This is a genomic window from Thalassomonas sp. RHCl1 (assembly GCF_947387555.1).
Taxonomy (GTDB): Bacteria; Pseudomonadota; Gammaproteobacteria; order Enterobacterales; family Alteromonadaceae; genus Thalassomonas.
The window spans coordinates 403,700-461,370 of sequence record NZ_CANDNZ010000004.1 but is presented as its reverse complement, the minus strand read 5'-3'; the positions used below and the strand labels follow the sequence as shown (position 1 = coordinate 461,370).

Here is a 57,671-nt window from a genome sequence, read left to right as displayed (position 1 = left end):
CGGCCGACGACATGTAAAAATAAGTTGAGTTTTGCCGGTGACGGAAACTGGTGAAACTTATTATCTAAAGATAAGTTGTCCGGGGAAGTGTTGTCTACGGGTAAAGCCATGGTTTACAGGGTCCACTTTTTCACGAGAATTTTGATATTGAGCTCTGCCTGGGTGATGGTAAATTTAGTCGCCAGGCGGTGTTGGTTGACCAGCTGGTAGTTTTGGTACTCTACCGACCATAGGCGGTTGTCATACAAGCTGGTGAGTTTGGTCGGCAAGCGGGTGACGCTGTCATAACTGAGTTTATCCTGGGGCAGGTAAGCCAGGCCTTTGAGCCAGTAGCTTAATGCCCGGGTCGGCAAGGTCAGCCCGGTAAGGGAGTAGATCAGGGCGTCAAGGTCTTCGCTGTGATATTCTTCGCCGTCCACTTCCAGGACATGGCGGCCGTTGTCGGACTCCAGGTGCAGGACATTGATACCCAGCGGCGCGGTCAGATCCAGGCGCTGGCGGGTATTGTCGTTATCATCTTGCTCATAAAGCCAGTTTAACGAGGCGCTTTCGCGTTTACCTGCCTGGATAAAGGCGATCCGTCCCAATATTTTCCATTTGTTTAAAGCCGAAAGTTGTTGATTTCTTTCACTGATTTTCTGAGTTAGGCTAGAATCAGAGGGAACTGGCGGTTGAACCGCGCAGCCACTGAGCCATATAAGCAGTAGTGAGACGGGTAATAAGCGTTGCAGGCGGATGATCATGTGCTCTTGTCGTTATGGTATGAATGACTATTTGAACACAGAACAAGAGGTGCTTTCAATCACGGCGGATATTTCGTAAAATTACCGCGTTATTTGTTTCAGATTAAAGTATCAGATGCAAAAATGGCGGATAATCGCCGTGATGATATTTATCTGGTGTATTTTTCAAAGCAGATGATAAATGTCCTTGTGGGGTTTTAGCCGCGCAAAAAAGACTGAAATGATATTGTGGTAAAGCCGGCATCTGCCGATGGCGCCTTTGCCATATTTTAACTGAGGCTGAATATTTAGCATTATGTCCATAGTAGCTGTTGGTATTAATCATAAAACTGCACCCGTTGCGGTCAGGGAAAAGATTTCTTTTAGTCCTGATCATTTAACTCAAGCCCTGCAGGAAATGCTTGCTTCTGTACAATGTCGCGAAGCTGCTATTTTATCTACCTGTAACCGCACCGAGTTATACCTGGTACAGGATGGCGATATGGCCCAGACCCAGGAGCGCATCGTGCGCTGGCTGGAAAGCTATCACCAGGTGCCGGGGGCGACCATTTCCCCGAGTTTGTATTGGCATCAGGACAAGGCCGCGGTCAATCATATGATGCGCGTGGCCTGTGGCTTGGACTCCCTGGTATTGGGGGAGCCGCAAATTCTCGGGCAAATGAAACAGGCCTACAGTCAGGCAAAAGCCGCAGATTCTATGGCGCTGGTCATGGATCGCCTGTTCCAGCGTACTTTCGGGGTGGCAAAACAGGTCAGGACAGAAACCGAAATCGGCGCCAGTGCCGTCTCTGTTGCTTTTGCTGCGGTGAATTTAGCCAAACATATTTTTGCCAACCTGAAAAAGGTCCGGGTGCTGCTGGTCGGCGCCGGGGAAACCATTGAACTGGTGGCGAAACATTTATATGAGAATAATGTCGGAAATATTACCGTTGCCAACCGTACTCTGGCCCGGGCAGAGGGCATGGCGGAGCAGGTCGGCGCGGATGTTATCACCCTGGCGCAGATCCCGGAACAAATCAGCAATGCCGATATTGTCATCAGCTCAACCGGTTCGACCTTACCTATTATAGGTAAAGGCATGGTGGAACATGCGCTTGAGCAACGCAAGCACCAGCCTATTTTTATGGTAGACCTGGCGGTGCCGCGGGATATCGAAGAGCAGGTGGCGGAGCTTGAAGACGTGTTCTTATATACGGTGGATGACCTGCAGGGCATTATTGCCAAGAATATCGCCAACCGCCGTAAAGCTGCGGTACAGGCAGAAGGCATGGTTAATACCCAAACCGACAGCTTTATGGCCTGGTTAAGGGGATTAAATACCCAGGATGCGGTGCTCAGTTACCGTAACCAATGTCAGGAGCACAGAGATGTCTTGATTGAAAAGGCACTGTTGCAGCTCAAAGGCGATAAAAATCCCGAGGCGGTAGTGGCGGAGCTGGCCACCAAACTCACCAATAAACTGATGCATGCCCCCACCAGTGCGTTACAATCGGCGGCCCAGGGCGGTGATTTGGATAAGCTGATTTACCTGAGAGATATTTTCAACCTGGATCAAAAGTAGACATTTTTCCCGCTAAACCGACCGGTTGTCAGCTTTGTTCAGAGAAACAAATGACTTTGATGGCCGGTATTTCCGCTGATTTCCCCGTGAAAAGCTAATTATTTGAGAAATAACCAAGGAAATAGCTGCGACTTACCCCCCGACTAGATATACTAGGTGCATTGCTAGCACATATTATCGAATTTAAAAGTATTATTTAATGAAAAAGTCAGTTTACCATAAGCTTGAAGTGTTAATGGAACGCTTTGAGGAAGTACAGGCTTTATTATCCGATCCCGAGACCATAGCGGATCAGGATAAATTTAAAGCCTTATCCAAAGAATTCTCCCAACTTGAAGAAGTGACCTCGGTTTTCACCGCCTATAAAGATGCGGAAAATGATTTCGCCACCGCCGAAGAAATGCTGAAAGACGATGATCCCGATATGCGGGATATGGCGCAGGAAGAGTTTAAGGGCGCGAAAGAGGCATTGGAAAACCTGGAAAGCGAGTTACAAATTCTGTTGCTGCCTAAAGATCCCAATGACGACAACAACTGTTTCGTGGAGATCCGTGCCGGTGCCGGTGGTGATGAAGCGGCGATTTTTGCCGGTGATATCTTCCGTATGTACAGCCGTTATGCCGAAAAGCAGGGCTGGCGCATCGAATTGATGAATGCCAATGAAAGCGAGCAGGGCGGTTTTAAAGAAATTATCGCCAAAATCGTCGGTGAAGGGGTTTACGGCCAGATGAAATTTGAGTCCGGCGGTCACCGGGTACAAAGGGTACCGGAAACCGAATCCCAGGGACGGGTACATACCTCGGCCTGTACCGTAGTGGTGATGCCGGAAATTCCCGAATCGGAAGCCATTGAAATCAATAAGGCCGACTTGAAAGTCGATACCTTCAGGGCATCGGGCGCCGGTGGACAGCACGTTAACAAAACCGACTCCGCCATTCGTATTACCCATATTCCTACCGGTGTCGTGGTGGAATGTCAGGATCAGCGTTCCCAGCATAAAAACCGCGCCCAGGCGATGTCGGTCTTGCAGGCAAGATTACAGCAGGCAGAAGACGATAAGCGCCGCAGCGAAGAAGAATCTTCCCGTCGTAGCCTGGTGGCCAGTGGCGACCGCTCCGAGCGGATCCGTACCTATAACTATCCCCAGGGGCGGATGACAGATCACCGCATTAATTTAACCTTGTACCGGTTAAATGAAGTGATCGAAGGTAACTTACAGCTGGTAATGGAGCCTATTTTACAGGAAAACCAGGCGGATCTGCTGGCAGCCCTGGCGGAGCAAAACGATTAATCGGTTAATATCGTTAATCGCACCGTTAATTGCCGGCCCCAGTTTCAGTGAGTGTTAATACTTTGCAAACATCCATGTGTAATGCGCCCCTTGCCCGGTTAGTTGAGCAGGGGGCGGCTTTGTTGCTTGAAACCTCCGACAGTGCCAAGCTCGATGCCCAGGTCTTGTTGTGTCATGTGCTGGGCAAAGAGCTCAGCTATTTGCATACCTGGCCGGAAAAAATCATTGCCGATGAGGTGTTTGAGCATTTTACCCGGCTGCTTGAGCGCAGACAAAACGGCGAGCCGGTAGCATATATTACCGGCATAAAAGAGTTCTGGTCGCTGCCGTTAAAAGTATCTCCTGCCACTTTGATCCCCAGACCCGATACTGAGGTACTGGTAGAGCAAGTGCTGGCGTGTCATCCGCAAAATAAGCTAAACTGCCTGGATCTCGGTACCGGCACCGGGGCAATTGCCCTGGCTTTGGCCTCGGAGCAGCCGGGTTGGCAACTTGATGCGGTGGACTTTAATGCCGATGCGGTGATGCTTGCCCGGGAAAATGCCCGGCAGTTAAAGCTGGAGCGGGTCAATATCTACCAAAGTGACTGGTTCAAGCAGGTAGCAAAGGATAAAAAGTTCGAGGTTATCGTCTCTAATCCCCCCTATATCGATGGCGGGGATAAACATCTCAGTGAAGGAGATGTGCGCTTTGAACCTGAAACGGCGCTGGTGGCGGCAGAAAACGGCCTGGCGGATATTATCACCATAGCCACCGGGGCCAAAGATTATTTGACCGACGGCGGCAGCCTCTATTTTGAGCATGGTTTTGAGCAGGGACAGGCGGTCCGCAAGATTTTAACCGATTTAGGTTATACGGATGCCAAAACCACTAAAGACTTTGCCGGTAATGACAGGATCACCCAGGCAAACTGGATAATTAATAAACTTAAAAATTAAAGGAATTATTATGATGTTCAAACATCTTCATATGACACTTGCGGTGCTGAGCATTGCCTTGTTTACCTTACGTTTTGTCTGGACGTTAACCGAGTCGGCCTGGTTAACGAAAAAAGTCGTTAAAATTACCCCGCATGTCATTGATACCTTGCTGCTGGCCTTAGGTGTCGCCATGGCGGTGAAGCTGATGATCAACCCGCTGGAGCAGTTATGGCTGGGAGAGAAGCTATTGGCGGTGGTTGCCTATATCTTTACCGGCTACTATACCTTGAAACTGGCCAGAAACCGTATGATGCAGTTCATTGGTTACCTGGGGGCCATGGGGTGGGTGATGCTGGTTTTTCGCCTGGCCATGACCAAAGAAACCATGTTTTTATAGGGCTTAATAAGAAAAAGCCGTTGCCAAGGGCATTTTGACTTTAAAAATGCCGATTAATCCCCATAGAAGAGGATTAATTCGCGATAGCTGACTTTTTTGCTGTTTTTTATAGTAAACAAATAAATTAAATGAATGACTTGTTGTTGTCCGAGATAAAATCGGATGAAAAAGATTTAATCCAGTCGGTGGTGTTACTCGAAGAGCATATTTTTGCTTCTTCCGGTATTTTCGCCGATGCCCTGGATAAACTGATCAAAGAATGCCTGGCGGTTATTGAAGAAATAGACGAGCCGCTGGAGCAGGTAGAGCAACTGATCAATGAATTGTTTGTTCGCCATCTGTTTCTGGATGAATACCGGGATTTTTGGCCGTTAACCGGCCACCGCCTGGAGTCCGGTATTCATTTTCGCGCCCTGGCGCCGAGTTTAAAAGTGATCCTGATCCATCACATCATCACCGAATGCGGCTTTGACGTCGATATTATCTATGTACCGGAAAAGAATATGATCCGCGTGGTGTGTGATGATATCTATGCCATTATTTTCGACCCGGTGACCGGTGAATCCCTGAACTGGCATGAGCTGGATAAACGCATGGACGATATCGAAGGGGATCCGAGCCAGCAGGAGCTGCTGCCGATCAGCCACAAGAGTTTGTTGCTGGATCATATCACTTCAATTAAAAATGCCCTGATTCGCGAACAGGTATTTGACTTGGCGCTCAAATGTGTCGATGTTTTACTGGCGATGCGCCCGGATGACCCGTTTGAGCGCAGAGATCGCGGCTTTTTATTACATCAGCTCGATTGTTTTAAAGTGGCTTACGACGACTACCGGTTTTTTGTTGAGCAATGCCCCAAGGACCCGGCGGCTCAGCTGCTGAAATTACAACTAGATAACATACGTATTGCCGATACCGTAATACATTAATAATAAGAACCACGGAGAAATTATGTCTGCAGCAAATCTGACTGAAGCTGTTCACCATGCCCCGATGATCACCAATGATGCGACTATCATGGGTTTTCTGGCAATCATGCTGGGATTGGTGTTTTACACCGCCCACAGCACCAATAGTTTTTGGAAGAAGTTTTATAGCGTAGTACCTGCGGTACTGGTGTGTTACTTTTTACCCTCGCTGTTAAACACCTTCGGCGTGGTTAACGGCGAAGAGTCCAAGCTTTATTACGTTGCTTCCCGTTATTTATTGCCTGCCTGTCTGGTGTTGCTGACCTTAAGCGTCGATTTAAAGGCCATTATGGGGCTTGGCAGTAAAGCGATTATTTTATTCTTTACCGGTACCATAGGTATTGTTATCGGCGGACCTATTGCGATATTGGTTGTTTCTGCTATCAGTCCTGAGCTGCTTGGCGTACAAGGCCCTGAAGCGGTATGGCGCGGTATGACCACGGTTGCAGGTAGCTGGATTGGCGGTAGTGCCAACCAGGCGGCAATGAAGGAAATTTATGAAGCCGGCGATCAGATCTTCTCCGCCATGGTGACGGTAGATGTTATTGTTGCCAACTTATGGATGGCGGTACTGCTGATCATGGCATCCAAGGCGAAAACCATAGATGCGAAGACCGGCGCCGATGTCAGTGCTATTGATGCATTAAAAGAGAAGGTGGAAAACTTCCACCAGCAGCATTCACGTATCGCCACTTTACCTGATTTGATGATCATCCTGGCTATCGGTTTAGGTGTTACCGGCTTTGCTCATTTGTTTGCCGATACCGTGACCCCGTATTTCGTTGAAAACCATCCTGACTTAAAGAATTTCAGTTTCCACAGTAAATTCTTCTGGATGATCATTTTTGCCACTACCGTTGGTATTATTTTATCTTTTACCCGGGTAAGGGAGCTTGAAGGAGCCGGTGCTTCCAAAGTGGGCTCAGCCTTCCTTTATGTGCTTATCGCCACTATCGGTATGAAGATGGATGTGACTATGATTGCCGATGCGCCTATCTACTTTGTCATCGGTATTATCTGGATGTTGATCCATGCCAGCTTGATGCTGGTGGTTGCTAAGCTTATTAAGGCGCCGCTGTTTTATATGGCAGTAGGTAGCCAGGCGAATGTCGGCGGTGCGGCTTCGGCCCCTGTGGTGGCTTCAACTTTCCACCCGTCGCTGGCGCCGGTAGGTGTCTTGTTGGCCGTGCTTGGTTATACCGTAGGAACTTATATGGCCTGGTTATGCGGACAGATATTACAAGCCATCTCCTAAGTTTCCGCGTTTAAAATATCCGTTAAAAGTGCTTATTTATACTTATAAATAAGCACTTTTGCTTTATGCTAAGGCATAAATCAAAATGCAAAGTTTTTCTTTTTATCAATAAGGAGCCCCCATGGGTTTACAATCAATTCAGTTAGCCGATATCGAGGTTGCTAACGACAAACCATTTGTGTTGTTCGGCGGCATGAATGTTCTTGAGTCCCGCGATCTGGCGATGAAAATTGCCGAGCATTATGTTCAAGTGACACAAAAGCTCGGCATTCCTTATGTGTTTAAGGCCTCTTTTGATAAAGCCAACCGTTCATCCGTGCACTCATACCGGGGACCGGGTATGGAGGAAGGCTTAAAAATATTCGAAGAAATTAAACAGACCTTTAATGTGCCTGTGATCACCGACGTCCATGAACCCCACCAGGCACAGCCGGTGGCAGATGTCGTCGATGTTATCCAGTTACCGGCTTTTTTGGCGCGCCAGACCGATTTAGTGGTGGCCATGGCCAAGACCAATGCCATTATCAATGTGAAAAAGCCCCAGTTCCTGGCGGCCCATGAAATGCGCCACATCATTAAGAAGTTCTCGGAAGCCGGCAATGAAAAAGTGATCTTGTGTGAGCGCGGCAGCTGCTATGGTTATAACAACCTGGTGGTGGATATGCTGGCGATGGAAGAAATGAAAAACTATGCGCCGGTGATTTTTGATGCCACCCATGCGTTGCAACGCCCTGGTGGCCGCAGCGACAGTGCCGATGGCCGTCGTGCTCAGGCAGCCCAGTTAGCCCGCAGCGGTATGGCGCTGGGTCTGGCAGGTTTGTTTATCGAAGCACATCCGGATCCTGATAATGCCAAATGTGACGGCCCCTGTGCTTTGCCGTTAGACAAGCTTGAGCCTTATTTGGCGCAAATGAAAGCCATAGATGACTTGGTGAAGAGTTTTGAGCCCCTGGTCACCGGCGACTAGCCCCTGAGATCTACAGGAGCGGGTTTCTGCCCGCTCTTGCTATATATTCTTCCTTTACCGACAAACCGCTTAATTTCGCTTTTCTAGCCCTTTAAAGCCCATGTTGGCTCTCTTCTTGCCCTGAAGCCTTGTGATAAGGAAAATTTCAGGCATTGCTGCGCTTTTGTATCCATTGGATTGCAGCATACCTTTTTCTGGACATAAAAAAAGGTGTCTGTGACACCTTTTATTTCGACTTTTTGCCTGCGGGTGATATTCTGGAGCTTATTCAGAAATCATCTCGCTTTTAGCAAGGTTAGCGGTAGTATTTCTAGCATTAACGCGCTCTTGCTTGGCTAATAATGCCTGAGCTGTTTGCTGTGCGCTGACAAAGCTTACCGGGGTCAGTTTGATTGAATCGGCAAGGCTAACCTTGATTTGATTCATGACTTCGTTGTGGTTGATAGTGTCGGCTTTTACCAGCTCCAGTGCCTGGGCTGAAGTAATGCTAAAGAAAGCGATGGCTAATACAGAGATTTTTTGTGCTAATTTCATAATGGTACCTGTTTAAATAACGTCAATGATCCTTATAGATGTTTCACGGACCTGTAACTAGCTCTGCAGAAGGTGGGTTGGGAAACACTTTCTGCTTATTGCCCATCTATTAATGGGTTAGTGATGAAGTCCTTCATCTACGGTGCAAATAATAATCTAGTTGTAGCCAAATGAAAAATGACTATTTATAATGTTATTCATTAGAAAAACTAATGAATAGTAAGTTGGCGGCAAAGTTAAAAACTTTCAGACGTTCGACATGAATAAACATCACATAAACGTGAATAATCATATATAACACATAGGACAATTTTGGCTAATAGACTCCCACCCCTCAATGCCTTACGAGCTTTTGAAGCCTCGGCGAGGCAATTAAGTTTTACCCGGGCTGCCGAAGAATTATTTGTGACCCAGGCGGCGATCAGCCACCAGATCAAATCATTGGAAGAGCATTTGGGTATTAAGTTATTTATGCGAAAAAATCGTGCCTTGCTGCTGACCGAAGAAGGGCAGGCTTATTTTCTCGACATAAAAGATATTTTCACTTCCATCAACGATGCCACCGAGCGTTTGCTTGCCCGGGGGGCGAAAGGGGCGATCACGGTAAGTTTACAGCCAAGCTTTGCTATTCAGTGGCTGGTGCCGCGTTTGACGGCGTTTAATGTCTTGCATCCGGATATTGATGTCAGGATCAAGGCGGTTGATCAGCCGGATAACTCTTTAACCGAAGATGTTGATGTCGCCATTTATAACGGCCGCGGCCGTTGGCCCAATGTGCATGCCGATCAATTGCATACCGAATACCTGGTGCCGGTTTGTTCTCCTTTGCTGCTCAGTGGCAAAAAACCGCTGTATACAGTCAATGACCTGGCCCAGCATACCTTGTTGCACGATACCTCGCGCCGGGACTGGAAACGCTGGTTTAAAGAGGTTGGGGTTAAAGGCATGAATGTTAACCACGGCCCTATTTTCAGTCACTCTTCCATGGTATTGCAGGCAGCAATCCACGGACAGGGGGTGGCACTGGCCCATAGCGTACTGGCAAAGCCGGATATCGACTCCGGCCGCCTGGTACAGCCTTTTAATGATGTGCTGATCAGTAAAAATGCTTATTACATTGTGTGCCGCGAGCATCAGCTTGATATAGGTAAGATAGCCGCCTTTCGCGATTGGGTGCTTGATACTGTGGCCGAAGAGCAGGATGACGGCCTTATGCTGTAAAAGCCGATATTAAACTTATCAAAATGAGTGAATCAATCGCCGGATATAATAAGTGAAGAACCAATGACAATGATAACAACTAAACACAATTTCGTGGAAAGCCCTAAGGCGATGGTGATTTTGGCCCATGGCGCCGGCGCCGATATGGACCATACGTTTATGGAAAAAATGACGGCTTTATTAAATAGCCGCCGGATAAATGTCTTGCGCTTTAATTTTCCCTATATGGATAAGCGCCGCGTCGATGGCAAACGTTATCCGCCGGATCGCATGCCCAAGTTGCTTGACTGCTATCGTGAGGTTATCAAGCAGCAAGCAGGCGCCTTGCCGGTTTTTCTTGCCGGGAAATCTATGGGCAGCCGGGTAGGGGCAACGCTGGCAGGGGAGGCTTTAGCTCAGCCCGGGCAAATAAAGGGGGTGATCTGTTTAGGTTATCCTTTTCATCCGCAAAAAAAGCCGGAAAAATTGCGGCTTGAACCGCTGCAACAGACCTTGTTGCCGGCTTTGATAGTGCAGGGGGAGCGCGATGCCCTGGGCTCGAAGGATGAAATTGCCGGTTATGCGTTATCTGAGTTATGCCAGCTGGTTTTTCTGCCCGATGGCGATCATGATCTCAAACCCAGGGTTAAGTCAGGTTTTAGCCATGAACAGCATATGCAAAGTGCCGCCGATGAAATACTGAGGTTTATTGATGAAAAAATTTGATTTTCTCACCCCCTGGCGGATTTTTATTGGTATCAGCGGCTGTTTTTCAGTATTATTCGGCGCCTGGTTGGCGCATGGCGGACAACATCTGCCACTCGATATCCAAAGTCGCCTGGCAAATGCGCTGCAATATCAGTTTATTCATACCCTTGCCTTATTGGCTGCTATGGTTTGGTATAGCAGGTTGCCCTCTCGTCCCTTGCTGGCGGCAGGCGCTTGTTTTGTGCTCGGTATTTTGTGTTTTAGCGGTAGTTTATACGCTAAAACCTTCTTTGATCTTGCCATGATAGGCAAACTCGCTCCCATGGGCGGGATATTATTAGCGTCGGGCTGGTTGCTGCTGGCGTTTGCAGGTAAAACGAAATGAAGACTTCGATTGTATTATATTGCCGCCCCGGCTTTGAAAAAGAGTGTGGCGCCGAAATCCAGGAAAAAGCTGCCTGGAACGAGGTATATGGTTATCTTGAGCTGACAAAAAACCAGGGGCTGGTTTATTTTCACTTAAACAACCCGGAAGAAGGGGATGCCCTGATGGAGCGCATGCCGCTAAAACGGCTGATTTTCGCCCGCCAATGGTTTCTGACCTTAACCGAGAGAATCGAACTGCCGGATTATAATCGGGTAGAGGCGATCATCGAGGCGCTGGGCAGTGAGTGGCAATATGCAGATTTACGTATGGAAACGCCGGATACCAATGACGGTAAGGAATTATCCAAGTTTTGCCGCAAACTGGCGGTACCGCTGCGCCAGGCATTAAGGAAAAACAAAATCCTGACGGAAAAAGGCGATAAAGACGGCGCTGTTTTACATGCCTTGTTTTTAAGCGGCAAAGAAGTGATGCTCGGTTATTCCTTAGGCCATAATACCTCTTCTCATGTGATGGGGATTCCGAGATTAAAGTTCCCGAGCCAGTCGCCAAGCCGTTCAACCTTGAAGCTTGACGAAGCCTTTTTATATTTCATCCCAAAAGATGAGTGGGAAACCCGGTTAACCTCCGGCATGAATGCGGTTGATTTAGGCTCGGCTCCCGGCGGCTGGACCTATCAGCTGGTGCGCCGCGGTATGATGGTAACGGCGGTTGACAATGGCCCTATGGCAGACTCCATTATGGAAACCGGCCAGGTGAAGCATCGTATGATGGACGGCTTTAAGTTTGTTCCCGCTAAGCAAAATGTTTACTGGTTGGTGTGTGACATGGTGGAAAAACCCCAGCGGGTGGCCTGGCTGATGGCGCAATGGCTGTTAAAGGGTTATTGCAAAGAAGCTATGTTCAACCTGAAATTGCCGATGAAAGGCCGTTATCAGGAAATTACGAAGAACCTGCAGAGCATCAAAGATCTCTTTGCGGAAAATAATGTGAAATATGAGCTTTATGCCAAGCACCTTTATTATGACCGTGAAGAAGTGACGGTACATGCGCGGTTATTATCGCCTGTGCCCCAGCATTAGTTTGCTTTGATGGATGAACTGGGCTATTCCTGCTCATCCATGAACCCATGATATTGCTTACAGGATGTAAGTAATTAGCTTACGTCAGGAACAAGTAAGCTGACCGTTCATCCTAAACATGGTCATTTCTGTTCATCCATGAACCCATGACATACCGTTCATCCTGAACATAAAAAACCCGGCGATTAGGCCGGGTTTTTATTATCGGTAATTTCTTCAGAGCAGCTTATAAACGCTCTAATACCGCATCGGTAAAGTCAGTAGTACCGTGACTACCACCTAAGTCGCCGGTAGTACGGTCGCCGCTTTCAATTACGTCTTTGATTGCTGCGCGGATTTTCTCTGCCTTATCACCCATGTCCAGGTATTCCAGCATTTGGATGGCAGCGAGAATTACGGAAGTCGGGTTTGCCAGGTTTTTACCGGCAATGTCAGGGGCTGAGCCGTGCACCGCTTCAAAGATAGCACAGTCGCTGCCGATGTTGGCGCCAGGGGCCATGCCTAAGCCGCCCACTAAACCGGCACATAAGTCGGACAGGATATCACCGAATAAGTTGGTGGTGACGATAACGTCAAATTGCGCCGGGTTCATGACCAGCTGCATGCAGCAGTTGTCGACGATCATTTCCGCAGATTCAATATCCGGGTAACGCTCACCCACTTCACGGGCCACTTTCAGGAACAAACCTGAAGTTGACTTTAAGATGTTGGCTTTATGTACCGCGGTAACCTTTTTACGGCCTTCCTTGCGGGCGGTTTCGTAAGCAAAAGTTACGATCTTTTCCGCGCCTTCGCGGGTGATCTGGCTCATGGCTTCGGCGGTGGCACCGTCTTCCGATACCGTTTGTCCTAAACCTGAGTACATGCCCTGGGTGTTTTCACGGATAGTGATGATGTCGATATCTTCGTAACGGGCTTTAGTGCCTTTAAAAGACAATACCGGGCGGACATTGGCATAAAGCTTAAAGTGCTTACGTAAGGTGACGTTAATAGAGGTAAAGCCTTCGCCTACCGGGGTCGTTAACGGGCCCTTTAGGGTGATTTTGTTTTTCTCGATTAATGCCAGGGTTTCTTCCGGAACCAGTTCGCCGTGCTTTTCTAACGCGGTAAGACCGGCATCTGCATACTCATAGTCAAACTCACAGCCTGCTTTATCCAGTACTTTTATGGTTGCGTCAATAATACTCGGGCCGATGCCGTCGCCGGGAATAACAGTTATGGTTTGTTTAGCCATTAAATATACCTTTTAAAATAAACTTCTTAATAATTTTTTACCTGAGGGGGTGAATATTAAACGAAATCATTCATTGACCATCTTCATTGAATCCTGGCCACTTATTTATTACGTTCGCTATAACTGATCAAACCACTTAAGTAATTGCGCTGCTTTATATCATGTCACGGGGATGTAAGCCAGCTTAAAACCTTTTATATTGACCTTAAACAATAGACAAATATCAGTATATATCGAAAGTCGGGAGAAAATGCAGATTTAGTCGTTTTTTAAGTGATTGACAGGAAAGTGTTAGTTTTTCGTGTGGTTATCTATGACTTGCCAGTTATCCGGGTAGCCGATGCCCAGGCCGCTGCCGGTTAAGATATCGTTGACAAAAAGCAGGTAGCTGCATTCTTCCTGGGTGGTGATGCCGTCGGATTTGACATGCTGGGTGCGGTAAAAGGTAACCTGGTAGTAGTTGTTGTTTTTGCGTATCGCCTCTGTGGAATCCGGGGTGCCGAGATCGGTTAAGATCTGCTCCAGGGTATGTTGTCCCGGAACAAGCTTGGCGATATATTGGCGGTTGAATTCTTCCCTGTCTTCCCAGGTCATGCTGCTGGGGCTGCCTTTATAAAAATTGATGACTAAAAAGACAAACAGGCCGTACAGGGCTAAAGAAAGTAAGACATACTTTTTATTCATTCTTTATCTAAGACCGGATTGTCTGTAAGTGATTAACAAGACATTATTCATGAATATAACAAGATTAACAGCAGAGAATTGTTTCACTTTATGTAAAGTGCCGCCATTGCCTGCCTGATACGCTTAATTATGGCGGTTATTCGGGCTCGCTTGCAAGGGGCAGGCGGAGATCTTTAAGGTTGAAGCCCAGCGGGATATCTTGCTTCAGGGTCAGCAATTGCCGGTACAGCTTCAGCTGGTCGACATCCTCATGTAATTTTGTCATGACACTCTGTTTTAAATCTTTGGCATTGAGCAGGGCAGCCAGGGAATCATACTGGCTTAATAAGGCCGAGGCGGTAATTTGTCCGATACCGGCAACGCCGGGAATTTTATTGGTGCTGTCCCCGGTCAGGGTCCAGAAATCCACCAGCTGCTCGGGTTTAACCTTAAACTTTTCCCGGACATAAGTTTCATCCAGGTAGCGGCGGTTAAAATAATCATAAACCTTGATATTTGGTCCCAGCAGCGACAGGAAACTTTTGTCGGTGGACACTATGGTGACATTTTGCCCGCGCAGGGCAACCTTAACCGCCAACGTGGCGATAAGATCATCCGCTTCGTCTTCTTCTGAGACCAGGGAGTCCACCGAGAAGCGCATAAATTCATCCTGGATATCGGACAGCTTGTCGGCAAGGTGTTCCGGCATTTTTTTTCGGCCTTTTTTATAATCCGGAAACAACTGGTAGCGCCAGCACGGGGCGATGCTGTCAAAAACCGCCAGTGCATGGCTTGGCTGGTGTTGTTCCAGCATTTTCCCCAGGGCTGAAACACAGCCCTGTTGGGTGTTGAACAATACCTGCCTTTTGGTATTTTCTGCCAGTTCATTATTTAAAAGGAAAGGGCGCTCCTGTACTGCGTATATACGCCTTATTAAGTTTAAGGCGTCTATCAGGATAAGGTGTAGCGGCATTAAGCTGTTTCCTGCGCGATTTCATAACAGGGAATATAGGCACTGCCGGGTAATTTCATTCTTTGCTGTTTGACAAAGGAAGCCAGTAAATTATCCATTAATGCCATCATCCGGGATTCGCCGGAAATAATGAAAGGTCCGTTTTCCCGGATCGCCTTGATACCGGGAGATTTGACATTGCCGGCGACGATACCGGAAAAGACCCGGCGCAGGCTGGCGGCCAGCTGGGCGGTTTCCATGTCGCTGTTGATGTTCAGCGCCGCCATGTTTTCATGGGTCGGTTCAAACGGGTGCTGAAACTGGGACTCTATCTCCAGTGACCAGTTAAAGTGGTAACTGTCGCCGGTTTGTTTGCGGTAGTCGATCACTTCGCTCAGGCCCTTTTTCATTTCTTTGGCAACGCTTTGGGCGTCATCGATAATGATCTGGTATAAATCCTGGGCTTTTTTACCTAAGGTGGCGCCGATAAAGGTATCGATTTCGGTAAAGTAGTCGGCACTCTCCGTCGGCCCGGTGAGTATGATAGGCAGCTTTTGCGCCTGGTTTTTGTCATTGAGCATAATACCCAGGATATAAAGCAACTCTTCAGCCGTGCCCGCGCCGCCGGGGAAGATGATGATGCCGTGGGACAGGCGCACAAAAGCTTCCAGGCGCTTTTCAATATCCGGCATGATCACCAGCTCATTGACAATCGGGTTGGGGGGTTCGGCGGCGATAATGCTGGGTTCGGTCAAACCGATATAACGTCCCAGGGGGTTGCGTTGTTTGGCATGGCCTATGGTGCCGCCCTTCATCGGCCCTTTCATGGCGCCGGGACCGCAGCCGGTGCAGATATTAAAGCCGCGCAATCCCAGGTGGTAGCCGACTTCCTTGGTATATTTGTATTCGATCTGGTTGATGGAATGGCCACCCCAGCAGGTGATTAAACTGGCGTCCGTTTCCGGCAAGATGGCATTGGCATTTCTGAGGATATCAAAAACCACATGGGTGACCTGGTCGGTGGTGGCATGGATATCGATATCTTTGTAACTTTTGCTGATAAACAGAATGTCACGCATCACCGCAGACAAGTGCTCGCGGATACCGCGGATAATTTTTCCGTCGACAAAGGCATCAACCGGGGGATTGATCAGATCAAGTTTAACGCCGCGTTCCCGTCTTAACACCTGGATGTCAAAATCCTGATATTTTTGATAGATGGCTTCGGCATCATCGGTATGACTGCCGGCATTTAACACCGCCAGGGAACAATTGCGATATAAGTTATATAATTCGCTGCTGGCGGACTTTTGCAGCTGGTCAACCTCTATTTGGGAAAGCAGGCTCATATTGCCTACGGGGTTGAGTTGTGTATGCATGATAGACTCCTTATGCGAACGCGGTAGACGCAGTTATAGGTAAACGTACTTATAGATAAACGTAGTTAAAGGTAAACAACCTTGTTTTTTCCCTGATCTTTGGCCTGGTACAAGGCTTTGTCTGCTCGTTCAAATGCGCTGTGGATATTATCTTGTGCCTTAATATGCGTGACACCTATGGAAGTGGTAATACTGACCTTATTATTTTTAAACTTAAAGGGCAACCGGGCAATGTGTTTTCTTAAGTCATTGAGATGCTGCAAAAGTTTGTCCTGTCCTATCCCGGTATAAACCAAAACGAACTCTTCTCCGCCATAACGGGCGATAAAGGCATCGGCAGATACTTTTTTCGTTAAGGTCATGGCCATGACCTGCAAGGTTTTATCCCCGGCGGTGTGGCCATAGGTATCATTGATGCGTTTAAAGTCATCAAGATCTAATATCACCAAGGCTAAGTCATAACTTTGCTGTTGAAAATCAATGAGTTGATTTGAGAAGTAATCATCAAAAGCGGCGCGGTTATTCAGCTTGGTCAAGGCATCCTGCATGCTTTTTATTTTTTGCTGCTTTAACTGCTCTTCAAAATACTGGCTTTGTTTTTCCAGCTCTTTGACCCGGGCGGTCATGTCATTGAGCTGGCTTTCTATTTGCCGGTTATGTTTATTTTCGCTGCTGGATTTATCTTCGAGGGTTTTGACGATATTTTGTAAGTTTTTATTAATTTTTTGTTTCAGGTCGCTCACCGACTTGGCACTGTCTACCACGGTAGACATTTCATCTACCTGCTTGTGCAGCTTGGCGTTGAGTTCATTACTGGCACTTTGGGATTCTTTGTTACAAAACAGGGTCTTGTTGATGGCAGCTTGTACATCAGATAAGGTTTCGCTTAAGCCGGAAAGAAAGCTTTCTGCGGTGGCCCTTTCTTGCTGCAGGTCTGAGATAATAACGTCAAACAGATCCAGCAGACTCACCATCAACTTGTCGTTGGAGATATTGTGGGTGAGTTGCTCTTTTATTTTTAATAATTCACTGGTGTGCTTTTCCGGCAGTACCAGGTGATCGATCACATAACTCAGTTTGGCTAAGACGACCTGGTTAACCTCTTTGCTTTCACCTGCCGTGCCGTTGTTTAATGCATCCAGCAGGCCTTTTTTCGGCAGGGCGGGGGATAGCTTCAGTGCGGTATCATAGACACTTATCAGCTGGCTTAACAAAGGAATATATTGCACCAGGGCTTCTTTACTCTGCTCGCACTCCGTTAAGATATTACGCAGCTCACGCTTTTCTGCGCCGGGTAAGGTATTGATTTTCAGCAGGGCTTTGGCGGTATCGTTACATTGCTTACTTAACTGGCTGACTTCTTTTTCTGTTTTCAGATCATAGTTTTGAATGAGTTTAGCAATGAAGGCGATTTGCTGTTCTAAATCCGCTATCGGTGCACCTTTGGCCAGCAGCTTTTTCAGCTTGCTCAGGCGCGTGTCTAACTCTTTGTCTATGCCTTTGCAAAGCTTAGTTAATCGGGTGATAAACTGAACCAGGAGAGATGATTGGGCTTTTAAATCTGAATCTACGGCTGCCCGGGATTTGATTGCTGCGTCGAGTTTTTTTTTCAGCACGTTGATTTGTTCAACAGCAACAGACTTCTCATTCATAGAATATTCTTATTTCGGATAATTAGAAAATTTACAGGCTGAATTTCTGGCTATTTCTTACGGCATAAATAGCGGGCAGCCTTCATAGAAATTAATACGCTTATTATAAGTTAATTTACAACAGAAGCTATGTCCTTGTCAGCTAGCATTGTCTTTATTCTTACCTTTATTAGGGGCTGATTGAGTAAAAACAATGCCTGCTTAGGTTTTAAACTTATTTTCAGCTTCTGTTAAGAGAATTACTGACGTAATGTTCTGATTTTTGGCGCGCTTTTATCGCTCGTGCTGCGGTATGGATTAATGTCCAATCCGCCGCGGCGGGTATAACGGGCATAAACGGTCAGGGAGTCAAGCTGACAATATTGCTTGAGATCGCAAAAGATACGTTCAACACACTGCTCGTGAAACTCATTATGTTGCCTGAAAGAGATCAGGTAACGCAATAAAGCGGCATGGGAGATTTCCCGTCCCCGATATTCAATAAAAATACTGGCCCAGTCCGGCTGGTTGGTGATCAGGCAGTTGGACTTTAACAAGTGGCTGACTAAAGCCTGCTGTTTGACTTCATCACTGCCGTGCTGCTGTGCCTGTTCGAGTAACTTGGGGTCAAAATCATAATGATCCACACTAATATCTTCATCGTCGATACAAACGGCGTCTATCGGGGCTATGGCCAGTGGCGGGCAGTTGTCTACGTTAAAAAGTGCAACCTCGACCTCGGCCTTGGCGACCCGGGACAGATCTTCCACTAAGGCTTTTTGTACATTTTCGCGGCTGTCAAACCGGGTTTGGTTAAAACTGTTCAGGTATAACTTGAACGATTTTGACTCTATGATATTTTCGCTGCTGCAGGGGAAGCGAAACTCGGCTACGGCCACCACAGGTTTGCCTTTGCTGTTTAACCAGGATAATTCGTAGCCGTACCAAAGGTCTTCCCCTTGAAAAGGTAAGTTATTTTGATCCAGGGCCAGATCATTGCGGTTAAGACTTCTTGGTACCCCTTGCAATAAATCTGGGGTATATTGAGCGACATAAGCGGTGGTTTTACCCAGGGTTAAATTGTTCAGGGCGTCGCTGTTTTGGTAATTCGCCATAAAATAACTCATCTCTTGAAAACTACATTTATTTTAAAGGATCTTTACCTTTGATGAAATCAACAAATAACGACTTAACCGACAAACTTTGGCATTTTGCCAGCAGTTATATTGAAAATTACCAGCAAACCCACGGCCATTTGCCGGTGGCGGAACTGGATGAAGACTGGCCGTCGCCGTGCCAGCAGGGGCTGTTTACTGCTCAAGAAAGTGGCCACCAAGAGCAGGGGCAGCAAATTCTCTGGCAGCCGGTGCCGGCGGACGGGAATTTATGTTTTAACAATATCGAATCCGCACTTGAGCTGGAGCTGCACCCGGATATTAAAAGCTATTTTACCGCGTTTCATTCAGACCCCCTTGATGCCATGTGCTCAGAAGGGCAGCTGTCATTGTTATTTTCCTGGAATGAAGATGACTTTGAACGTTTACAGGAAAATATCATAGGCCATGTTTTGATGAAGCAAAGGCTAAAACAGCGCATCAGTATCTTTTTTGCCGTCACGGATGAAGAAGATCTTATCTTGTCGTTGGATAATGAAACCGGGGCTATCTGGGTAGAGCATGTTGGCCGCGAACCCCATAAAAAACTGGCGGATTCGATGGCGGAATTTATCGCCGGTTTAACCCCGCATAACCGGGCATAAGCTGGGCGCTTATCCTCTGTGTCGGGGAATTGTTCGCCCCTGGGCCTTATTGCTTGTCTTTGCCGGTTAAGCTGAGCAGCAAGGCTTTCATTTCTTCAAGTTCCCGGCGAAGCGGTGCTATTTCCTGTTGTATCGCTTGCTCTACTGCCTGGTAAATTTCTTTATCCGGCGAGGTTTTCTCCTGCTGCTTTTTTGCCGCCTTCTCATCCGGCTTTTTTACTTCGATATAGTCGGGATCATGTTGCCAGCTTTTCAGGGTAGAGATGATCACAGGTAAAGGGGTTGGGGATGAAAGTTTTGTTTTGATCAAGGCGACGCTCGGGCTTTTACCCTGGTTGGCGAGTTGGTTTGCTATGGTTAATATTTCTTCTCGAATAGTCATTTTGTTATTCAGGCAGTGATATTTACTATATTTTAGCGAATATCACCAAATATGTCTTTGTTAAAATAACCACAAAAAATTAATCCATTTAAAATCAGTGGGTTATATTTTTGGTTTGGATTTTGCTGTTAGTTAGCTAACTTACGCTAATTGTTAACTATGAGTATTACAATATGAAAAAAACAAGTTTCTCACTATTAATCGCTGCGCCTTTATTACTGGGTTTATCTGGCTGTGTTGTTTCCGTCGGCGGGGACAGGGATGAAGGTTATCATATCAGCAGCGATTATAAAGATCGTGAATATGACAACCGTCAGGCCATTGCCGGCCTGGCTTTAGGCTCAAGTTTTACCCACTCCCTTAATGCGCTCGGGGTCGCTGATTTTAGCGAGACCTTTATGGATAACGAGCAAAAAGTCCAGGTACTTTATTACCGCACCCACCGCACCAAAGAAGACGGCATGACCACAAAAGACGAGTGTACATATTTGTATTTTGTTGATGGCCTGCTTAAAGAAACGGGTAATGGCGGCGAGTTTTCCCGTAACTTGGGACATTAACTGCGCCGCGCGCTAATTTTATGATTTATTGTTTGATGGAGTGCAGGTGAAAAGGATTTTGCCTGAATTTATTACTGCCTTGCTTCGGGCAAACTTGCTTTAACGCAACAAGTTATCCAGGCTGTCAACAATTTCTGCCCAGTCTGAGTCTTCGACTATTGCCTGGGTTAAAAAGTCGGCTTGCGCCGGATTCCAGAACCCTGCATTGGCTAAATGCACATCGGCGGGTATCCCCTTATTTTTATTTATAAAGTCATTGATACATGTATCTTTGTTATCTAATCCCAGCTGAGCAAACAGACAAGCCAGGGTATGGTTAGAACGATCCATTAATTTTTCCCCTTCAAGGTTAACTTTTTTAATTATAGTTGTTTAATTTATGCTCATGTGAATACTATTTGACCTAATTTAAAAAACCCTGTTATGGTAAGTTGGAGTTGTTAAAGAAGTAAAATAAAAATAAATCAGCATTTAATCAAAGCAAAGTGTGATGGGGGAGTTAGATGACAAATGTGGCAACTGCGCCGACTAAGGCAAATGTAAGAGCAACGTATCTTGCTGCTGAAGACCTTAAATTGGCTGCATCTTTATTATACCAGGCATATCATGATGATCCGGTATTCTTAGAGATCTTTAATGGTGAAAAGGAAGACTATGAACAAAGGTTGCGTGCTTCTATCCGGGAAGAGCTGGGAGCCTTTTGGCATGCGAAGCAGCCTATGGTTGGCTTGTATCTTGGTGAGGCCATGGTCGGGGTTGCCTGTTTAAACGGTCCGGACGACGGTTTTGGCTCTGAGCGCTTCTGGCACTGGCGCTTGAAAATGTTATTAAGTGCCGGTTATTTCAGCACCAAACAAATGATCGAAAAGGAAGAGATCATTTTATCGGCGGTGCCGTTGGAAAAATTCCATATGTTATCTTTTATTGCCATTCATCCTTTGCATCAGCATTATGGCTTTGGCCATTATCTTATGGCGGCGGTATCGACTGTGCTGGAAGAACATCCGGACAGTGAAGGGGTTGCGGTTTATGCGACATCGGAAAAATACCGGGAGTTTTTTAAAGATGTCGACTATCAGTTTATCCGTGAAATCAATGTCGGTAATGTCAGCGGCGCCCTGATGGTACACTACCGTGAACAGAAAACTCGTGAACAGACAAAAAACCAGGGCTAAATTTTCACCTTTCATAGCAAACTACTACTAAAGTTCACTTGTTGAAAGCAGGTTCCCGGGACTTGCTTTTTTTCGTCTTTTTCTCCCAAGTATTTCCCTGGGTATAGGTTTTAACACCGCGCCGATAGCCTTTTTTAAGGCCGGTTATTTGTTTTATTGTTATTTTTTTCCGCTTAATGGATGAAGTGCAAACACTTAGCCGTTCCGGGGTGTGAACAGGTTTACTTTAATTTTACCTCTTGCTGTGCGATATCTCCTACATCGACGTAAGATATCTTGGTTAATGATGTCACATTTTTCTCTGTATTGTTTTGTAACATCTTGAAAAAACTTGAATAAATTCGGCGGGGGCTTTGTTGCAATAAAGTTGCAGAATAATATATTTTTTGCCCTACTAAGTTAATTCTGAAAATCGCGTATTATTAATCATGTCAGGACGACACAGAGAAGGATACTCTGTAAAGGGAGGCATTAAGGATGATGTCTTGTGGATCGGATATCCGCAAAAGGAAGATATAACAGGGAAGTGAGTTGATCAAGGATGGTTAACTTAAGGATGATGCAAATGGATAGCACAGGGAACACACAGTAATGTGAATATATCAGGACGATATATTGCCCGGGACGGCTTAAGGAGGATGAAAGGATTCATCAAAATATACTAGGGATAGATATTTTAGGGATATAAAGTGTGGGAACACTAAATATGTGCAGGAAGCACTAAGCTAGTTAAATAAATGCGGCTCTATGAGCCGCATTTTTTTATGCCTGGCAGTTTTCCTTTGAGCTACAGGCCGGGCTCCCGGTATAAGCTCAGTATTTGCGTTCTGCAGGCAATCCAACGTCCGAAAAAACTTTACTTCCCCGTTATCGCGATAGAAAGCCAGCTAGCTTAATAGTCAATAAACTGGGCGTAATGATTGTTTTTCCCTAATACCGCCTGGCTGCCCTTCAATGAAAACTTATAACCGCACAAACGGAAGTGACCGCGAAAAGCGATTGCCTGTAACAGGGCTTTTGTGTCCAGGGGAGAGAAGCTGGCGAAATAGTTATCTCCCATTTCCGTGGTAACACCATAGGTGCGGTATGACTCACCGTTATTGAAGGTAATGTTCTCACAGCTGCTGTCGCCTTGAGCGGTCTTTACAGACCATATTTGTGTTTGTTCGGTTTTATCCGATTGCCAGTTGATGATCACCCCCTGGTATTGGTTGAGCAGTAACGAGAAGTTATCGGGTAGATCAATCTGATGTAATTTTTCATCCTGTTGTGCCTGCGTCTGGACAGGTGCGGTGTCATTTGACACTCCTGCCGGTTTTTCGCCGTCAGAAAAGAGCAGAGACATCACTATACCTGTGATGATAAAAGCGAGTATTACCCCTCCGGCATAGAGGGCATTTTTTTTATTAAGCAGCAACAGGCGAATTTGTTCGCCGGGATCTGTTGGCGCCGAAGCTGAGCCAAAGTTTTCTCCTGATGCCGTGGCTGCTTCCCCTGAGGGATGAAATACCTGCTCATTGCCGTCAATGGCTATTGTCTGCTCAGCGTCCGTTGAGCCGGTCAAGGTCGGCTCTATCCGGCTATTGCTCTGATTGCTGCGGCTATGGGGCCGGCTAAATCCCTGTAAATCAACGGGGCCGTTATAACCTAATTGATAGCTTTTTTCGGGTTTACCGGGATACGTTAATAACAGCGTTGAGAGCGCCATAGGAATAAGCAGCAGCCAATAGGCGCCGGCGTGATTGACGGTAATAATGACTAAACCTGTCAGGGCAAAAATAACGCCGGGGGCGGCGCTCCAGTTTTTATTGAGCTGGGCATCTTGTAAACGGCGCTTGGTGGAGAATACACACACCATAACGGCGATAAATAAAACCATGGCTGAACTGATCATATAACCGGTGAGTATGGCGCTCATCAGGATAAAACTCAGATAGCTGATGCCGCAGATCGCGCCATAACGCTGACGATTATCAAATCCGGATAAACAAAAAATCGACTTTAATAGCTGCACAAGACCTCCAAAATAAATTAACGCAAGATTAACTAATTTTTGCATCTGTGTCTGCGTGAATCTGGCAAAAATCAGGGGAGAATCAAAAGAAAAATCATTTTATCGCCGACTTGGTCAAACAATAAACAGCACAGATATAAGCCAGAGGGAGAAGCTGAAGCTTTTTGTAAGAAATTTCTTACAATAGTGTAGGCATAGTGAAATCCTTTTCAGGTGCAAAAGCAAATGCTTGTTCTAGTGTTTTGTTTTTACCGGTATTTTCTGTACTTATTTTTATCTGGGGATCAGCGCCGGTATTTATTTTTTTTCAGGCGCTGGTTACGGGCAATTCAGCTGGTAATATTAAGTTTGTCAGGACGATACGAGTTAAGGAAAACTTAAGCAGCATTCAGTGATGAATCACTCAACAGGATGGTTGAGCCAGACAGGAAATCAGCATAGGACGGCTAGGGTTTTAATAAGGAAGTTTACTTTTAGTTTAAAGTTTGCCAGGAAGGTACCGGGAGTTAACAGGGAAGTTAATGTTTCAGGGAAGAGGTCATCAGGATGGCGACCACCACCGGCTACAGGATGTTGGCTAAAAAACAAAAGCGGCATATCAGCCGCTTTTGTTTTATGTTCAGCCATGCTCACATGGATGTGGAAGAGTGGCCATGTTCAGGATGAAGGGCAATCTTTCTGTCTGGTGAAAGAACCTTGAAAAATTTCGCTAAGTGCTTTTATCAGCTTAAATTCTGTAGGCGGGTAAATCCACCCGGTTTAACTTTAAGCCCCTTAAGCTTAACTCACCGCTATTGCTTGACTCGCCGTCACCGCTAAATTCAAACTCAAAGACACTGGAAAAATATAATCCGTATTGTTTATCAAACTTTGGCCTGCTGAATTTTCGGGCAATGGCGATAAATTGCAAACCGCTTTGCTCGCAATATCTGGCAGCATGTTTTCTGGCGGACTCAGATACTTTTCTCAGGTAGATAAAATACCAGCACACCATAAACGCCAATAACAAGTAGTAAATATTTTCCATGATTAACACTTCACCCTTAATTCCAGCGGTTAAAACCAGGTTAGTTAAATAATTGTCCTATGGCTTTTGCCAAGGCGGGGCTACGATCCGGGGCCCGCATACACTGAAATAATATTGGGCGTATTAGCGGGATTGCAACCAGATCTTTAAAAATAGCGGTAAACAGCTCGTTATCTTGTTTGGCAATTAACAATTCGAGGTAATGGCTCATACGTGCGGGTGTTTGCAGCAAGGTCCAGCACCGTCCGGAGAGAGTGATCAGCTGTTCGCTGCTGATTTCCGGAGTCAGCAAACATTCGTCGGCAAAGGTGGTGACATCAATATGCTCACAGTTTGTCGCCAGTGCCCTTAATAATGCCTGTTCAAGTTCGCCTTCGCCGCTATCAATGGCTGACTTCAAGCGCTTTAGTAGGCTGCGGATGACATCAACCGGGTATTTTTTATTTTCCAGGGCCGAGCACAAAGGTGCCAGCACCTGGGGCGGCAACTGGGGCAGAGCCTTGATTAACACTTGCTGGAGTGCCTTATCATCGATGCGGGCAACAAAATCACTGATCCCCTGCACGCCGAGGTTTTGCCACTGATGCCAGCCTTGCTCGCCACTTAAGTAAGACAAGCAGTTCTGGTAATAACTGCTGGGCGGCTGTTTTAATTCCACCCCGATAATGCTGTTTAAGGCGGCCAGTTTATATTGTGCCGGGGTAAAATGATAAGGGTTATTTTTCAGCAGCGCTTCTTGCTTCTGGGTTGGATCAGCGGAAAGATCTGAGCCTAATGCTTCGATAATAATGGCAATAAAGTGATTGCGCGCTCCCTGGTTCAGCAGGCCTCTTTCATCCAGGGGAATTTTAATGAACCACAGGTAGGGGGCGGTTGAGCCTTTTTGCCAGAAAGCGGCGGCAATAAAAGCATGTCCTTGACTAGGAAAAGGGTAGGGCTGCTGGTTTAATTCTATTTTTTTAAATTGCTCTTTAGAGATTTTATCAATTTTACGGCCAATGTCATAAATACGGTATTGGCTGTCGGATAAGGTCAAAAGTTCTGAAATGGTCGAAATAGCGGACATAATGAAACTGGCTGAATAATGTTGGCGCTATTATAGCGAGGCTTATTGGAGATTAATACTCATGGCATATGAAAACTCATGCCTATTAAAAAATGGCTAATATAAGCAAGCCGGTTAGCAAAATCGTTATTGTCGGCTCAGGGAAGGGCAGCTTATCCGCTTGTCGTTAAATCAGCTGATTTGATACCGCCAGGGAGATAAGTGATTGCAATGCCCCCACCAGGCAAAGGTATAATGGCGTTTTATTGCCTGGCAGTTTCCTAAAACGGTAATTTCCCTGATATGAACGAAACATTACACCAAAAGACCTCAGTCCTGTTGACCCGGCTAACCGCCGAGTTAAAACATCAACAACTCTGGCAGCTTAGCGCGGTACCGGCAAAGGCACTGCAAAGCAGTCAGCCTTTTTGCTGCGATACCTTAACTTTTGAGCAATGGCTGCAATTTGTCTTTATTCCCAAGCTTGGTCAAATGGCGGAGCAGAAGTTGCCTTTGCCGACGAATATGGCACTGTGCCCTATGGCGGAAGAGGCTTTTAAACATCGGGGCCAGGCAGTGGCAGCGCTGGTTAATATTATCGGCGATCTCGATGAATTACTCAGCGGCAAGCGGGCACAAACCCTGTTTGTGAAGTCATCATGAGTGAACGTCAAGAGCTTGCAGGCGAGCAAGCTGTGCAAAAGCCGGTGCTGAAGATTTTATATCAGGATGAATACCTGGTGGCGGTAGATAAACCCCCGGGCCTATTCGTGCACCGCAGTTTTATGGACAAAGATGAACAGTTTTTTGCCCTGCAGCTGGTGCGGGATCAAATCGGCCGTTATGTTTACCCGCTGCACCGGCTGGACCGGCCGACCTCAGGGGTTTTGCTTTTTGCCTTAACCCAGGACGTTGCCCGGCAAATGGGGGAGGCCTTTACCGATAAAAGCATACAGAAAACCTATTATGCCCTGACCCGGGGACATTTACTGGGGGAAGCGCTGATCGATTACCCGTTAAAGGAGAAGCTGGATAAAATCGGCGATAAATTTTCCCGCACGGATAAAGCGGAGCAGGAAGCACAAACCTATTATCAAACGCTGGATACCGCCTCTTTGCCCGTGCCTTTAGGCAAATATGACAGCGTACGTTACTCCCTGGTGAAACTGTTGCCGGCAACCGGCAGGCGCCATCAGATCCGCCGCCATCTGGCGCACCTGCGCCATCCCATTATCGGCGATATCAACTACGGGGATAATAAACAAAACCCGTTCTTTATCAGGCACTTTGGCTTTAAACGACTGATGTTGATGGCGAAAAAGCTTGAGTTTAGCCACCCGGTGACCGGTGAGGCGGTGAGCATTGAAGCGGATTTTGACGGCCAGTGGTTATCGGTTTTTGACCGCCTTGGCTGGCAAGCGAATGCATTTGGCTAATTTGCTTTAGTGCAAAATCAACAAAGGGCCAGACGGCCCTTTGTCTTAATAAGACTTTGGTTTACTTAGTCTTCGCTGATGGAGCGCAGCAGGGCATTCACGCCGATTTTCGCCCGGGTTTTTGCATCGACTTTCTTTACGATAATGGCGGCATATAAACTGTAGCTGCCGCATGTTGACGGCAAGTTGCCCGGTACCACAACCGAGCCCGCCGGTACCCGGCCGTAATGGGTTTCACCGGTTTCACGGTCGTAAATGCGCGTGCTTTGTCCGATATAGACCCCCATGGAGATCACTGCGCCTTCTTCAACCACTACTCCTTCAACGATTTCAGAGCGGGCGCCGATAAAACAGTTATCTTCGATAATGGTCGGGCCCGCCTGCAGCGGCTCCAAGACACCGCCGATGCCGACACCGCCGGATAAATGGACATTCTTCCCTATCTGGGCGCAGGAGCCCACGGTAGCCCAGGTATCGACCATAGTGCCTTCGTCGACATAAGCGCCGATATTGACATAGCTGGGCATTACCACGACATCTTTACCGACATAGCAGCCGGTGCGTACCGTGGCGGGAGGCACTATGCGCACGCCGTCGGCTTCAAAATCGCTTTGCTGATAATTTTCATATTTCAGCGGCACCTTATCGAAATATTTGCTTTCGCCGCCGTCAATCACCTGGTTATCCCAGATGCGAAAAGACAACAATACCGCTTTTTTCAGCCACTGGTGCACCACCCATTCCCCGGCAATTTTTTCGGCAACACGGGCCTGGCCGGTATTAAGTAATGCCAGGGTGTCAAGCACCGCTTGTTTGACGTCATCGCTGACGGTTTTCGGGGTGATATTGGCCCGGTTTTCAAAGGCCTGTTCGATAATCTCTTGTGTGGCGTTCATGTGTTTTTCCTATGTAAAATTCTAATTCTTATTCAGTTCATTAAATAAATGGGCTTAACCGCTGATATCGTCACATAACCTGGAGGTCAGCGCTGCCTGTTCCTCTTCCGTCAGGGCAATATTGTCACTGTTGGAGACAGTAAACACATCTTCTGCTTTCTCGCCGAAGGTGGTGATTTTGGCGGAATGGATATTGATTTTGCAATCCTGAAAGACCTGGGCGATGCTGGCGAGCAGGCCGGGGCGGTCCAGGGCGACAATTTCCAGCAAGGTGGTTCTTTTGGTATTGCTGTCGATAAAGCTGACCTGGGTCGGCAATTTAAATTGCTTGAAGCGTTTCGATATCGGCTGGAGCGAAATATCCCGCAGCGACTGCTGGCTTAATTTATCGGCCAGTGCCGCGGCGGTTTCCCTGGCCCGGTACGGGTCGTTGATCGGTTTACCGTGGCTGTCGAGCACGACAAAGGTATTGACTGTGTAGCCGGTTTTACTGGTGATAATTTTAGCATCATGAATCGACAGTTTTTTGCTGCTGAGCAGGGCGACTGTGGTGGCGAAAATACCGCTGCGCTCTTTGGTATAAACAAACACTTCGGTGCCGCCGCGATAAGGGGTGGTGCTGATCAGCACTAAAGGTTTGCTTTTATCGTGGCCGATAATATTGCGGCTGTGCCAGGCAATTTGTGCCGGGGAATAACGCAGGAAATAATCCGCTTTATATTCGCGCCACAGTTTTTGCAGCGCTTCATTGTCCAGTTGCTGCTCGGCGAGCAAGGTCAGGGCCATGTCCTGATTTTCGCGGATTTTTGCCCGCAGATCGACCGGTTTTTCCAGTCCCCGCCTGAAGGCGCGCTTGGTGTTAAAATATAATTCTTCAAGCAGGTTGGCTTTCCAGCTGTTCCACAGGCTTTCGTTGGTGGCGCGCATATCGGCGACGGTGAGGCAGTATAAATAGTCGAGATGGGCCTCATCGCGGACAACTTCCCCGAACTGGCGGATCACATCGGGATCTGAGATATCCCGGCGCTGCGCCGTCACCGACATCAGTAAGTGATGTTTGACCAGCCAGGAAATCATCTTGCCGTCATGCTTGTTGAGCTGATGTATTTGGCTGAAATTCAGCGCATCCACGGCCCCGAGTTTGGCATGATCGCCGCCGCGCCCTTTGGCGATATCGTGAAAAATCCCGGCAAGGTACAAAACTTCCGGCTTGCGGATGCGCTGCACGATTTTACTGCACAGGGGGAATTCATGGTTATGTTCGCTCTGGCTGAAACGGTGAAGGTTTTTGATCAAACGGTAGCTGTGCTCGTCAACGGAGTAGGCATGGAATAAGTCAAACTGCATCTGGCCGGCGATACTGCGCCACTGTGGCAGGTAGGCCCCTAAAATGCTGTGCTTGTGCATCAGGGTCAAAGGCAAGCCCAGTCCCCTGGGGTGGCGGATAATCGCCATAAACAGTTGCCGGCTTTTGGCATAATCGCTCAGGGCCGAGATCAGACGCCGCCTGGCATTACGCATTAACCTTAGGGTGTGGGAATGTATGCCTTTGATCTTCGGCTCCTGGGCGATGATCAGGAACATTTCCATCAATTTTTCCGGGCGGGTAAAAACCCGCTCGTTGCTGGCATAAATCAAGCCGTCGACCAGCTCAAAGTCCCGGTTGATGGCAGTGCGCTCCAGCGGCTTGTCCCGGTGTAAGATCACCTGCTCAAAATGTTGCAGCAACATATTGTTGAGCTCGGCGACGCGGGCAATCACCCGGAAAAAGCGCTTCATCATGCGCTCGACCACGGCTTTGCCCTCATCGCCAAAACCCAGCAGCTTGGCAACATCCGCCTGGTAATCAAACAATAAGCGGTTTTCATTGCGCCCGGCGACAAAGTGCAGGGCAAAACGCATGCGCCACAAATAATCCTGGCATTCGAGCAGTTCATAATATTCATTGCGGGTCAGGTATTCATGGGCCACCAGCTCATCGAGGGAGTCGGCGACAAAATGGCGTTTCGCCACCCAGCCTATGGTTTGTATGTCCCGAAGCCCCCCCGGGTTGGCTTTCAAGTTTGGCTCCAGGGTATAGGCGGCGCCGTGATATTGCTGATGGCGTTTTTTTTGCTCTTCCCTTTTGGCAACAAAAAACTTTTGCGAACTCCAGAAAACATCTTCTTTAAGCAAAGGTTGCAGTTGCTGGGACAGGGCGCTGTTGCCGCAGATCAGGCGCATTTCCATCAAGTTGGTGGCGACGGTGACATCCTTGACCGCCTGTTTCAGGCACTCTTTGACGCTGCGCACGCTGTGGCCGATATCGAGTTTGACATCCCAAAGCTGGGTGATAAAGGCGGAAATGCGCTCTTCCAGTGAGCTATCCCTTTGTTCCTGTGTGAGCAGCAGGATATCAACATCGGAATGGGGGTGAAGCTCATTACGGCCATAACCGCCAACGGCAATTAAGCTGATCTGGTATTCATCCAGCTGGTGCTGGCACCAGAGTTTTGTCAGCACCTTATCGACAAACTGGGCGCGGGCACAGAGCAAAAAGGTGATGTCTTCAACTTCAAAGGCTTCTTTTAACCAGAGATTAAAGCGCTCACTTAGCTGGCAAATTTCCATGCTGCTCAGCAGGGGGGCGGTGATGGCGAGTGTATCTGTATATTCTGCTGGTACTAACATCTGAGTATTCAAATTGTGCTCTTCACTTTACTTAGGTTAAAAGGCAAACTTAAAAATGCCTGTGTGTTATGACTTAATCGGCTCCCGGCCAGGCGGTCAAGCTTGCCGGGATAAAAAATCCCCTAATTATGCAATATCTGGGGGATAGTATCGTCCTTGCGCAGGGTTAAGATCTCACAGCCGGTTTTCGTCACCAGCAGGGTATGCTCCCACTGGGCGGATTTTTTCCCGTCTATGGTATAGACAGTCCATTTATCGTCTTTATCAAGCACCGTTTTGCCGCGGCCAAGGTTGATCATCGGCTCTATGGTAAAACACATGCCTTCCTGCATTTTCGTGGTGTCATTGTTTTTGTAATGCACGATTTGCGGCTCTTCATGGAATTCCTGCCCGATGCCATGACCGCAATAGTCTTTGACAATGGAGAAACGGCCGGACTTTTTGATGAACTTTTGGATAGCGGCACCAATTTCACCAAAAGCCACCCCGGGTTTCACTTTTTTGATGCCGGTGTACAGGGCTTCCTGGGTGATACGGCATAAACGGGCGTCTTCCGGGGAAACATCGCCGATGAGGAACATTTTACTGGTATCGCCGTGGTAACCGTCTTTGATCACGGTAATATCGATATTGACAATATCGCCGTCTTTTAATTCGGTATTATCCGGGATACCGTGACAGACCACATGGTTAATCGAGGTACAAATGGATTTTGGGAAACCGTGGTAATTCAGCGGTGCGGAAATGGCGTCCTGAACTTCTTCGGTATACTTGGCGCAAATTTCGTCCAGCTGTTCTGTGGTTACCCCGGCTTTGACATGGGGGGCGATCATTTCCAGCACATCGGCGGCAAGTTTGCCGGCGATGCGCATCTTTTCAATTTCTTCCTGAGTCTTTATTGTAATACTCATCGATACCTCAATTTATCTTGGTTTTTAAGCGCCGGCATGCTCTGTTTTTGGCAGTTTGAGCGCTGTTTAATCGTTAGTTAACCGCAGTTTCATCGCGGCTTAATCCTGTTAATGGCAACTATTATGCTATGTTCGTGCTTAAGTTACTAATTTTCTTCCTGCAGCATTGAGCTTATAAGGAGGCTTGCTTTAAAAAGCCTACTTGGTCAGTTCCAGTTCAACGGCTTCAACAATGGCCTTAGGCTTGGCTAAGTATAAGTTGTGGTTGAGCAAGACTAAATTATCGTCGTTGGCCAGTAATAATGCCGGGAAAGCATTGGTGCCTATGATCTCCTGCAGCTCTTCAATATCATGCAGGCCAAGTTCGGCTTCCTTGATGAACTTGTCCCGGTTGAAGACTTTTGCCGGCGGGGAAAGTTTATGGGTTTTGATAATGTCTTCAACATCCTCAAGGCTTTGCAGCTCATTGCCTTGCTGGAAATGGGCCTGCTGCAAGCTGTTCAGCAGCGCCAGGGCGGCATGCGGGGCTTTGTTTTGGGTCCAGGCCATTAAATTGGCGGCGACACCTGAGTCTTTGGCACGTGATAACCCTTGCTGGTAGTGCTCGCCAAAGCTGAGCTTACTGTCCCCGGTGACCGCATCGAGCACGTCTTGAGTGACATGGTTATCACCTTCATAGTGGGCGATATGAAATAACTGCACTTTGATTTTCGGCAGTGCCTGCGTGATTTCATTGACTAAGGCGGTGCTGGCATAACTCCAGGGGCAATGGGTGTCGTAAATAAAAAATAATTCTGTTGCCATACTCTTGGTTCGTCTTTAGATAAAATAAATGAATAAATTTTAACGTGAGTGGCGACATTCGCCTAGCGCTAATCGCCAATAAAAGACATTATTCGCGTGAATTTCCCGGGAACCTTGGCTTTAGGCACCCCTGAACTCACCCCCGTGCCCGGTTGTGATAAAAGCACCGGCAAACAGCAAAAATTCTGGCCAGTGGGGCGTTAATATGGTATAAAATGCCGCGCTGAAATTCCGGTGCCGGTAAAGGGGCTGGATTTCGCGACTAAACCGTGCTGCAAAAATGCAGTATTTAAACTTAAACTCACATACATCTAGCAAAGGTATACCGGGGTGCCCGGCTTGTTCAGCTCATGCTTTGACGAGTCAGTGGTCGTGTATATTGGATGTATGAACGCTTAACCCCATAAAGGAAAAAACATGCCAAACGTTTCTATGCGCGATATGCTTAAAGCAGGTGTTCACTTCGGTCACAAGACCCGTTACTGGAACCCGAAAATGAAATCTTACATCTTCGGTGCCCGTGACAAGGTGCATATCATCAACCTTGAGCAAACTGTTCCTATGTTCAACGAAGCTTTAGCTTTCTTAAACGGCGTTTCTGCCAAAAAAGGTAAAGTATTATTCGTAGGTACTAAACGCGCAGCAAGCGATGCAGTAAAAGATGCTGCAATTAAATGTGATCAATTCTACGTTAACCACCGCTGGTTAGGTGGTATGTTGACTAACTGGAAAACCGTTCGTCAATCTATCAAGCGTTTAAAAGATCTTGAAGCTCAAAGTTCAGACGGTACTTTCGACGCGCTTACTAAAAAAGAAGCCTTGATGCGTACCCGTGAAATGGAAAAACTTGAGAAAAGCCTTGGTGGTATTAAAAACATGGGTGGTTTACCTGATGCTTTATTCATCATCGATGCTGATCATGAGCACATTGCGATTAAAGAAGCTAACAACCTAGGTATCCCAGTAATTTCTGTTGTTGATACTAACTCAAACCCAGATGGTGTTGATTACATCGTTCCTGGTAATGATGATGCGATCCGTGCGGTAACTTTATACCTGGATTCTGCTGCCAACGCAGTATTAGAAGGTCGTGAGCAAAATATCGTAGTACAAGCTGAAAAAGACGGTTTTGTTGAAGCTGAATAATAGCTGCAACCAATAACGTTTTATTGCATTTGCTACAGAAGTCAACGGCTTCTGTAGCAAAGTATTTATACATTATCTGAAAATTTGAGGATTAACTCATGGCAATTACTGCTGCAATGGTTAAAGAATTACGTGAACGCACAGCTGCGGGCATGATGGATTGTAAAAAAGCTTTACAAGAAGCTGACGGCGATATGGAACTTGCGATTGAAAACATGCGTAAGTCCGGTCAGGCAAAAGCGGCTAAGAAAGCCGGTAATATCGCTGCTGAAGGTACTATTTTAATTAAAGATGCTGACGGTGTTGCGGCATTGGTTGAAGTTAACTGTCAAACTGACTTCGTAGCAAAAGACGCCAGCTTCTTAGCATTTGCTGAAGAAGTTGCCGAAGCTGCTATTGCTTCAAAAGCAACTGTTGAAGAACTGCAAGCCCAGTTCGAAGAAAAGCGTATTGCTTTAGTGACTAAAATTGGTGAAAACATCAATGTTCGTCGCGTTCAATACATCGAAGGTACTGCTTTAGCTTCATACCGTCACGGTGCCACTATCGGTGTTGTTGTTGCCGGTGAAGGCGATGCAGAATCACTGAAGCACCTTGCCATGCACGTTGCTGCCAGCAAGCCAGAGTACATCAATCCTGAAGATGTACCTGCCGATGTTGTTGAAAAAGAAAAAGCCATCCAAATCGATATCGCGATGAACGAAGGCAAGCCTCAGGAAATCGCTGAGAAAATGGTTACTGGCCGTATGAAGAAATTCACCGGCGAAGTTTCTTTAACCGGTCAGGCTTTCATCATGGAACCTAAGCGTACTGTGGGCGACGTGTTAAAAGAGAAAGGCGTAACGGTTTCCGGCTTTGTTCGTTTAGAAGTTGGTGAAGGTATCGAGAAGAAAGAAGAAGATTTCGCAGCTGAAGTTGAAGCGCAAATCGCTGCTGCCAAGCAGTAAAATCTCGGTTAGCTAAGCGATTAATTTCAAGAATAATTAATTAAATAGCTATAAGACTTTCGATAGTCAGCCAAACGTATTAAAATAGCCGCGGTCAATTTCGACCGCGGCTATTTTTTATCTACAGGAATGTTTATTTTATGAGCATCAACCCCAAACCTAGTTATCGTCGTATTCTGTTAAAACTCAGTGGTGAAGCCCTGATGGGTGAAGAAGGATTCGGTATCGATCCTAAAATTCTCGACCGTATGGCGCAGGAAATCAAAGAATTAATCGAAATGGGCATCCAGGTCGGTCTGGTGATCGGCGGTGGTAATTTATTTCGCGGCAAAGGGTTAGCCGATGCCGGTATGAACAGGGTTGTTGGTGATCAAATGGGCATGCTGGCGACTGTGATGAATGGTCTGGCGATGCGTGATGCGCTGCACCGGGCATTTGTCAACACCCGCTTGATGTCGGCTATCGATTTAGCCGGTGTCTGCGATACTTATAACTGGGCCAGCGCCATCAGTTTGTTAAAATCCGGCCGAGTGGTGATTTTCAGTGCCGGTACCGGTAACCCGTTTTTTACCACGGACTCCGCCGCTTGCCTGCGCGGTATTGAAATAGAAGCCGATGCGGTACTTAAAGCAACAAAAGTTGACGGCATCTATTCAGATGACCCGATGAAAAATCCCGATGCCGAGCTGTATAACCACCTGACTTATCAGGAAGTGTTAGAAAAAGAATTACAAGTGATGGATTTAGCCGCCTTTACCCTGGCACGTGATCATAATATGCCGATCCGTGTTTTCAATATGAACAAGCCGGGGGCATTAAAAGCCGTTATCATGGGCAATGATGAAGGCACTACAATCGATCATGCTGAAAATTTAGGCTAATTATTGGTTTTTAAGGAATAGTAAAGTGATAGACGAAATTCAACAAGATGCTAAAGAGCGTATGGCTAAGAGCATCGAAGCTTTAAAAAATAACTTAAACAAAGTCAGAACCGGCCGGGCACATGCATCCCTGCTGGATAATATTTCTGTTGATTATTACGGTATGGCAACGCCGCTTAATCAGGTGGGTAACATCTCTGTTCCCGATGCCCGTACGTTAGCAATCACGGTTTTTGACAAAGGCATGATAGGTGCGGTAGAAAAAGCCATCTTAAAATCGGATCTGGGTTTAAACCCGGCGACCAATGGTACGCTGATCCGTATCCCATTGCCGCCGCTCACCGAAGAGCGTCGTAAAGACCTGGTGAAAGTGGTTAAAGGGGAAGCCGAAGGCGGTAAAATCGCTATCCGTAATATCCGTCGCGATGCCAACTCCGATTTTAAAGCCTTGTTAAAAGACAAAGAAATCAGTGAAGACGAACATCGTCAGGCGGAAGATGAGATCCAGAAGATCACTGACTCATTTATTAAGCAAGTTGATGAAGTATTAGTCGAAAAAGAAAAAGAATTAATGGAAATATAAGGTTTCCATTGCTTATTGACAGACGCCGTAGATAATCACTACGGCGTCTTTTTGTATTACGGACTTTTATATTGCTAAGAAGAGTGAGTAGTTTGAACGATTTAGCTAATCACAATACCTGTATCCCCAAGCATGTTGCCATTATTATGGATGGTAACGGACGTTGGGCGGAACAACGGGGAAAAACTCGTGTCGCCGGCCATAAAGCCGGGGTCGAGTCGGTCCGCTCAGCTGTGTCTACGGCAAGAAAACTGGGGGTTAAGGCGTTAACCCTGTTTGCCTTTAGCAGTGAAAACTGGCAGCGGCCGGAAAAAGAAGTCAGTGTACTGATGGATTTATTTATGTTTGTGTTAACCCGCGAGGTCAAACGCTTACATAAACATGATATTCGTTTTCAAGTCATTGGCGATGTCAGTCGCTTTTCCGAAAAATTACAAGAAAAAATTAATTCGGCAGAGCAGCTGACCCAAGACAATACCGGACTGGTACTTTCTGTCGCCGCCAATTATGGCGGGCGCTGGGATATCACCCAGGCGGCAAAACAACTGGCTGCTAAGGTGGCCAACCAGGAGTTGTCCCTCGACGAGATTACCGAGGCCAGCCTGGATGCCCACACCAGTCTCTACCAACAACCTGAACTGGACTTATTGATCCGTACCGGCGGTGATTACCGCATCAGTAATTTTTTACTGTGGCAGGCGGCCTATGCCGAGTTTTATTTTACCGATGTCCTGTGGCCTGATTTTAATGAGCAGGAATTTGAGTCGGCTTTGAGTGTCTTCAAGGATCGGGAACGTCGATATGGTCAGACGGGCCAACAGGTTAAACAACAAAATAAATAAAAGGATCATAGCTTGTTAAAGCAAAGAGTCTTAACTGCATTAGTGCTGGCACCATCGGCAATTGCGGCGATATTTTATCTGCCGCTTGATTTATTTGCCGGTCTGCTGCTGCTTATTATGTCAATCGGTGCCTGGGAATGGGGGCCGCTAATGGGCTTCGATCAAAAGGTGCGCCGGTTATTGTTTGTGCTGACAAACGTGCTACTGATCAGCGCTATTTGGCATTTTCTGCCGCCGCAGCAATTGTGGCTGGATAAAGATACCCTGCAACAGCCGGTGCAGCTGTTACTCTGGCTGTCGCTGGCCTGGTGGGCGTTATCGGCGATATTAACCTTTTTATATCCCAAATATAGCGGTTTCTGGTCCAGTCACCGTTCGGTGCGCGGCATTTTTGGCTGGTTGACCTTAGTACCTACCTGGCTGGCGTTTATGGTGATCCGCTCCAGTGAATACCAGGCAGATCATTACCACGGCGCGCAATTGCTGATGGTATTGTTTCTGATGGTATGGAGCGCCGATATCGGCGCCTACTTCGTCGGTAAGGCGGTAGGTAAGCATAAATTACTGCCCAATGTCAGCCCGGGTAAAACCCTGGAAGGCTTTTTCGGTGGCGTGGCATTTGCCTGTATTTTAGTATCAAGTGCCGGTTATATCATGGACTGGAATGCCAAACAATTTGCCATTATCTTGCTGGTGACGGCAATTATCACCACCATTTCCGTGCTGGGGGATTTAAACGAAAGTATGTTTAAGCGTCAGGCGGGGATAAAAGACAGCGGCTCTATCCTGCCGGGTCATGGCGGTATTTTGGATCGTATCGACAGCTTAACCGCAACCGCGCCGATATTTGCCCTTTGTTACGCGCTGATAGGCTGGTGATCCCGTGGTAAAACATCAATTATGTATCCTGGGTTCAACCGGCTCTATCGGCGTGAGCACCCTGGATGTGGTGCGCCGCCATAGCGATAAATTTTCTGTGCTTTCATTATCTGCCCATGCCAGTGTCGATAAGATGCTTGAGCAATGTCTGGAATTTAAGCCTAAACAGGTAGTCATGGTTTGTGAGTCGGCGGCTAAACGGCTTGCTGAAAAATTATCCTCACAAGGACTGCCTGATACCCAGGTGCTGTCGGGGCAACAGGCGTTAGTGGATATCGCCGGCGCCCAAGAATCAGATACCGTGATGGCGGCCATTGTCGGCGCCTCAGGTTTAATGCCGACCCTGGCGGCGGTCAAAGCAGGTAAGCGGGTATTGCTGGCCAATAAGGAAGCCCTGGTCACTTCCGGCGCTATCTTTATGGACGCGGTAAAAGCGTCCGGCGCCCGGTTATTACCGATAGACAGCGAACATAATGCCATTTTCCAGTGTTTGCCGGAAAGCGTGCAGCAGGCACCGGGCAATAGTCAGTTGGCAGATTGCGGCATTCGGAAAATTTTGTTAACCGGCTCCGGCGGCCCTTTTCGCACCCTGGATAACGACTTGCTACCCAGTGTGACCCCGGAGCAGGCCTGTGCCCATCCCAACTGGGACATGGGACGTAAAATTTCGGTGGATTCTGCCACCATGATGAATAAAGGGCTGGAGTTTATTGAAGCCAAATGGCTGTTTAATGTCACGGCGGACGATATCCAGGTAGTTTTGCATCCGCAAAGTACCATACATTCTATGGTGCAGTATAAAGACGGCTCGGTACTGGCCCAGATGGGCAACCCGGATATGCGCACCCCTATTGCCCATGCGCTGGCTTATCCCGAGCGGATTGAAGCGGGTGTTGCCGATTTAGATTTTTTCAGTGCGGCGGCTTTTGAATTCCAGGCGGTGGACTTTGTCAAATACCCCAACCTCAAGCTGGCCATCGATGCCTGCCGCGCCGGGCAGGGGGCTTGCACCGCCCTAAATGCCGCCAATGAAGTAGCGGTGGAGGCTTTCTTAAACGGTGAGCTGAAATTTACTGATATTTTCACAATTAATGAAACTTCTGTGAATAAGTTTGTCTCAGAAGAAATAGCCAATATTAATGATGTTATTGCTTTAGATCGCCGGGTAAGGGAATATGCTAGGAGTCTGTTGACGGCGATAAAACACCCTGCTGAGGGGAGAAATATTTGACATGATTGATTTTATCTGGAATTTAGGCTCTTTTATCGTAGCCCTGGGCATCCTGGTAACCATACATGAGTACGGTCATTTTTGGGTGGCCCGTAAAAACGGCGTAAAGGTCGAGCGCTTTTCCGTCGGTTTTGGTAAAACCTTGTGGCAAACCACAGATAAACACGGCACCGAATTTGTTGTTGCCTTAATTCCCCTTGGCGGTTATGTCAAAATGCTCGATGAACGGGTTGATGATGTCTTGCCGCAAGATAAGGATAAAACCTTTAACAGCAAATCCGTTTACCAGCGTATTGCCATTATTGCCGCCGGCCCTTTTGCCAACTTTGCTTTTGCCATTTTTGCCTTTTACCTGATGTTTTTAATCGGCGTGCCCAGCGTTAAGCCGATCATCGGTGATATTGAACAGGGTTCTATCGCCGCAAAAGCAAACTTGCCGGTGAAGTCGCAAATCGTCGAAGTGGCGGGGCGTGAAACCCTGGATTGGCAGGACGTGAACTTATCCCTGGTGGCGGAAATCGGCAGTGACTCGATAGAAATTAAAAGTAAAGCCGACGACCGGGTAAAACCCGATACTTATGTGCTGGCAACGCAGGATTGGCAGTTCGCACCGGAGAAAACTTCCGCCCTGACAAGCCTTGGCATTACCCCGTTTCGCCCGCATGTCTCCACCGAGCTGACCGTGGTTGCCCCGGACAGCCCGGCGGCAAAAGCCGGGTTACAGGTTGGGGATGTGCTTGAAGCCATTAATGGCGAAAGCGTTAACAATAACTGGTATCAATTTTCTAAAAAAATTGCCTTATATCCCAATCAGCAAGTACAACTGACCATCAAGCGTCAGGGAAGGCAGCAGCAAATTGACGTTTTACTGGGCGCTCGCAAGCGCGGCGGGGAACCAATCGGTTATTTAGGTGTCTCACCCAAGTCAGCACCCTGGCCTGAGCAATATAAAATTGATATTAGCTATGGTCCGATAGATGCCATAGGTGAGAGTGTCAACAAGACCTGGGAACTTGTGGTGCTGAGTTTTGATATGATAGGCAAGTTAATTACCGGCGATGTTTCGGTGAAAAACTTAAGTGGCCCGATTGCCATAGCCCAGGGCGCAGGTAACAGCGCCGGCTACGGCATAGTCTACTTTTTAGGCTTTTTGGCGCTGATCAGCATTAATTTAGGCATTATTAACCTTTTGCCCTTACCGGTACTTGATGGCGGGCACTTACTCTATTATCTTATAGAGCTTTTAACCGGCAAGCCGGTTCCTGAGAAAGTGCAGCAAGCGGGTTTTAAATTTGGGGCCATAGCGTTACTGGGATTGATGAGTATAGCGTTATTTAACGATCTATCGCGGCTTTAACTAAAAGAAGTAAATTAAGTTAACATTCTATGATAATTAAAAAAATTGCCCTGGCCGTTTTATTAGGCGCGTTAGGAACAAATGTACAAGCAGCTGAAGAATTTCAGGTTGAAGATATTCAGGTTAAGGGATTGCAGCGGGTTGCCCTTGGTGCGGCTTTAACCCATATTCCTTTTAATATCGGCGATACCCTTAATGAGTTTCGTATCTCCCAGTCCATTAAAGCCCTTTACCGCTCAGGACATTTTAGCGATATCTCTGTCTCCCGTGACGGTGACCGGGTTATTTACCGGGTGCAGGAGCGCGCTACCATCAGTGATATTATTTTTGATGGCAACAGCGATTTAAAAGACGAGCAATTGATTGAAAGCCTGGACGGCAGCGATATCCGCGTCGGGGAAACCCTGGATAAAACCGTGATCTCCGGTATCGAGCAAGGTCTTGAAGACTTTTACCACAGTGTCGGTAAATATAATGCCGATGTTAAAGCCGAAATTACCCATTTGCCCCGTAACCGGGTTAATTTGAAATTTGTTTTCAGCGAAGGTGATGCGGCGGCGATCCAGCAAATCAATATTGTCGGCAATGAAGTGTTCAGCGATGAAGAATTGCTTGAGCGTATCGAGCTGACCTTTGATTCCCCCTGGTGGGATTTTATGGCCCAGGACAGGTACCAGAAGCAGACCCTGCAAGGGGATATGGAAACCATCAGCAGTTATTATTTAGACCGCGGTTATCTGCGTTTTAAAATGGACTCGACCCAAGTATCGATGACGCCGAATAAAGAGTCTGTCTATATTGCCCTCAACGTCACCGAAGGTGAGCAATATACCGTAAGTGAAGTGGACTTTATCGGCGATCTGGCCGGCTTTGACAATACCATACGCGCCATCAACCCGTTAAGCAAAGACAAGTTATATAACGGCGCGGAAGTCACTTATACCGAAGAACTGATCAGCAAGTTCCTTGGCCGTTACGGCTACGCCTACCCTAAAGTCGTGACGATTCCGGAAATCAACGATGAAGATAAAACCGTTAAATTATCTATCTCGGTGGATCCCGGTAAACGTATTTATGTTAACCGCATCAATATCAAAGGCCATAATGTGACCGCAGACCGGGTTATCCGCCGGGAAATGCGTCAGATGGAAGGTGCCTGGTTATCCAATTCCCAGGTAGAAAGTTCCAAAGCCTGGATTGCCCGCCTGCCTTATGTGGAAACGGTAGAGTTTGAAACCAACCAGGTGCCGGGTGAAGACGACCTGGTGGATGTCGACTTTGATGTGAAAGAGCAGGCTTCCGGCTCCTTTACCGCAGGTATAGGTTACGGCTCGCAGACCCAGTTAAGTTTAAATGCCGGTATCCAGCAAAACAACTTCCTGGGCACGGGTAACCGATTGGCTTTTAATATCAATACCGTCAGTTATTCCCGCAGTATCAGTGTCTCATATACCGACCCTTACTTTACCGTGGACGGTGTTTCCCTTGGCGGACAGATTTATTACAACGAATTTGATGCCGGCAGCGCCAACCTGGAAAAATATGAGAATCAGACCTATGGTATCGGGGTTAACCTTGGCTTTCCAATCGATGAATATGTCCGTCTGAATTTTGGTATCGGTTATAAGAGCAACGGTATTACCCGTTTGCAGTCTTATGAGCAGATCCAGAGCTTCTATGATATCTACTCAAACCCGGATAAGCCGGATGAAAAGCTGACCTTTGAAACCTTTGACCTTTCGGCCAGTATTTCCCGCTCCACCCTGAACCGGGGTACCTTCCCGACCGCTGGTTCCAGACAGAGTTTAAGTGCTAAGATCACCACGCCAAACTCGGATGTGAATTACTTTAAGTTTAATTTAGATACCAAGTGGTATTTTCCGTTAAGCCGGGATCAGCGCTGGAGCGTGTTAACCAGATTCCAGGCGGGATATGGTAACGGTTACAGCACGGTGGGCGAGCATGATCAGTTGCTGCCGTTCTGGGAAAACTTCCGTGCCGGTGGTTCCGATACCTTAAGGGGCTTTGAGTCCAATATCGTGGGTCCGCGCGCCGTTTATCGTCGTGGAACGGTTGTTGACGGTATCGTATTGGGGCCGGACGAAGATTTTATCACCATCTCACCCCGCTCGGTCGGTGGTAACGCCATGGCAATCGGTGGTGTTGAGCTGATAGTACCGACGCCGTTTTTAGATGAAGGCATGGCCAACAGCGTACGCAGCAGTTTATTTGTTGATGTCGGTAATGTCTGGGATACAGAATTTAACCTTGACGATTATCGAGATTTAGATGAGGATGAGTTCCTGAAAATCAAGGATTTCTCGGATCCAGGCAGTTTTAGAAGCTCTGCCGGCCTGTCGGTCCAGTGGTTATCCCCTATGGGGCCGATGATCTTTAGTTTTGCAAAAGCACTGAAAAAAGAAGATGATGACGACACCAGCTTCTTTAGCTTTAACATAGGTAAAACTTTTTAAATAACTGATCCGGATTCAGTAACAATAATTAATTAGGAGAAAACGTTGAAAAAACTTATTAAATCTATTGCCATGACGGCTGCGGCTTCTGGAATGTTATTAGCCAGCTCGGCGATGGCGGCAGATCAAAAAATTGCCGTGGTAAACTTCCAGGAAGTGATGAGCCAGATCCCACAAACGGCAGCGGTTATGCAAAGCCTGGAAGCGGAATTTAAAGATGAAAAGGCGGTATTGGCCCAGTTAGAGTCTGATATTAAATATAACCAGGAAAAGAAAAAGCGCGACAGCTCTATCATGAGCAAAAAAGAGCAGGAAGACCTGGATAAGAAAATCGCCGAGTTATATCAAGAGTATCAAACCAAAGGTAAGGCGTTCCAGCAAAAAACCGGTTTACGTCAAAATGAAGAAACCAATAAGATCATCGCTCTGGTTCGCCAGGCCATCGATGGCATTGCTGCCAAAGGCAAATACGATCTGATCATCGAGCAAAAAGCCGTGGTTTTCTCAAAGCCTGACGCGAGCATTACTAAAGAAGTTGTTGAGCAAGTCAGCAAGTTGAAGTAATAAGCTCGGATGAAAGTTCGGATGAATTATACACTTGCTGAATTAGCGCAAAAATTAGGGGCAAAGGTGAGCGGTGACGAAACCGTCACGGTAAGCAGCCTTGCCACCCTTGAAGGCGCACAGGCAGGGCAGATTGCTTTTCTTGCCAATAGCAAATATCGCCAGTCCCTGGCGGGAACCAAGGCCAGTGCCGTTATCCTGGCGGAAGACACCTTAGCGGATTGTCCCACCAATGCCCTGGTGATGGCAAACCCCTATATGGGTTATGCCCTGGTGGCCCAGTTACTGGACAGCACGCCTGCCCCGGCAAAAGACATCCATGCTTCGGCGGTGATTGATGAAAGTGCTGATATCGGCGAAAATGTTTCTATCGGCGCCAATAGCGTGATCAGCGCCGGGGTCACCCTGGCGGATGGCGTGAATATCGGTGCCGGCTGTTTTGTCGGTGAAAATGCTGTTATCGGTGAAAATACCCGGTTATGGGCCAATGTCAGTATTTACCACCAGGTACGTATGGGACAGGGCTGCTTGGTGCAATCGGGCAGTGTGATAGGCTCCGACGGCTTTGGTTATGCCCCAAATAAGGGCCAGTGGTTGAAAATCCCCCAGTTAGGCACGGTTGTTGTCGGTGATCGGGTGGAAATTGGCGCCAGTACCACAATTGATCGCGGCGCTTTGGAAAATACTGTGATCGGCGACGGGGTTATTTTAGATAACCAGGTGCAAATTGCCCATAATGTTATTATCGGTGACAATACCGCTGTTGCCGGTTGCAGCGTGATTGCCGGCAGTGCCGTGATAGGTAAAAATTGTACCATCGCCGGTATGGTTGCCATTAACGGCCATATGGAAATTGCCGACGGTTGTGTCTTTACCGGCAGGGCCATGGTCACTAAAGCCATCAAGGAGCCCGGGGTTTATTCTTCCGGTATGCCTTGTATGCCCAATAAAGAATGGAACAAAACCAACGCCAGGATCAAAAAGTTAGATCAAATGGCGCAGCGTATTAAAACGCTTGAAAAAGAACTTGCTGAAATTAAAAAGTAGCAACACACTTAAAATGCTTTAACGCGCGAAAGTAAGACCCGGCAGCGCCAATAACGCTTGTTTATTGGCCCCCGGGTTTGTCTTTACTGACTGGCATTTTGTGCCGTTTCCCGCGATTAACGTCCGTATTAAATTTAAAAAGAGTAAATAATTTGGAATCCCAAAAAAACGTTATTGATGTCGAAGAAATTCAGACATTGATCCCGCATCGCTATCCGATGTTATTGGTTGACCGGGTGTTGGATTACCAACCGGGAAAATGGCTACATGCCATTAAGAATGTGACTATCAATGAGCCGGTTTTTACCGGACATTTTCCCGACTTTGCTATCTTTCCCGGCGTGATGATCCTGGAAAGCCTGGCCCAGGCGACCGGCATCTTAGGTTTTAAATCCACCGAGGGAAGGGAAGACAAAGAAATGTATTTGTTTGCTTCCATCGATAATGCCAAATTCAAAAAGCCTGTAGTGCCCGGAGATACCATGCATTTGCATGTTGAATTTATCAAAGAGCGTCGTGGTATGTGGAAGTTTTATGGCGAAGCGAAAGTTGACGGCAAAGTCGTGTGCTCCGCCGATCTTATGTGTGCAAGAAGAGCGTTATAAACTGTGACTACTAGTATGATTCATGAACAGGCTATTATCGAACCGGGGGCCGTGATAGGCAAAAATGTCACTATTGGTCCCTGGAGTTATATCGGCAAAGACGTGGTGATCGGTGATAATTGCGAGATTCACTCCCATGTCGTGATCAAGGGGCCGACCCGGCTCGGCGCCGGCAACCGTATTTTCCAGTTTGCCAGTATCGGCGAAGATTGCCAGGATTTAAAATATGCTGGCGAGCCGACCGAGCTGGTGATCGGTGATAATAATGTTTTTCGTGAATCCTGCACTATCCACAGGGGCACCATACAAGATAACAGCCTGACACAAATAGGTAGCAACAATTTGTTTATGGCCTATACCCATGTTGCTCATGACTGTGTGGTCGGCAATAACTGCATTATGGCAAATAATGCCTCGATTGCCGGGCATGTCCATGTCGGTGATTATGCCATTTTAGGCGGCATGTCCGGGGTGCACCAATTTTGTCATATCGGCGCCCACAGTTTTGTTGCCGCCAATGCCTTGGTATTAAAAGATGTTCCTCCCTATGTGATGGCCTCGGGCCACGGCGCCGCGCCTTTTGGCTTAAATGTTGAAGGGCTGAAACGCAGGGGCTTTGAAAAAAGTGATATTTTAGCGATCCGCCGGGCTTATAAAGAAGTTTACCGTAAGGGACTGACGGTGGAAGAGGCTCTGCTGGAAGTTGACAAGCTGGCGGAGGCAACGGCAGCGGTTAAGGATTTTGCCGATTTTATTCGCAACTCCGGCCGCGGTATCATTCGTTAAACTTTATCCTAAGACTTATCATTATAAATAACATATGAATTCTTCTGAACTTCAGGCTCGTCCTGCCGATTCACCGGCGCCGGTTTTCGCCATCGTTGTCGGTGAACATTCCGGGGATACCTTAGGGGCGGGATTGATCTCGGCGTTAAGGAAAACCCACCCAGAGGCAAAGTTTGTCGGCATCGGCGGACCAAAAATGCTGGCGCTGGGCTTTGAAAGCCTGTACTCGATGGAAGAGCTGGCGGTGATGGGCATAGTGGAAGTGCTCGGGCGTTTGCGTCGGTTATTGCATGTGCGTAAAAGCTTGGTCCAATACTTTACGACAAATAAGCCGGATGTTTTTATCGGCATCGATGCCCCAGACTTTAACCTGGGGTTGGAAGAAAGGCTCAAACAAACCGGGATCCCCACGGTACATTATGTTAGCCCTTCGGTATGGGCCTGGCGGGAAAAGCGTATCTTTAAAATTGAGCGCGCCACCAATATGGTGCTGGCGCTATTACCCTTTGAAAAAGCCTTTTACGATAAGCACCAGGTCCCCTGTACCTTTGTTGGCCATTCTCTGGCAGACGATATTCCCCTGACTTCGGATAAAGCGCAGGCCAGGGACGAACTTGGCCTGGAAACGAAGGGAAAAATCCTTGCCCTGATGCCCGGTAGCAGGGGCGGGGAATTATCCCGTCTGGTGCCGGTGTTTTTACAAAGTGCGCAACTATTGCTGGCGGAAGATCCGAAACTCACTTTTGTCGTGCCTATGATCAGCGAACACAGGGCGGAGCAGTTCAGGCAGTTGCACCAGGAGCACGCGCCGGACTTACCCCTGACGTTAATTGTTAATAAAACCCAGCAGGTGATGGCCGCCAGTGATTGCCTGTTGATGGCATCGGGTACCGTAACTTTAGAAGCAGCACTGATCAAACGACCTATGGTGATCACCTATAAATTTAATGTCCTGACCTACCTGTTGGGGAAATGGCTGGTGAAATTGAAATGGTTTTCTCTGCCTAACCTGTTGGCCAACCGGGAGTTGGTACCGGAATTACTGCAGCAACAGGTGACTACTGATAATATCCTGCCTTTGTTAAAAGAGCGTTTATACCAGGATCAGTCGCAGCTTAATGATACTTTCACCGAGATTCACCATACGTTAAGACAGGATGCCAGTGCGCAAGCGGCAAAAGCCGTATTGACCTTAGTTAAAAAGTAAAACACTATGGCATGCAGGGCGCTTTGTGCTTTATTAAAAGCGGGCCTGATAAGTCATGATGATTCGTAATTTGTAATTCCCAAGTAAAGCCGGCTTCCCCCAGGCCGGCTAAGATAAAACCGGACAGATAACACCATGAGTAAAACGGCAGCAAAAAAAACTCCTTTACCTGATTTTGAATATCCCGTGGCCTATTGTATCGCCGGGGTGGATGAAGTCGGGCGGGGGCCTTTGGTAGGGGATGTCGTGACCGCCGCAGTTATCCTAGACCCGGACAATCCGGTTGAAGGCTTAATGGACTCGAAAAAACTGTCGGAAAAAAAGCGCAGTATACTGGCCGAAGAAATTAAAACCCATGCCGTTGCCTGGGCCATCGGCCGGGCGACACCGGAAGAAATTGATACCCTGAATATTCTGCATGCCACCATGCTGGCCATGCAGCGGGCGGTACAGTCGCTTGAGGTGCAACCGGATCATGTGCTGGTGGACGGCAACCGCTGCCCTAATTTTGGCATTGAAAGCCAGGCGGTGGTGAAAGGGGATGCCAGGGTGGCGGAAATCAGTGCCGCCTCTATCCTGGCAAAAGTCGCCCGGGATGAAGAAATGATCGCCCTGGATAAATTACACCCGGAATATGGCTTTGCCCAGCATAAGGGCTACCCGACCAAGGCCCATTTGGAAAACATCGTAAAATTCGGCGTGCTGGACTGTTACCGGCAAAGCTTTAAGCCGGTGGCCAATGTGCTGGCCAGCAGTAAAGGGGGACAAGGCTAATGTCAGAACTTAGCCCGGAAGTTCCCGCTCAGGTTGAGCCGAAATTTGTCCATTTGCGCATCCACAGCGACTTTTCCATGTGTGATGGCCTGAAAAAAGTTAAACCCATTATCGCCAAAGCGACGGAATTGAACCTGCCGGCATTGGCGCTGACAGATCAAACCAATTTATGCGGCCTGGTGAAATTTTACCACGGCACCCATGGCGCCGGCATTAAACCGATCATCGGTGCCGATTTTTGGGTGAAAAGTGATGAGCTTGAAGATGAGTTATCACGGCTGGTGATCCTCAGCGCCGATAATACCGGCTATAAAAACCTGACTGAACTCATTTCTAAGGCTTACCTGCGCGGCCATATCCAGGGGCGGGCAGTGATTGATAAGGCATGGCTGATTGAACATGCCGAGGGGCTTATTTTACTGTCCGGCGGCCGCGAAGGAGACATAGGCAAGGCGCTGCTTAAAGGCAATCAGGAAATGGTGGCCGACATGCTGGCCTTTTATCAGCAGTATTTTGCCGATCATTTTTACCTTGAGCTGATACGTACCGGCCGTGATGATGAAGAGAATTACCTGCATCTGGCGGTGGAACTTGCCAGTGAGCATATGCTTCCTGTGGTGGCCACTAACGAGGTGATGTTCTTATCGCCGGAAGATTTCGAGGCCCATGAAATTCGCGTTGCCATCCATGATGGTTTTACCCTGGATGATAAACGGCGCCCGAAACGTTATAGCCCCGAGCAGTATCTGCGCTCTGAACAGGAGATGTGTGAGCTTTTTGCCGATATCCCCGAAGCCCTGGCGAACTCGGTCGAAATTGCCAAAAGGTGTAATACCACAGTACGCCTTGGGGAATATGTATTGCCTGACTTCCCCACGGAAGGTTTATCGATTGAAGATTATTTAATTAAAGTTTCCGAAGAAGGTCTGCAAGAACGCTTAGAGTTTTTGTTTGATAAAGACGCCCCCGACTTTGCCGAAAAACGTAAACCTTACGATGAACGTTTAGCGGTGGAGCTGGAAGTTGTCAATAACATGGGATTCCCAGGTTACTTCTTGATCGTAATGGAGTTTATTCAGTGGAGTAAGGATAATAATATTCCGGTGGGACCGGGACGGGGTTCAGGTGCGGGTTCTTTAGTTGCCTATGCCCAGAAAATTACCGATCTGGATCCGCTTGAATACGACTTGCTTTTCGAACGTTTCTTGAACCCTGAGCGGGTTTCGATGCCGGATTTTGATATCGACTTTTGCATGGATCGGCGTGATGAAGTTATCGACCATGTTGCCGAGCTTTATGGTCGTGACGCGGTATCACAAATCATTACTTTCGGTACCATGGCGGCGAAAGCCGTTATCCGGGATGTCGGCCGGGTATTGGGTCATCCTTATGGTTTTGTTGATCGTATCTCGAAACTGATCCCGGGGGATCCCGGTATGACATTGGCAAAAGCCTTTGAAGTGGAGCCGAAATTACCCGAAGTTTACGCACAAGACAGTGAAGTTAAAGACTTAATTGATATGTGCCGTATCTTGGAGGGTACTACGAGAAACGCCGGTAAGCATGCCGGGGGGGTAGTGATATCCCCCACCACGATCACGGATTTTGCCCCTTTATATTGTGATGAAGAAGGTAATAACCCGGTTACCCAGTTCGATAAAAATGATGTTGAAGATGCCGGCCTGGTAAAATTTGACTTTCTCGGTTTAAGAACGCTGACGATATTGCAATGGGCAATAGAGATGGCGGATGAAAAACTGTTAAAGCAAGGCAAAGAGCCGATTGATATCGCCAGTATCGACCTGGAGGACAAAAAAAGCTTTGACCTGTTATTAAAGTCGGAAACAACTGCGGTATTCCAGCTGGAATCCAGCGGTATGAAATCCCTGATCGCCAAGCTGAAACCGGATTGCTTTGAAGATATTATCGCTCTGGTGGCCCTGTTCAGGCCGGGGCCGCTGCAATCGGGCATGGTTGATAACTTTATCGAACGTAAGCATGGCCGGGAAGAAATCAGTTACCCGGATGCCACCTGGCAGCATATCGACTTAAAACCGATTCTTGAACCTACCTACGGCATTATCCTGTATCAGGAGCAGGTAATGCAGATTGCCCAGGTGCTGGCGGGTTATACCTTAGGCGGCGCGGACATGCTGCGCCGGGCCATGGGTAAGAAAAAACCGGAGGAGATGGCCAAACAAAGGGCGGGCTTTGAAAAAGGTGCCGTCGATCGCGGTGTTGACGGCGAGCTGGCGATGAAAATTTTCGACCTGGTGGAAAAGTTTGCCGGCTATGGTTTTAACAAATCCCACTCTGCCGCCTATGCCCTGGTGTCCTATCAAACCCTGTGGATGAAAGCCCATTATCCGGCGCCCTTTATGGCGGCGGTTATGTCGGCGGATATGGATAATACCGATAAAATCGTCACCCTGGCAGATGAATGCGACAATATGGGTATTCCATTGTTGCCGCCGGATGTCAATGTCGGCCAGTATAAATTTACCGTCAATGACGATAATGAAATCGTCTATGGTATCGGCGCCATCAAAGGGGTAGGGGAAGGCCCGATCGAAGCCATTATCAGTGCCCGCCAAGAAGGCGGTCCTTTTGTCGACTTATTTGATTTTTGCGCCCGGCTGGATTTGAAAAAAACCAATAAGCGGGTACTGGAACGTCTGGTCAAAGCCGGCGCCATGGATAATCTCGGCCCGCACCGGGCGGCGCTGATGGCGAGCCTGCCGGAAGCCATTAAAGCGGCGGAGCAACATGCCAAGGCGCAGGCGCTCGGGCAAAACGACCTTTTTGGTTTGATCAACGAAGAGCCGGATGATAACCGCCAGGCATTTAAAGACGTGCCCCCCTGGCCGGAAGAAGTCTGGCTCGATGGTGAAAAAGAAACTTTAGGTTTATATTTAACCGGGCACCCGATTAACCGCTATCTGGCGGAGATCAAGAAATATGCCTCAGGACGCCTGGTGACCATGCAGCCCACCGGCAAAGACAGATCGGCGGTAGCGGTCGGCCTGGTGATCGGGGTGCGGGTGTTGGTGAATAAGCGCGGCCGGCGCTGGGCCCTGGTGACCCTGGATGATAAGAGCGCGCGCATGGATGTTCGCCTGTTTCCCGACGATTATGATCGCTTTGCCGAACTGCTGGTAAACGATGCTATTTTGGTCTGTAGCGGACAGGTCAGCTTTGATGAATATTCAGGTGGTAATACAATGACCGGCCGGGATATAATGACGATTGCTGATGCCAGGGAAAATTACGTTTCTTCTTTGGATATTCAAGTTGTTAGATCAGCGATACAAGACGATTTTATTGCAAAATTTACTCAGGTACTGTCCCCCTATAAGGACGGTACCTGTCCGGTTCGGGTATTTTACCAGCGCGAAGAGGCGCAGGCGATGCTGGAACTTGGCGTACAGTGGCGGGTTACACCGGCGGATATGTTGTTATACGAGCTGAAAACTTTGCTTGGCGATGACAACATTGCCCTACGATTTAAATAAGCGTTACCAGCTTTGGGCTGGTACAAAAAAATTCAGGTAAAAAGAAACATATGTCATTAAATTTTTTAGACTTTGAGCAACCTATTGCGGAACTTGAAGCGAAAATTGAAGAGCTGCAACTTGTGAATACGGGCCAGGAGCTCAACCTTGATTTGGAAGAGCAAATCACCCAGCTCAAGGAAAAGAACAACGAGCAGACCAAGAAAATCTTTGCCAATCTCGACCCCTGGCAAACCGCCCGTGTCGCCAGGCACCCGCAGCGTCCCTATACCCTGGACTATTTGCCGCGTATTTTCACTGAGTTTGATGAACTGGCGGGTGACCGCGCCTATGCCGACGATAATGCCATTGTCGGCGGCACCGCGCGCCTTGACGGCAAACCCGTGATGGTTATTGGCCACCAGAAGGGACGCTCTACCAGTGAAAAAGTGAAGCGTAACTTCGGCATGCCGAGACCGGAAGGTTACCGTAAAGCCCTGCGTTTAATGGAAATGGCCGAGCGTTTTAACATGCCGATCATTACCTTTATCGATACTCCGGGCGCTTACCCCGGGGTTGGCGCCGAAGAGCGCGGCCAAAGTGAAGCCATCGCCCGCAACTTAAAAGTGATGGCGCGTCTGACCGTGCCTATCGTTTGTACCGTGATTGGTGAAGGCGGCTCCGGCGGCGCCCTGGCAATCGGTGTCGGCGACCGGGTCAACATGTTGAAATACTCCACCTACTCGGTGATTTCTCCTGAAGGTTGTGCTTCTATTTTATGGAAAACGGCGGAGAAGGCCTCAATGGCGGCAGAAGCCATGGGCATTACCGCCAGTCGTATTAAAGAGCTTGAGCTGATTGATAATATTGTTGAAGAGCCTTTAGGTGGTGCACATCGGGATATGGATCAAATGGCCGCCTTACTGAAGCAGGCGATCAAAACCGACCTGGTGGCACTTGAAGGCTTATCCCAGGAAGAGCTGATCGAACAACGTTATCAGCGCCTGATGTCTTACGGCTATTGCTAAGCTAAATTAAGCTAAGCCAAGCCCAAACTCCATGACGGCTATTCTTACCATGAATAGCCGTTTTTCTTTCCCCCTCCCGCGTAAACAGCCAACATGTCATTAATCGAACAGACACTGGAAACCTTCTTTCGCAGCTACCCGAAAAAAACCGTGGTGATCGCCTACAGCGGCGGGGTCGACTCGCAGGTATTGTTATATTCCCTGGCCAGGCTAAGGCAGGCAAAACGCCTGGATAACCCGTTAATGGTTTGTCATATCAATCACGGCCTGAGTGAAAATGCCGCCTTGTGGCAACAAAGCGCCGAGCGTGAATGCCAAAAGCTTGGACTGGAGCTGATATGCCGGCAAGTGACCCTGGATGTCTCCGGCTCACAAAGCCTGGAAGCCCTTGCCCGGGAGGCCAGATATCAAGCCCTGCAGCAGCTTGCACCTAAAGGAGCTTTGATCATCACCGGACACCATAGTGACGATCAGGGGGAAACCTTGTTGCTGGCGTTAAAACGGGGGGCCGGGTTAAAAGGCTTGTCCGCCATGGCCAGTGTCTCAGTGCTTGGCGAGCATACTTTAGTACGGCCGCTGCTGGCGCTCAGACGTCGGAATATCGAGGATTATGCCAGGCAGCATAATTTGAGCTGGATAGAAGATGAGTCCAACAGCGATACCCGGTTTGACCGTAACTTTATCCGTCATCAGATTATGCCGCTGCTTACCGAGCGCTGGCCGTCAATGGTCGCTACTATGGGACGCAGCAGCGAACACTGCCGGGAGGGGCAGGAGTTACTGACGGAGCTGGCACAGCAGGATTTAGCGCAGGCAACTTTGTCAGCCAAGGCTTTATCTGTGCCTGAGCTGGAAAAACTGTCAAAGGCGAGATTTAACAACCTGCTGCGTTATTTTCTTGAGCAGCACGGGTGTTTGATGCCAAGCGCCGAGCAACTTAACCAGGTGCATGTGCAGCTTGGCGCCCCGGCGGATAAAACACCGGCAGTCAAAATGGCCGATGTCTGGCTGCGACGTTACCGGGACGGTCTATATCTGACCGGAGATTTTCAGGATATCAGCAGCTGGCAACAGCAACTGGTAATAGGCGGAGCCGGCAGGGCGGCAACAATCGAATTGCCGGATCATCTCGGGATGTTATGTTTTTCATCTTCGGGTGACAAGGAGGTGGTTGAGCATGGCCTTAGCCCGGCTAAGCTGGAAAGAAAAACCTTATACTTGCGCCCGCCACAGGCATCTGAGCCGGTGACGGTAAAATTCAGTCACCAAAACCCCAGGTGCTTGCCGGATTATCGCCAGCACAGCCGACCGCTGAAAAAAGTGCTGCAGGAGCTGGCATTGCCTCCCTGGTTGCGCCAACGTATTCCTTTTATTTATTACGGGGAAACTTTAGTGGCGGCAGCCGGTTACTTTGTTTGTAAAGATTACCTTGCGCCAAAGCCCGGGGAAAATAACCGTGCTTATCTCAAGGTTAACTGGCGGGAACAATAAGACTCGGGTTAGAATGCTGAGCATTAATTAAATTACAATTATTATAACAAGTGGAGTGCTTATGAATTTGGTGGTTAAACTCATTGCCGGTATTGTCGCCGGTATGCTGATAGGGCTATATGGACCCGATTTCCTTATTCAGCTGACTTTTACCGGGCAAACCCTGATCGGCCAGCTGATTAAGTTCACCATCCCTCTCATTATCCTGTTTTATATTGCCAGCGGTATTGCTTCACTGCCTCAGGGCTCAGGCTCCTTGCTGGGCAAAACCGTAGGCCTGGCCTACGGCTCTACCGTAGTGGCCGGTATCCTGGCTTTTCTGGTGGCCAGCAATGTCTTACCCGGGTTAATCTCAGGTGACACCATTGCCGCGGCAGAAGAAGGGGAGAAGCTTAAAGGTTTTATCGATATCGCCATACCGCCGTTATTTGAAGTGATGACGGCGCTGGCGCTGGCGTTTATTCTTGGTATCGGCATCAGCGCCACCAATGCCAAATTGCTGCGCGGCGGCATCAATGAAGCCCGGGATATCGTCGAAGTCTTGCTGAGTAAAGTGATCATTCCTGCCTTACCTTTTTATATTGCCGGTGTTTTTGCGGAAATGACGGTCGACGGTACGGTATTTGCCACATTAAAAACCTTTGGCGTGGTGCTGCTGTTAGCGCTGATCATGCACTGGGTTTGGATCACGATTTTATATATCACCACCGGTATGGCGCTGGGTAAATCCCCGCTGTTTTTGTTGAAAAACATGCTGCCGGCTTATTTTACCGCGCTGGGCACTATGTCGAGTGCCGCGACTATTCCGGTATCGTTAAAAGCGAATAAGGCCAATAAGGTGAAAGACGGCATTGCCAACTTTACCGTGCCTTTATGTGCCTCTATCCATTTAAGCGGCTCAACCATCACTATTGTCACCTGTGCAACCGCTGTGATGTTATTGACCCCGGAACTGACCTTGCCCGGCTTAGGCGGCATGTTAGGCTTTATTTTGATGTTAGGCGTGACCATGATTGCGGCCCCGGGGGCTCCCGGCGGTGCGGTAATGTCGGCATTGGGTCTGTTGGCCACTATGCTCGGCTTTACCGATGCGGCGTTGGCCTTGATGATTGCCTTATACCTGGCCCAGGACAGTTTCGGTACTGCCTGTAATGTGACCGGTGACGGTGCTATTGCCTTGTGGGTGGATAAGTTTGCCGGTGAAGAAGGTCAGTTAATGACGGCCGAGGTACAGCAAAGCGAGAGCTGATGGTTTAATCGCTTGTTATGATTTTTAAGGCAGCTTCGGCTGCCTTAATGTTATATACAGGGACGTATGCCACGCTCACAGGAAGCGAAAGCGTGGCGATCTCCAGGGCAATAAAATGATCAGGCCTGCTGTTTTATCTCCTTTAAATACTTAAAAACCGTCGCCCGTCCCATATTGAGGATATTGGCGATATAGTTGGCAGCGCTTTTACCGTTAAAGGCGCCCTGGTGGAACAGGGCTTCAACCAGCTGGCGCTTATTGGCATGGGTGAGTATGTTAATACTGAGCTTGTGCTCTTTTAACCAGGCATGGGTAAAGGTATTGATACGCTCCTGCCAGTCATCGTGAAAGAGGATCTCAGGCTGGGGAATAACCTTATTGCTCCCAAGGAACAGCTCTAACATTTCCCTGGCGGCCTCAAAGGCGCCGATAGACATATTGATGCATAACATGCCGATGGCCTCGCCGTTATCGTCGCGTAATACCACACTGGTAGAGCGTATCTTATGGCCGTCCCAGTTTAATTTTTCATAGGGACCGATAACATCACTTGTTTGGCTAAAATCCACTTCTTCCAGTGCCGAAGCATCGCCGAGCTGACGTTTGGAAATATTATTGGCAATGTACACCACGCTTTGGCTGGCTAAATCATGGATCACGATTTCGGCATAACCGGAAAACAATAAGGCAATACCGTCTGCAACTGCTGCATATCTTTGTTTTAGCATGCCGGTATTTGTTGTTTTGTTGTTATTGGTCATTTTCTTTTTTGGTTATCGGGGTTAAGGGCGCTGTCAGGGCTTGGAATTATAGCGGCGCACTTCTTGCCATGTAAAGTGATGACAGGAGCGTGCCGACGGCTTATTCAGTAAACTCAGCCAATTGTTAAAGTGATATCGAAACCATTAGTTAAGCCGGTAACAAATATTTCTTTTAAGCTTGACGTTTGTGTACTTAAAAGTCTACGATAGATTTTTGAGTATCTCAAGTCTAGTGTCGGGGAAATTATGAATTGTCATCTTAGTCACGCTATCAGTCACAACCAGCCGCCGGTTATTTTGCAGCAAGATCAGGTTAACGCCCTGTTACCCCTGCTGGATGTAAAAAACGAACTTACCGCGATGTTTCGTAGCCTGGGGCAAAGTCATGCGGTGCAGCCTCCGCAAACCCTCACCCTGTTACCCCAAGATGCCGGCGATTTTATTACTTATTCGGGGGCCATGGCTGAGCAGGAAGTTTTTGGCGCTAAGCTTTCTCCCTATTTGATCACCGAAACAGCACCTGTGATCACCGCCTGGACCAGCTTGATGTCGCAGCGTACCGGGCAGCCGTTATTATGGTGTGATTCTGCCTTGTTAACCACGGAGCGCACCGCAGGAACAACCGCGCTGGCGGTAGATTATTTAGCGAAAGCTAAGAGCAGTGAGCTGGCAATCATAGGCAGCGGCGCCATCGCCCTGGCCCATTTGCGTCATGTGAAAAATTTGCGTCAATGGCAAAGTATCCGGGTATATTCCCCTTCACTGGCTAACGATGAAAAGCGACGGGCGGCATTTACTGCCATCGACGAAAGGGTGGTTTTCTGTACTTCTAGCGAGAGCTGTATTGTCGGCGCTGATGTGTTGATGCTCTGTACTTCTTCCGGGACGCCTGTGGTGACCAATGAACAGTTATCTCCCGGTGTTTTGGTGACCTCCATCAGCACCAATGTTGCTAATGCCCACGAAGTATCGCCGTCTTTGCTGCTTAATGCCGATGTTTATTGCGACTATAAAGCCACGACGCCCGACAGTGCCGGTGAAATGGTGCTGGCTGCGACAGAATTAAGCTGGAATAAGGAAGAGATCAAAGGGGATTTACCCGACTTGGTCAACGCTAACTGTCCTTTGCCTGATTTTAGCAAAGCTGTTTTTTTCCGCTCGATAGGGCTGGGTTTGGAAGATATCGCCATGGCTTACGGTTTGTGGAAGTTATTGCAGAACCAGCAGCAATAAAAAACCGCAATCGGGATCTAGTCCCCGGGTATCAATTACACTTTATTATAAGCTCGAACCTGTCAGTTTGAGCTTGGGAGGATAACATGAAAATTAAGGCCTTTGGCGTTGAAATCTGGATGAATGAATATGAAAACAACTGCCTTTATAATTTAGCGGAAACCTGTGTCGAGTCGTTAACACTGGATGAATTGCTGACCATGGCCGGTAAAAAAGACACGGTAATGGCAGACTTGTTACCGATGAAAATGACCTATGGCGCAATAGAAGGTTCGGACAGGTTACGGGACAATGTCGCCAGTTTATATCAAAGTCAGCATAGGGATAATGTGCTTATTACCCATGGCGCTATCGGTGCCAATGCCCTGGTGCATACCACCCTGGTGTCTCCCGGTGACCGGGTGATCTCGGTATTGCCTACCTATCAGCAGCATTACTCCATTCCCGAGAGTTATGGCGCCGATGTGCAAATCCTGAAATTAAGGGAAGAGAATAACTTCCTACCGGACCTGGAAGAATTAAAGGCTTTGGTCACCGACAATACCT

At 47.8% G+C, this 57,671-nt stretch carries 58 protein-coding genes (2 of these 58 running past the window's edge); 37 read left to right on the top strand and 21 right to left on the bottom strand.

All coding sequences use genetic code 11. The annotated features are described in order from the left end of the window. From ispE to QL234_RS14915, 3 genes are all read right to left on the bottom strand, one after another. Window positions 1–110 carry the start of a 4-(cytidine 5'-diphospho)-2-C-methyl-D-erythritol kinase gene (gene ispE / locus QL234_RS14925; RefSeq protein WP_281558618.1) on the bottom strand. Its footprint begins 808 nt before the window's first position, so 110 of the gene's 918 nt are visible here — the first part of the coding sequence; it begins with the start codon at window positions 108–110; its stop codon lies beyond the left edge, outside the window. A gap of 3 nt (window positions 111–113) precedes the next feature. Next, complete coding sequence (gene lolB, locus QL234_RS14920; protein ID WP_281558617.1) at window positions 114–743, bottom strand: lipoprotein insertase outer membrane protein LolB; 630 nt, start codon at window positions 741–743, stop codon at window positions 114–116. 103 nt (window positions 744–846) lie between these two features. Continuing rightward, window positions 847–1,068 (bottom strand): hypothetical protein, encoded by a 222-nt coding sequence (locus tag QL234_RS14915; protein WP_281558632.1) that lies wholly within the window; start codon window positions 1,066–1,068, stop codon window positions 847–849. On the opposite strand from QL234_RS14915, the gene hemA reads away from it, so the two are divergent. From hemA to kdsA, 7 genes are all read left to right on the top strand, one after another. Next, window positions 1,039–2,304: a glutamyl-tRNA reductase gene (gene hemA / locus QL234_RS14910; protein ID WP_281558616.1), complete on the top strand. Its 1,266-nt coding sequence runs from the start codon at window positions 1,039–1,041 to the stop codon at window positions 2,302–2,304. The genes QL234_RS14915 and hemA overlap by 30 nt on opposite strands. Before the next feature lie 199 nt (window positions 2,305–2,503). Further along, entirely contained in the window at window positions 2,504–3,595 is a 1,092-nt protein-coding gene (prfA, locus tag QL234_RS14905) for a peptide chain release factor 1 (protein WP_281558615.1), read from the top strand. A 74-nt stretch (window positions 3,596–3,669) separates the two neighbouring features. Beyond that, window positions 3,670–4,533, top strand: coding sequence for a peptide chain release factor N(5)-glutamine methyltransferase (gene prmC, locus QL234_RS14900; protein WP_281558614.1), 864 nt, complete (start codon window positions 3,670–3,672; stop codon window positions 4,531–4,533). A gap of 10 nt (window positions 4,534–4,543) precedes the next feature. Continuing rightward, on the top strand, window positions 4,544–4,912 hold the full coding sequence (locus QL234_RS14895) for a SirB2 family protein (RefSeq protein WP_281558613.1): 369 nt from the start codon (window positions 4,544–4,546) through the stop codon (window positions 4,910–4,912). A gap of 128 nt (window positions 4,913–5,040) precedes the next feature. After that, complete coding sequence (locus QL234_RS14890) at window positions 5,041–5,841, top strand: tetratricopeptide repeat protein (protein ID WP_281558612.1); 801 nt, start codon at window positions 5,041–5,043, stop codon at window positions 5,839–5,841. Window positions 5,842–5,863: 22 nt separating this feature from the next. Continuing rightward, window positions 5,864–7,135, top strand: coding sequence for a DUF819 family protein (locus QL234_RS14885; protein ID WP_281558611.1), 1,272 nt, complete (start codon window positions 5,864–5,866; stop codon window positions 7,133–7,135). 121 nt (window positions 7,136–7,256) lie between these two features. Next, window positions 7,257–8,102, top strand: a complete 846-nt coding sequence (kdsA, locus tag QL234_RS14880) for a 3-deoxy-8-phosphooctulonate synthase (protein WP_281558610.1) — start codon at window positions 7,257–7,259, stop codon at window positions 8,100–8,102. Window positions 8,103–8,366: 264 nt separating this feature from the next. Here kdsA and QL234_RS14875 read toward each other — a convergent pair whose 3' ends face one another. Then, window positions 8,367–8,636, bottom strand: a complete 270-nt coding sequence (locus tag QL234_RS14875) for a hypothetical protein (RefSeq protein WP_281558609.1) — start codon at window positions 8,634–8,636, stop codon at window positions 8,367–8,369. 312 nt (window positions 8,637–8,948) lie between these two features. On the opposite strand from QL234_RS14875, the gene QL234_RS14870 reads away from it, so the two are divergent. From QL234_RS14870 to rlmM, 4 genes are all read left to right on the top strand, one after another. Next, window positions 8,949–9,857: a transcriptional regulator GcvA gene (locus QL234_RS14870; protein ID WP_281558608.1), complete on the top strand. Its 909-nt coding sequence runs from the start codon at window positions 8,949–8,951 to the stop codon at window positions 9,855–9,857. Between the two features lie 63 nt (window positions 9,858–9,920). Then, window positions 9,921–10,562, top strand: a complete 642-nt coding sequence (locus QL234_RS14865) for an alpha/beta family hydrolase (RefSeq protein ID WP_281558607.1) — start codon at window positions 9,921–9,923, stop codon at window positions 10,560–10,562. Further along, a complete protein-coding gene (locus QL234_RS14860; protein ID WP_281558606.1) occupies window positions 10,549–10,929 on the top strand; it encodes a DUF423 domain-containing protein in 381 nt (126 codons plus the stop codon). The genes QL234_RS14865 and QL234_RS14860 overlap by 14 nt, the downstream gene beginning before the upstream one ends. Beyond that, a complete protein-coding gene (rlmM, locus tag QL234_RS14855) occupies window positions 10,926–12,011 on the top strand; it encodes a 23S rRNA (cytidine(2498)-2'-O)-methyltransferase RlmM (protein WP_281558605.1) in 1,086 nt (361 codons plus the stop codon). The genes QL234_RS14860 and rlmM overlap by 4 nt, the downstream gene beginning before the upstream one ends. Before the next feature lie 226 nt (window positions 12,012–12,237). Here rlmM and QL234_RS14850 read toward each other — a convergent pair whose 3' ends face one another. The 6 genes from QL234_RS14850 to queF all read right to left on the bottom strand — a co-directional run bounded on the left by QL234_RS14850 (window position 12,238) and on the right by queF (window position 18,985). Beyond that, complete coding sequence (locus QL234_RS14850; RefSeq protein ID WP_044830962.1) at window positions 12,238–13,245, bottom strand: isocitrate dehydrogenase; 1,008 nt, start codon at window positions 13,243–13,245, stop codon at window positions 12,238–12,240. Window positions 13,246–13,536: 291 nt separating this feature from the next. Continuing rightward, on the bottom strand, window positions 13,537–13,929 hold the full coding sequence (locus QL234_RS14845; protein ID WP_281558604.1) for a DUF3192 domain-containing protein: 393 nt from the start codon (window positions 13,927–13,929) through the stop codon (window positions 13,537–13,539). Window positions 13,930–14,065: 136 nt separating this feature from the next. Further along, window positions 14,066–14,881 carry a flap endonuclease Xni gene (gene xni / locus QL234_RS14840; protein ID WP_281558603.1) on the bottom strand — a complete coding sequence of 272 codons (816 nt, stop codon included), beginning with the start codon at window positions 14,879–14,881 and terminating at the stop codon, window positions 14,066–14,068. Further along, the gene (gene ppnN, locus QL234_RS14835) at window positions 14,881–16,239 is read right to left on the bottom strand and encodes a nucleotide 5'-monophosphate nucleosidase PpnN (protein WP_281558602.1); all 1,359 of its coding nucleotides are present in this window, start codon (window positions 16,237–16,239) and stop codon (window positions 14,881–14,883) included. Before ppnN ends, xni begins: the two co-directional genes overlap by 1 nt. Before the next feature lie 65 nt (window positions 16,240–16,304). Then, window positions 16,305–17,891: a diguanylate cyclase gene (locus QL234_RS14830; protein ID WP_281558601.1), complete on the bottom strand. Its 1,587-nt coding sequence runs from the start codon at window positions 17,889–17,891 to the stop codon at window positions 16,305–16,307. Between the two features lie 239 nt (window positions 17,892–18,130). After that, window positions 18,131–18,985 (bottom strand): NADPH-dependent 7-cyano-7-deazaguanine reductase QueF, encoded by an 855-nt coding sequence (queF, locus tag QL234_RS14825; RefSeq protein ID WP_281558600.1) that lies wholly within the window; start codon window positions 18,983–18,985, stop codon window positions 18,131–18,133. A gap of 53 nt (window positions 18,986–19,038) precedes the next feature. Between queF and syd the strand changes: the two genes are divergently transcribed. After that, window positions 19,039–19,629 (top strand): SecY-interacting protein, encoded by a 591-nt coding sequence (gene syd / locus QL234_RS14820; protein WP_281558599.1) that lies wholly within the window; start codon window positions 19,039–19,041, stop codon window positions 19,627–19,629. A 46-nt stretch (window positions 19,630–19,675) separates the two neighbouring features. On the opposite strand, the gene QL234_RS14815 is transcribed toward syd, so the two are convergent. Further along, window positions 19,676–20,011 carry a hypothetical protein gene (locus QL234_RS14815; RefSeq protein ID WP_281558598.1) on the bottom strand — a complete coding sequence of 112 codons (336 nt, stop codon included), beginning with the start codon at window positions 20,009–20,011 and terminating at the stop codon, window positions 19,676–19,678. Between the two features lie 173 nt (window positions 20,012–20,184). Between QL234_RS14815 and QL234_RS14810 the strand changes: the two genes are divergently transcribed. Continuing rightward, entirely contained in the window at window positions 20,185–20,571 is a 387-nt protein-coding gene (locus QL234_RS14810; protein WP_281558597.1) for a DUF3192 domain-containing protein, read from the top strand. Between the two features lie 99 nt (window positions 20,572–20,670). Here the strand turns inward: QL234_RS14810 and QL234_RS14805 are convergent, their stop codons facing one another. Further along, on the bottom strand, window positions 20,671–20,901 hold the full coding sequence (locus QL234_RS14805) for a DUF2789 domain-containing protein (RefSeq protein ID WP_274055196.1): 231 nt from the start codon (window positions 20,899–20,901) through the stop codon (window positions 20,671–20,673). Between the two features lie 173 nt (window positions 20,902–21,074). Here QL234_RS14805 and QL234_RS14800 point away from each other — a divergent pair, with 173 nt between their 5' ends. Then, entirely contained in the window at window positions 21,075–21,746 is a 672-nt protein-coding gene (locus QL234_RS14800; protein WP_281558596.1) for a GNAT family N-acetyltransferase, read from the top strand. Between the two features lie 892 nt (window positions 21,747–22,638). On the opposite strand, the gene QL234_RS14795 is transcribed toward QL234_RS14800, so the two are convergent. From QL234_RS14795 to QL234_RS14780, 4 genes are all read right to left on the bottom strand, one after another. Continuing rightward, window positions 22,639–23,760, bottom strand: coding sequence for a hypothetical protein (locus QL234_RS14795; protein ID WP_281558595.1), 1,122 nt, complete (start codon window positions 23,758–23,760; stop codon window positions 22,639–22,641). A 432-nt stretch (window positions 23,761–24,192) separates the two neighbouring features. Beyond that, window positions 24,193–24,387 (bottom strand): hypothetical protein, encoded by a 195-nt coding sequence (locus tag QL234_RS14790; protein ID WP_281558594.1) that lies wholly within the window; start codon window positions 24,385–24,387, stop codon window positions 24,193–24,195. Between the two features lie 100 nt (window positions 24,388–24,487). Next, a complete protein-coding gene (locus QL234_RS14785) occupies window positions 24,488–24,787 on the bottom strand; it encodes a DUF3301 domain-containing protein (RefSeq protein ID WP_281558593.1) in 300 nt (99 codons plus the stop codon). Window positions 24,788–24,827: 40 nt separating this feature from the next. Then, the gene (locus QL234_RS14780; RefSeq protein WP_281558592.1) at window positions 24,828–25,853 is read right to left on the bottom strand and encodes a DUF3549 family protein; all 1,026 of its coding nucleotides are present in this window, start codon (window positions 25,851–25,853) and stop codon (window positions 24,828–24,830) included. 282 nt (window positions 25,854–26,135) lie between these two features. Here QL234_RS14780 and QL234_RS14775 point away from each other — a divergent pair, with 282 nt between their 5' ends. After that, window positions 26,136–26,495 (top strand): YqcC family protein, encoded by a 360-nt coding sequence (locus QL234_RS14775; protein WP_281558591.1) that lies wholly within the window; start codon window positions 26,136–26,138, stop codon window positions 26,493–26,495. Continuing rightward, window positions 26,492–27,268 carry a tRNA pseudouridine(65) synthase TruC gene (truC, locus tag QL234_RS14770; protein WP_281558590.1) on the top strand — a complete coding sequence of 259 codons (777 nt, stop codon included), beginning with the start codon at window positions 26,492–26,494 and terminating at the stop codon, window positions 27,266–27,268. Before QL234_RS14775 ends, truC begins: the two co-directional genes overlap by 4 nt. A gap of 65 nt (window positions 27,269–27,333) precedes the next feature. Here truC and dapD read toward each other — a convergent pair whose 3' ends face one another. The 4 genes from dapD to QL234_RS14750 form a co-directional block, all read right to left on the bottom strand. Then, the gene (gene dapD / locus QL234_RS14765; protein WP_281558589.1) at window positions 27,334–28,164 is read right to left on the bottom strand and encodes a 2,3,4,5-tetrahydropyridine-2,6-dicarboxylate N-succinyltransferase; all 831 of its coding nucleotides are present in this window, start codon (window positions 28,162–28,164) and stop codon (window positions 27,334–27,336) included. A 54-nt stretch (window positions 28,165–28,218) separates the two neighbouring features. Next, the gene (gene glnD / locus QL234_RS14760; protein WP_281558588.1) at window positions 28,219–30,834 is read right to left on the bottom strand and encodes a [protein-PII] uridylyltransferase; all 2,616 of its coding nucleotides are present in this window, start codon (window positions 30,832–30,834) and stop codon (window positions 28,219–28,221) included. Window positions 30,835–30,956: 122 nt separating this feature from the next. Beyond that, complete coding sequence (map, locus tag QL234_RS14755; protein WP_281558587.1) at window positions 30,957–31,745, bottom strand: type I methionyl aminopeptidase; 789 nt, start codon at window positions 31,743–31,745, stop codon at window positions 30,957–30,959. Between the two features lie 198 nt (window positions 31,746–31,943). Beyond that, window positions 31,944–32,549: a protein-disulfide isomerase gene (locus QL234_RS14750; protein WP_281558586.1), complete on the bottom strand. Its 606-nt coding sequence runs from the start codon at window positions 32,547–32,549 to the stop codon at window positions 31,944–31,946. A gap of 417 nt (window positions 32,550–32,966) precedes the next feature. Between QL234_RS14750 and rpsB the strand changes: the two genes are divergently transcribed. The 19 genes from rpsB to QL234_RS14655 all read left to right on the top strand — a co-directional run bounded on the left by rpsB (window position 32,967) and on the right by QL234_RS14655 (window position 55,131). Then, complete coding sequence (gene rpsB / locus QL234_RS14745; RefSeq protein WP_281558585.1) at window positions 32,967–33,695, top strand: 30S ribosomal protein S2; 729 nt, start codon at window positions 32,967–32,969, stop codon at window positions 33,693–33,695. Window positions 33,696–33,793: 98 nt separating this feature from the next. After that, window positions 33,794–34,642, top strand: a complete 849-nt coding sequence (tsf, locus tag QL234_RS14740) for a translation elongation factor Ts (protein ID WP_281558584.1) — start codon at window positions 33,794–33,796, stop codon at window positions 34,640–34,642. 140 nt (window positions 34,643–34,782) lie between these two features. Then, complete coding sequence (pyrH, locus tag QL234_RS14735; RefSeq protein WP_274050472.1) at window positions 34,783–35,523, top strand: UMP kinase; 741 nt, start codon at window positions 34,783–34,785, stop codon at window positions 35,521–35,523. A 25-nt stretch (window positions 35,524–35,548) separates the two neighbouring features. Next, window positions 35,549–36,106, top strand: coding sequence for a ribosome recycling factor (gene frr, locus QL234_RS14730; protein WP_281558583.1), 558 nt, complete (start codon window positions 35,549–35,551; stop codon window positions 36,104–36,106). Between the two features lie 92 nt (window positions 36,107–36,198). Further along, window positions 36,199–36,948, top strand: coding sequence for a polyprenyl diphosphate synthase (gene uppS, locus QL234_RS14725; protein WP_281558582.1), 750 nt, complete (start codon window positions 36,199–36,201; stop codon window positions 36,946–36,948). 12 nt (window positions 36,949–36,960) lie between these two features. Continuing rightward, window positions 36,961–37,827, top strand: a complete 867-nt coding sequence (locus QL234_RS14720; RefSeq protein ID WP_281558581.1) for a phosphatidate cytidylyltransferase — start codon at window positions 36,961–36,963, stop codon at window positions 37,825–37,827. Window positions 37,828–37,831: 4 nt separating this feature from the next. Continuing rightward, window positions 37,832–39,058, top strand: a complete 1,227-nt coding sequence (gene ispC / locus QL234_RS14715; RefSeq protein ID WP_281558580.1) for a 1-deoxy-D-xylulose-5-phosphate reductoisomerase — start codon at window positions 37,832–37,834, stop codon at window positions 39,056–39,058. Window position 39,059: 1 nt separating this feature from the next. After that, a complete protein-coding gene (gene rseP / locus QL234_RS14710; protein ID WP_281558579.1) occupies window positions 39,060–40,415 on the top strand; it encodes a sigma E protease regulator RseP in 1,356 nt (451 codons plus the stop codon). 29 nt (window positions 40,416–40,444) lie between these two features. Further along, complete coding sequence (gene bamA, locus QL234_RS14705; RefSeq protein WP_281558578.1) at window positions 40,445–42,889, top strand: outer membrane protein assembly factor BamA; 2,445 nt, start codon at window positions 40,445–40,447, stop codon at window positions 42,887–42,889. Window positions 42,890–42,934: 45 nt separating this feature from the next. Then, window positions 42,935–43,453 (top strand): OmpH family outer membrane protein, encoded by a 519-nt coding sequence (locus QL234_RS14700; protein WP_044833342.1) that lies wholly within the window; start codon window positions 42,935–42,937, stop codon window positions 43,451–43,453. 21 nt (window positions 43,454–43,474) lie between these two features. Further along, complete coding sequence (gene lpxD / locus QL234_RS14695) at window positions 43,475–44,500, top strand: UDP-3-O-(3-hydroxymyristoyl)glucosamine N-acyltransferase (protein ID WP_281558577.1); 1,026 nt, start codon at window positions 43,475–43,477, stop codon at window positions 44,498–44,500. 152 nt (window positions 44,501–44,652) lie between these two features. After that, window positions 44,653–45,105, top strand: coding sequence for a 3-hydroxyacyl-ACP dehydratase FabZ (fabZ, locus tag QL234_RS14690; RefSeq protein ID WP_044833367.1), 453 nt, complete (start codon window positions 44,653–44,655; stop codon window positions 45,103–45,105). A 15-nt stretch (window positions 45,106–45,120) separates the two neighbouring features. Continuing rightward, entirely contained in the window at window positions 45,121–45,891 is a 771-nt protein-coding gene (lpxA, locus tag QL234_RS14685) for an acyl-ACP--UDP-N-acetylglucosamine O-acyltransferase (protein ID WP_281558631.1), read from the top strand. Window positions 45,892–45,925: 34 nt separating this feature from the next. Then, a complete protein-coding gene (lpxB, locus tag QL234_RS14680; RefSeq protein WP_281558576.1) occupies window positions 45,926–47,098 on the top strand; it encodes a lipid-A-disaccharide synthase in 1,173 nt (390 codons plus the stop codon). 186 nt (window positions 47,099–47,284) lie between these two features. Beyond that, window positions 47,285–47,872 carry a ribonuclease HII gene (gene rnhB, locus QL234_RS14675; RefSeq protein WP_281558630.1) on the top strand — a complete coding sequence of 196 codons (588 nt, stop codon included), beginning with the start codon at window positions 47,285–47,287 and terminating at the stop codon, window positions 47,870–47,872. Further along, window positions 47,872–51,384, top strand: coding sequence for a DNA polymerase III subunit alpha (gene dnaE, locus QL234_RS14670; RefSeq protein WP_281558575.1), 3,513 nt, complete (start codon window positions 47,872–47,874; stop codon window positions 51,382–51,384). Before rnhB ends, dnaE begins: the two co-directional genes overlap by 1 nt. A 50-nt stretch (window positions 51,385–51,434) precedes the next feature. Next, complete coding sequence (accA, locus tag QL234_RS14665; protein WP_281558574.1) at window positions 51,435–52,391, top strand: acetyl-CoA carboxylase carboxyl transferase subunit alpha; 957 nt, start codon at window positions 51,435–51,437, stop codon at window positions 52,389–52,391. A 93-nt stretch (window positions 52,392–52,484) separates the two neighbouring features. Beyond that, the gene (gene tilS, locus QL234_RS14660; RefSeq protein WP_281558573.1) at window positions 52,485–53,882 is read left to right on the top strand and encodes a tRNA lysidine(34) synthetase TilS; all 1,398 of its coding nucleotides are present in this window, start codon (window positions 52,485–52,487) and stop codon (window positions 53,880–53,882) included. A 61-nt stretch (window positions 53,883–53,943) separates the two neighbouring features. Further along, the gene (locus QL234_RS14655) at window positions 53,944–55,131 is read left to right on the top strand and encodes a dicarboxylate/amino acid:cation symporter (RefSeq protein ID WP_281558572.1); all 1,188 of its coding nucleotides are present in this window, start codon (window positions 53,944–53,946) and stop codon (window positions 55,129–55,131) included. Between the two features lie 119 nt (window positions 55,132–55,250). Here the strand turns inward: QL234_RS14655 and QL234_RS14650 are convergent, their stop codons facing one another. Further along, entirely contained in the window at window positions 55,251–55,892 is a 642-nt protein-coding gene (locus tag QL234_RS14650) for a PAS domain-containing protein (RefSeq protein ID WP_281558571.1), read from the bottom strand. 246 nt (window positions 55,893–56,138) lie between these two features. Between QL234_RS14650 and QL234_RS14645 the strand changes: the two genes are divergently transcribed. Next, a complete protein-coding gene (locus tag QL234_RS14645) occupies window positions 56,139–57,125 on the top strand; it encodes an ornithine cyclodeaminase family protein (RefSeq protein WP_281558570.1) in 987 nt (328 codons plus the stop codon). Window positions 57,126–57,211: 86 nt separating this feature from the next. Then, window positions 57,212–57,671, top strand: the 5' portion of a protein-coding gene (locus QL234_RS14640) for an aminotransferase (RefSeq protein ID WP_281558569.1). 665 nt of this gene lie beyond the right edge of the window; the window shows 460 of its 1,125 coding nt (coding positions 1–460); the start codon lies at window positions 57,212–57,214; its stop codon lies off the right edge, out of view.

What these genes read in the sequence shown, in the direction of transcription:
- tilS (WP_281558573.1), top strand. Translation starts at nt 52,485, where the DNA reads ATGTCATTAATCGAACAGACACTGGAAACCTTCTTTCGCAGCTACCCG.
- map (WP_281558587.1), bottom strand. Translation starts at nt 31,745, where the DNA reads ATGAGTATTACAATAAAGACTCAGGAAGAAATTGAAAAGATGCGCATC.
- prmC (WP_281558614.1), top strand. Translation starts at nt 3,670, where the DNA reads ATGTGTAATGCGCCCCTTGCCCGGTTAGTTGAGCAGGGGGCGGCTTTG.
- lpxA (WP_281558631.1), top strand. Translation starts at nt 45,121, where the DNA reads ATGATTCATGAACAGGCTATTATCGAACCGGGGGCCGTGATAGGCAAA.
- QL234_RS14915 (WP_281558632.1), bottom strand. Translation starts at nt 1,068, where the DNA reads ATGATTAATACCAACAGCTACTATGGACATAATGCTAAATATTCAGCC.
- hemA (WP_281558616.1), top strand. Translation starts at nt 1,039, where the DNA reads ATGTCCATAGTAGCTGTTGGTATTAATCATAAAACTGCACCCGTTGCG.
- QL234_RS14805 (WP_274055196.1), bottom strand. Translation starts at nt 20,901, where the DNA reads ATGGATCGTTCTAACCATACCCTGGCTTGTCTGTTTGCTCAGCTGGGA.
- QL234_RS14785 (WP_281558593.1), bottom strand. Translation starts at nt 24,787, where the DNA reads ATGGAAAATATTTACTACTTGTTATTGGCGTTTATGGTGTGCTGGTAT.
- QL234_RS14895 (WP_281558613.1), top strand. Translation starts at nt 4,544, where the DNA reads ATGATGTTCAAACATCTTCATATGACACTTGCGGTGCTGAGCATTGCC.
- QL234_RS14780 (WP_281558592.1), bottom strand. Translation starts at nt 25,853, where the DNA reads ATGTCCGCTATTTCGACCATTTCAGAACTTTTGACCTTATCCGACAGC.
- xni (WP_281558603.1), bottom strand. Translation starts at nt 14,881, where the DNA reads ATGCCGCTACACCTTATCCTGATAGACGCCTTAAACTTAATAAGGCGT.
- QL234_RS14845 (WP_281558604.1), bottom strand. Translation starts at nt 13,929, where the DNA reads ATGAATAAAAAGTATGTCTTACTTTCTTTAGCCCTGTACGGCCTGTTT.
- prfA (WP_281558615.1), top strand. Translation starts at nt 2,504, where the DNA reads ATGAAAAAGTCAGTTTACCATAAGCTTGAAGTGTTAATGGAACGCTTT.
- QL234_RS14860 (WP_281558606.1), top strand. Translation starts at nt 10,549, where the DNA reads ATGAAAAAATTTGATTTTCTCACCCCCTGGCGGATTTTTATTGGTATC.
- rlmM (WP_281558605.1), top strand. Translation starts at nt 10,926, where the DNA reads ATGAAGACTTCGATTGTATTATATTGCCGCCCCGGCTTTGAAAAAGAG.
- QL234_RS14865 (WP_281558607.1), top strand. Translation starts at nt 9,921, where the DNA reads ATGACAATGATAACAACTAAACACAATTTCGTGGAAAGCCCTAAGGCG.
- QL234_RS14655 (WP_281558572.1), top strand. Translation starts at nt 53,944, where the DNA reads ATGAATTTGGTGGTTAAACTCATTGCCGGTATTGTCGCCGGTATGCTG.
- lpxD (WP_281558577.1), top strand. Translation starts at nt 43,475, where the DNA reads ATGAATTATACACTTGCTGAATTAGCGCAAAAATTAGGGGCAAAGGTG.
- dnaE (WP_281558575.1), top strand. Translation starts at nt 47,872, where the DNA reads ATGTCAGAACTTAGCCCGGAAGTTCCCGCTCAGGTTGAGCCGAAATTT.
- dapD (WP_281558589.1), bottom strand. Translation starts at nt 28,164, where the DNA reads ATGAACGCCACACAAGAGATTATCGAACAGGCCTTTGAAAACCGGGCC.
- tsf (WP_281558584.1), top strand. Translation starts at nt 33,794, where the DNA reads ATGGCAATTACTGCTGCAATGGTTAAAGAATTACGTGAACGCACAGCT.
- QL234_RS14790 (WP_281558594.1), bottom strand. Translation starts at nt 24,387, where the DNA reads ATGGCTGAACATAAAACAAAAGCGGCTGATATGCCGCTTTTGTTTTTT.
- QL234_RS14850 (WP_044830962.1), bottom strand. Translation starts at nt 13,245, where the DNA reads ATGGCTAAACAAACCATAACTGTTATTCCCGGCGACGGCATCGGCCCG.
- QL234_RS14815 (WP_281558598.1), bottom strand. Translation starts at nt 20,011, where the DNA reads ATGACTATTCGAGAAGAAATATTAACCATAGCAAACCAACTCGCCAAC.
- lpxB (WP_281558576.1), top strand. Translation starts at nt 45,926, where the DNA reads ATGAATTCTTCTGAACTTCAGGCTCGTCCTGCCGATTCACCGGCGCCG.
- rpsB (WP_281558585.1), top strand. Translation starts at nt 32,967, where the DNA reads ATGCCAAACGTTTCTATGCGCGATATGCTTAAAGCAGGTGTTCACTTC.
- truC (WP_281558590.1), top strand. Translation starts at nt 26,492, where the DNA reads ATGAGTGAACGTCAAGAGCTTGCAGGCGAGCAAGCTGTGCAAAAGCCG.
- ppnN (WP_281558602.1), bottom strand. Translation starts at nt 16,239, where the DNA reads ATGCATACACAACTCAACCCCGTAGGCAATATGAGCCTGCTTTCCCAA.
- QL234_RS14830 (WP_281558601.1), bottom strand. Translation starts at nt 17,891, where the DNA reads ATGAATGAGAAGTCTGTTGCTGTTGAACAAATCAACGTGCTGAAAAAA.
- QL234_RS14800 (WP_281558596.1), top strand. Translation starts at nt 21,075, where the DNA reads ATGACAAATGTGGCAACTGCGCCGACTAAGGCAAATGTAAGAGCAACG.
- QL234_RS14885 (WP_281558611.1), top strand. Translation starts at nt 5,864, where the DNA reads ATGTCTGCAGCAAATCTGACTGAAGCTGTTCACCATGCCCCGATGATC.
- QL234_RS14750 (WP_281558586.1), bottom strand. Translation starts at nt 32,549, where the DNA reads ATGGCAACAGAATTATTTTTTATTTACGACACCCATTGCCCCTGGAGT.
- QL234_RS14875 (WP_281558609.1), bottom strand. Translation starts at nt 8,636, where the DNA reads ATGAAATTAGCACAAAAAATCTCTGTATTAGCCATCGCTTTCTTTAGC.
- glnD (WP_281558588.1), bottom strand. Translation starts at nt 30,834, where the DNA reads ATGTTAGTACCAGCAGAATATACAGATACACTCGCCATCACCGCCCCC.
- bamA (WP_281558578.1), top strand. Translation starts at nt 40,445, where the DNA reads ATGATAATTAAAAAAATTGCCCTGGCCGTTTTATTAGGCGCGTTAGGA.
- kdsA (WP_281558610.1), top strand. Translation starts at nt 7,257, where the DNA reads ATGGGTTTACAATCAATTCAGTTAGCCGATATCGAGGTTGCTAACGAC.
- accA (WP_281558574.1), top strand. Translation starts at nt 51,435, where the DNA reads ATGTCATTAAATTTTTTAGACTTTGAGCAACCTATTGCGGAACTTGAA.
- queF (WP_281558600.1), bottom strand. Translation starts at nt 18,985, where the DNA reads ATGGCGAATTACCAAAACAGCGACGCCCTGAACAATTTAACCCTGGGT.
- lolB (WP_281558617.1), bottom strand. Translation starts at nt 743, where the DNA reads ATGATCATCCGCCTGCAACGCTTATTACCCGTCTCACTACTGCTTATA.
- QL234_RS14650 (WP_281558571.1), bottom strand. Translation starts at nt 55,892, where the DNA reads ATGACCAATAACAACAAAACAACAAATACCGGCATGCTAAAACAAAGA.
- QL234_RS14645 (WP_281558570.1), top strand. Translation starts at nt 56,139, where the DNA reads ATGAATTGTCATCTTAGTCACGCTATCAGTCACAACCAGCCGCCGGTT.
- QL234_RS14890 (WP_281558612.1), top strand. Translation starts at nt 5,041, where the DNA reads ATGAATGACTTGTTGTTGTCCGAGATAAAATCGGATGAAAAAGATTTA.
- QL234_RS14775 (WP_281558591.1), top strand. Translation starts at nt 26,136, where the DNA reads ATGAACGAAACATTACACCAAAAGACCTCAGTCCTGTTGACCCGGCTA.
- pyrH (WP_274050472.1), top strand. Translation starts at nt 34,783, where the DNA reads ATGAGCATCAACCCCAAACCTAGTTATCGTCGTATTCTGTTAAAACTC.
- QL234_RS14810 (WP_281558597.1), top strand. Translation starts at nt 20,185, where the DNA reads ATGAAAAAAACAAGTTTCTCACTATTAATCGCTGCGCCTTTATTACTG.
- rseP (WP_281558579.1), top strand. Translation starts at nt 39,060, where the DNA reads ATGATTGATTTTATCTGGAATTTAGGCTCTTTTATCGTAGCCCTGGGC.
- syd (WP_281558599.1), top strand. Translation starts at nt 19,039, where the DNA reads ATGAAATCAACAAATAACGACTTAACCGACAAACTTTGGCATTTTGCC.